Consider the following 55,012-nt stretch of genomic DNA (forward strand, 5'->3'; position numbering starts at 1 on the left):
CGCGCCCAGCAGTGCGGCCGAGGCGACGCGTATCGCGCGCATGGTCGATCCTCCGGTCCCCGAGGAGCAGCTCGCGGACCTGTTCCGCGCGTGCCTGGAATGCACCTCGATGACCGAAACGCTAGGAACAGGTGTGCGTACGCGCGATCGGTGTCGTGCGAATGGGGCATGTGTGTGGGCCGCTCAGGGGACTTCGGCGGCGTGGCGGGCGCGCCGGCGGGCTGAGGTGCCGTCAGTCCCTGATGCCGGGGAAGAAGTGGAGGAAGGGTTCTGCTGATGCCGTGATGCCCCGGCTGTAGGGCGCGTCGAAGTCCCAGATCAGGAAGAGCAGGAAGGCGATCAGGGCGGAGAAGAGGCCGGCCAGGACCAGTTCCCGGGTGGTGCGGCGGATCTGGAGGGCGAAGACCATGCCGATCGTGATGATGCCGCCGCCCAGCAGGCCGCCCCAGACCACCCCCGGCATCGTCGGGTCGATCGAGTCGGCGCGGGCCGTGCGGGCCTGGTCGGCGGCGGCGACCTGGTCCAGGAGCGGCTGGTACTGCTGGGCCTGGAAGTCCGTGGTCGGCTCGTAGTCGGTGACGTCCGCGCGGACCACGCCGAGCAGCCGGTCGCCCTGGTCGGTGATCTCGCCCTTGTCCTTCATCGTCTTCCACTCGACGTCGACGATGTGCTTGACGTACGCGTCGACGTCGGCGCGGATGCGGTCGCGCTCCTCGGCGGGGTACACCCGGACCCGCTCCGAGATCTCGTGCAGCGCCTGGGCCTCGGCCTGGACGTGGTCCTGGGCGGCGCTCCTCGCCTCCCAGACGCCGGCGATCGCGAGACCCAGCACGATGGCGTACACCACGCCGATCCACATCGTCATGTACTCGATGACGTCCGGGGTCTCCGAGGGGTCCTCGTCCTCCGGCGCGGTGCGCTGGCGCAGGAGCGCCACGACGATCACCACCGTCACGGCGGCGGCCATCGAGAGGGTGAGGACTAGCCATTCGGGCAAGGGGGCCTCCTTGGTGAACGTGAGGGTGAGGGTGGGGTGTGCGGCCGGGCGCGGGTGTCAGCGCGGGCGCAGGGCGGCGACCGCGATCACCGCGGGGGCCGTGATGAGCAGGACGTAGGTGACCGGGGAGGTGGTGCCGTGGGTGGGGCGCTTGCGGGGGGCGGACTGGTGGTACGCCGGGTAGGTCACGGGGGAGGCGCTGGGGGTGGGGGACGGTGTGGGCGTGGGGGTGGGCGTGGGAGTCGGGGTGGGTGTGGGGGTCGGGGTCGGCTTCGGGAGGGGGGCGGCCCGGGGTGGTGCGGGCTGGGGGCGTGGGGGTGGCTCAGGGGTGGGGGAAGGTTTCGGCGTGGGCTTCGGGGTGGGCTCGGGGGTCGGTTTCGGGGTCGGCGTGGGCTTGGGGGTGGGGGTCGGCTTCGGTGTGGGGGTGGGCGTGGGAGTCGGGGTCGGGGTCGGTTCCGGGCAGTCCGGGGGCGGCGGGGGAGGTTTCGGACGGCACGGCGGCGGCGTCGGCCAGCCTCCGGGCCACGGTGAGTGACCGGCGACGGCCACCACCTCCAGGCCGTCCGGCCCCGCGGACGCGTACGCGCACGCGTCGGCGGACGCGACCCCGGCCGGCGCGCCCACCAGAATCCAGGCAGCGGTCACCACGCCCAACACCCGTACGGCGAGGGCGGATCGGGTCGGTTCGGGTCCATGCACGACGCAGATCATCAGCCCTCCCACCCCGGCGTACGCCCCCGATCGGCCCTGATTGCCCCGAACGGGCGAACTTCACCCCCGATCGGTTTGACCCCGCTTCGACCGGATGTCCGGACGTACGCACACGTATCCGACGAACTCCCCGGACGGGCGGGCCCGATGCCGGCGCCGGGCGCGGCCGGCGGCGCGCGGGGCGGGTCCGTGACGGTCTGTCACGCGCCCCTGACGCCGGAGCGGAAGCCGGTGGACGGGTGGGGGCAGGTCCCGGAGGTCCCGTGCGCCCGGGGCGTCGTACGAACCCGGGTGTTCCGGCGGCGCCCCGCCCCCGTTCGCCGTCGGGCCGGTGTCGGTCTCGGCCCCGGCAAACACAGCCGGTCGAAAGATTTTTTTGGCGGGGTTGAACACAACGGCACACCCCGTGCGTAACCAATGCCGAGCGGCGGCGCAGCAGGGCGCTGCGAACAGCTTGTGATGATCGGGGAGTTGACAATGAACACCTCCTGGCGGAGCGCCTCTCTCGTGGCGAGCGCTGTGGCCGTGCTGGCGCTGACGACGGCGTGCGGTCAGGAAAGCGGGGGCTCGACGGGCAGCCAGAACGTCGGCGCCACGGCCCCGGCCGGCACCGGTGGCATCACCACCGGCGGCGTCGGCAGCGGCGGCTACGGCGGGGTCGGCACCGGCGTCGGCGCGGGCACCAGCCCGTCCACCGGCACCGGCGACGGCGGTACCCAGGCGCAGGGCGGGGCCGGCGAACTCGCCGTCGCCACCAACGCCGAGCTCGGCAAGATCGTGACCGACAGCAGCGGACGTACCCTCTACCGCTTCGACTCGGACACCGCCGAACCCCCGAAGTCCAACTGCAACGACGCCTGTGCGACCACCTGGCCGCCGGTCGACGCGGCCGACGTCTCGGCCGGCGACGGCATCGACAAGTCGATCCTCGGCGAGGTCACCCGCGCCGACGGCAAGAAGCAGCTCACGGTCGACGGCTGGCCCGCGTACTACTACGCGAAGGACGCCAACCCCGGCGACACGACCGGCCAGAACGTCGGCAACAAGTGGTTCGCGCTGGCCCCCGACGGCAAGAAGGCCAAGTCGGGCGGCTCCGGTGCCTCCGAGGTCTCCGACCAGGCCGGCCTGTCGACCCGCAACGACCCGAAGCTCGGCGAGATCGTCGTCGACAAGAACGGCATGACGGTCTACCGCTTCCTGAAGGACAAGGCGTGGCCGAAGCCCGTCTCGAACTGCAAGGGCGACTGCCTCGCGAAGTGGCCGATCGTGGCCCCGGTGGACTTCAAGGACACCAAGAACATCCCCGAGAAGGGGTACATGAAGTTCACGCGCCCCGACAACAACGAGGAGCAGCAGACCCTCAACTGCTCGCCGATCTACACCTTCATCAACGACAAGGAGCCCGGCGACACCAACGGCCAGGGCGTCGGCGGCACCTGGTTCGCGGTGCGCCCCGACGGCAAGCTGGTCGGCGCTCCCGCCCAGTGACGTAACCGCGCCGCTCCATGGTCCGCCCCCTCCGCGCCGTACGGGAGGGGGCGGACCTGTCGTGTTGTCCTCCGGCGCCACGAGAGTCGACAGAACCCACCGGAAACCCACACGTCCCGACCGGGAACGGACGGTCAATTTCCGTTTCCGCTCGTTCTTTTGGCGGGCGATCAGTAGCCTCAGCTCGAACACCGGAACACCAGAAGTCTTGGAGTACTGATGCAGCGTCCCGCCTGGGCCCCGAGGAGCATCGACATCTCGATGCCCAGCGTGGCGCGCATCAACGACTACTTTCTGGGCGGTTCGCACAACTTCGAGGCGGACCGGGCGGCGGCCCGCCGGGCCATGGAAGCCGTACCGGGGCTGCCGAAGATCATGCAGGCCACCCGGGCGTTCATGCGCCGCGCCGTACGGCACGCCGCCGCCGAGGGCATCACCCAGTTCCTCGACATCGGCTCGGGCCTGCCCACCTCCGGCAACGTCCACGAGGTGGCCCGCCGGGCGGCCCCCGACTCCCGCGTCGTCCATGTCGACCACGACGCCGTGGCCGTCGAGCACACCCGGGCCGCCCTCGCGAACGACCCCCGCGCCGACGCCGTCGCGGCCGACCTCCGGGACCCCGCCACCATCCTGACCAGCCCTCAGGTCCGCGCTCTGCTGGACCTCGATCGGCCGGTGGCCGTCCTGCTGATTGCGATACTGCACTTCGTGGACGACGAGGACGACCCGTACGGGGCGGTGGCGGCGCTGCGCGACGCCCTCGCGCCGGGCAGCATGCTCGTCCTCACCCATGCCTCGTTCGAGGGAATCCCGCTGCCGCCCGAACGGGCCGGCGGCGCGGTCGACGTGTACAAGGACATCCGCAACCCGCTGATCATGCGCTCACGAAGCGAGATCGCGCGGTTCTTCGAGGGGTACGACATGGTGGAACCTGGACTGGTGCCGATGCCGCTGTGGCGGCCGGAGACGGCCCCGGAGGACGAGGACCCCTACGCGTTCTGTGGTTTCGCCGGCGTGGGGACCACGGCGTGACGGCCGTGCAGGACGGCCCCGAGGACCGGCTGCGCCGGTTCGCGACGATCTGGAGCCGCGCCGTCTACCCGGCCACCTCCACCCCCCTCACCCGCCCCGAGTTCGAGGACCTCCTCCTCCCCCTCGCGAGACGCCTGCGGACGGCGCTCCTGGCCCGCGCCTTCGACGCCGCCGAGGCGAGGGCGGTCGGCGGCGCCCTGGTCGGCGCGCACTGCACCGACCCCGAGGCGCTCGCCCAGGCCCTCGACTGCGTGGACGCCTACCTGGTGCTGTACTGCGGCGACGACGGCCCCGCCGAGGAGCTGCGCACCCGCTGCTCGCGCCTCCAGCACGCGATGGCCGCCGGGTACGCGCACGCCCTGCGCGAGCGCACCCTCGCCGAGCAGGAGGCCATCGCGCAGGCCGCGCTCCAGGCGCAGGGCGTCGTCGCGCAGGCCCTGCACGCGAGCGAGGCCCGCTTCCGCGCGGTCTTCGAGGGCGCCGCCATAGGCATCTGGATCGCCGACCTCGACGGCCACGTCCTGGAGGTCAACGACGCCCTGACCCGGATGTTCGGCGGCTCCGAGCAGGCTGTGCGCAGCCGCAACGTCAAGGACTGGACGCACGCCGAGGACGCCCCGCAGGTCTGGAAGCTGCACGAGGAGCTGGTCCGCGGCGACCGCGAGCATTACCACACGGAGAAGGCGTTCTACCGCCCCGACGGTACGGTCCTGTGGACCAACCTGACGGTCTCCCTGCTGCGCGACGCCGACGGCGCCCCCCGCTACCAGCTCGCCCTCATGGAGGACACCACCGAGCGCCGCCTGCTGAACCTGCGGCTGCGCTACGAGGCCACCCACGACGCGCTCACCGGGCTGCCCAACCGGACCCTGTTCTTCGAGCGCCTGGAGAAGATCGTCGGCGCTGGCGACGGCCGCCGCTACGGCCTGTGCTACCTCGACCTCGACGGCTTCAAGACCATCAACGACAGCCTCGGGCACGCCGCAGGCGACCGGCTCCTCGTCGAGATCGCCGACCGCCTCCAGTCCTGCGCGACCGCGCCCGGCGAGATGGTCGCGCGGCTCGGCGGCGACGAGTTCGTGGCTCTCACCACCGGCCCCGACTCCCCGCACGAGGTCGACGAACTCGCCTCCCGCATCATGAACGCCCTCGTCGCACCCGTCCGCATCGACGGCCGGGAGCTGACCGTGCGGGGCTCCATCGGCATCGTCGAGGGGCAGGCGGGGGAGCGCAGCGCCGCCGAGGTGCTGCGCTCGGCCGACATCACGATGTACCGGGCCAAGTCGGCGGGCGGCAACCGCTTCGAGCTGGCCGACGCGGAGGCCGACGCCCGCGCCATCACCCGGCACGGGCTGACGACCGCGCTGCCGGCGGCCCTGGAGCGCGACGAGTTCTTCATCGAGTACCAGCCGATCGTCCGCCTGGAGGACGGCAGCATCCGCGGCGCCGAGGCCCTGGTGCGCTGGCTGCATCCGCAGCACGGCGTGCTCGGCCCCGACCGGTTCATCCCGCTCGCCGAGCACACCGGGCTGATCGTGCCGCTCGGCCGGTGGGTGCTGGAGCAGTCGGTGCGGCAGGTGCGGGCCTGGCGGGAGGTGTGCGCCGACACCTGGTCGCTGCGCATCAACGTCAACCTCTCGCCGGTCCAGCTCAGCCACCCCGGGCTGGTCCAGGACACCGTGGAGATCCTGGAGCGCGAGGGCGTCGGCCCCGAGGCGCTGTGCCTCGAAGTCACCGAGTCCGCGCTCATCGGCGCCGAGGACGACCTCCTGAAGCCGCTGCGGCAGCTCGCCGAGATGGGCGTCGACATCGCCCTCGACGACTTCGGCACCGGCTACTCCAACCTCGCCAACCTGCGCCGCCTCCCGGTGAACATCCTCAAGCTGGACCGCTCCTTCACCCAGGGCATGCAGCAGTTCCCCGCCGACCCCGTCGACCTCAAGATCGTCGAAGGCATCGTCACCATGGCCCACAGCCTCGACCTCGCGGTCACGGTCGAGGGCGTGGAAACCGGCGCCCAGGCCGAACACCTGCGCCAGCTCGGCTGCGACACGGCCCAGGGCTGGTACTACGCGAGGCCGGGGCCGCCGGAGAAGCTGAGGGAGCTGGCGTTGCAGGACGCGAGGGGCTGAGGAGCGTTTCAGGGGCGCGGGGAACTGGACAAGGGGGGTGTGGGGGCTTGCCCCCACACCTCTCGTCAGTGCCGGGCAACGTCGTCATCGGGGTTCGGCTGTCCGGTCCGATCCGACGCTGTCCGTGTAGAAGCGGCCCTGCTCGCACAGGTCGTCGATCTGGAGTTTCTCTTCCTCGCTGAGCTGCTCATCCAGCGCGACGCTGATGACGCGCCGGGCGCGGGACAGCCGCCGCATGACGTCCCAGTCGAAGATGAATTTGCCGACGGTGTACTCGTCGGCGTCTCCGAATGCCACGCGGGACCCGAGCCGGTCGAGGGAGACCACGAACTCGTTCAGGTCTCGCAGGACGGCGACGGCTTCGTCGAGGGGTATGCGGATCTCTCGGGAGGACATGTCCATCGGCAGATTCAACTCCAGGGCTGGTACTCCTGCTGCAACGGCCCCCCTCACGTCCTCCCCTCCCCCTCCTGCACCACCCCCAACACCTCCGACGAGGCAACCCACCGAGCCCGCACCACCGAGAACCCGGCCCGTTCCACCTCCGCGCACACCAACTCGTCGTCGTCGACGACCACCCGCACCACCCTCCCCCGAGCCACCCGCCGCAGCACCGTCATCTTCATCTGCCGGGCCGGCCGCCGGTCGTCGTTGCGCCGCATGAACACCCGCCCCTCGGGCAGCCCGTGCCGGGCGAGCCACTCCACCGTGTCCTGCCGGCACCGCTCGGGCCGCCCGGTCAGATACACGACCTCACACTCCTGCGCACAGGCCACCGCGAACGCCACCCCCTCCCCGATCGGCGGGTCGTCGGACGCGGCACCGAAGAACCCCTCCCAGTCCCGCCGCCCCCCTTCGAGGAACCGCTGCCGATGCCCCGTATCGGCAAGCGTGTTGTCGAGATCGAATACGGCAAGAGGCCGGCTGTCAGTCACACCGCCCACCCTATTGCGCCCCACCGACACCACCCCCAATTGTTAATGGGAACCATTTTCAGATAGCCTCCCCGGGACACACCCCACCTCCCGAGGAGCCCCACCATGGCCGTCCCCAAGCGCAAGATGTCCCGCAGCAACACCCGCCACCGCCGCGCCCAGTGGAAGGCGAGCGTCCCCGCCCTGGTCCCGGTCACCGTCGACGGCGTCCAGCACCTCGTCCCCCAGAACCTGGTGAAGGCGTACGAGCGCGGCCTCCTGCGCCCGGAAGGCTGACCCCGGTGCCCCGGACACACCCCGCCCGCCTCCCCGTGACGGTCCTCTCCGGCTTCCTCGGCGCCGGAAAGACCACCCTCCTCAACCACGTCCTCAACAACCGCGAGGGCCTCAGGGTCGCGGTGATCGTGAACGACATGAGCGAGGTCAACATCGACGCGGCCCTGGTCAGAGGCGGTGAAGCCGCCCTCTCCCGCACGGAGGAACGCCTCGTCGAGATGACGAACGGCTGCATCTGCTGCACCTTGCGCGACGACCTCCTGGAGGAGGTGGACCGCCTGGCCCGGGAGAACCGTTTCGACCACCTCCTGATCGAGTCGAGCGGCATCTCGGAACCCCTCCCCGTCGCCGCCACCTTCGCCTTCGCGAGGGACGACGGCGCCACCCTCGGTGACGTCGCCCGTCTGGACACGATGGTCACGGTCGTCGACGCGGCGAACTTCCTCACCGAACTGGACACCGGCGACGAACTCGCGTCCCGCGGCCTCGCCCCCTTCGAGGACGACGAACGCACGGTCAGCGACCTCCTCATCGATCAGGTCGAGTTCGCGGACGTCCTCGTCCTGAACAAGCTGGACCTGGTCGACACCCCCGCGGCCGACCGCCTCCGCGCGACCCTCACCCGCCTCAACCCGACGGCCCGCGTCCTGACGTCCACCCACAGCCGCGTCCCCCTCCGTGAAGTCCTCGACACGGGCCGCTTCGACCTGGAACAGGCCCAGCAAGCCCCGGGCTGGGTCAGGGAGTTGAACGGCGACCACACCCCGGAGACGGAGGAGTACGGCATCTCGTCGACCGTCTTCCGCTCCGAACTCCCCTTCCACCCCGCCCGGTTGTGGACGTTCGTCACCGAACACCTGGACAGCGGCGTCTACGGCCGTGTCCTGCGCTCCAAGGGCTTCTTCACCCTCTCCACCCGCCCCCACGTCACCGGCCTCTGGTCCCAGGCCGGCTCGGTGGCCCGCTTCGAACCCTCGGCGGCCCGCGACGAGGACGCCCCCTACGCCCAGGAACTGGTCTTCATCGGCACCCAGTTGCGCACGGACGAACTCCAACAGGCGCTCTCGGCCTGCCTGTCGGCCCCGGGAGAGGAAACGGGCGACGACCCCTTCCCCTTGTGGTCCGCCACCGGCATCGACGACGTCTGCGCACACGAACACGCGGCCTGACCACGCCACTACGCGACCTGCTCCACCAGCAGCACCCCACCGATCACCACCATCAACACCCCGGACACCCGCGTCACCACCCGCGCCGCACCGGGCCGTGTCCGCAGCACGGCCCCCGCGAACACCCCCACCCCGAGATAGACGACCGCACAGGCCGTCGTGTGCAGCACCCCGAGCAGCCCCGTCTGCGCGGCCACCGGCCACCCCGCCCCCGTCCCCGTATCGATGAACTGAGGAAACAGCGAGAAGTACAGCAGCAGCGCCTTGGGGTTGAGCCCGCTGATCCCCGCCCCCTTGAGCAGAATCCGCCCGCGTGAGCCCTCGATCTCCTCGCCGGACGCCCCGACCCCCGCCGGCCGGGACAGCACCCCCCACCCGAGCCACATCAGGTAGCAGGCCCCGGCGACGGTCAGTCCGGTCAGCAGCGCGGGCGAACTCGCGACGACCACCACGAGCCCGGCGACGGCGAGCACCGTGTAGCCGAGGTACCCGAGGGTCAGCCCGGCGACGGCGGGCAGCAGCGCCCGTTCCCGCAGGCCGGCGGAGATCGCGTACGCCCAGTCGGCGCCCGGGGTGAGCACGAGCAGCAGATCGACCGCGAGGAACGCGACGACCGTCGATATGTCCATAGAGGGAAGATTAGGAAGAAAAAGCCGGAAGGTGTTCCTCTCTTTCCCTCGTATCCGGTGTAGGAGGGGGAGAATCTCCTCCGTGGATGCCATAGACCGGAAGATTCTCACCGAGCTCCAGCTCGACGGCCGTCTGACGATCACGGAACTCGCCGCGCGGGTCCGCCTCAGCGTCTCCCCCTGCCACCGCAGACTGCGTGACCTGGAGCGCTCGGGGGCGATCCGGGGCTACCGCGCGGTCGTCGAGCCGTCGGCGGTCGGCCTCTCCTTCGAGGCGCTGGTGTTCGTCACGATGCGCCTGGAGGACCGCAACACGGTCGCCGACTTCGAGGAGGCACTCACCGCCGTCCCGCACGTCGTGCAGGCGCAGCGGCTGTTCGGCGACCCGGACTACCTGCTGCGGGTGGCCGCCACCGACCTGGCCGCCTACCAGCGGCTCTACGACGAGCGCCTGGCGACCCTGCCGGGGGTCCAGCGGCTCACCTCGACGCTGGTGATGAAGCACGTCGTGGACGGCCGCCCGCTGCCGGAGTGACGCGGCGCGGTGTCTAGTAACGTCTGGGCCCGTGACCAGGGAAAAGCAGCGGCCCAGCACGATCCGGGACGTCGCCGCGCGGGCGGGCGTGTCGGTGGCGACCGTCTCCCGCACGCTCGCGGGCGACTACCCGGTGTCGGAGGACACCCGCAGGCGTGTGATGGCGGCCGTCGACGCGCTGCACTACGTGGTGAACGTGCACGCCAAGGCGCTCTCCGGGCAGGTCGCGGGCCCGATCGCGCTGGTCGTCAAGGACATCACCGGCCCCTCGCTCGCCCATGTCGCCGCCGGGGTCGAGCAGGAGGCCGCCGACCGGGGGCGGCTGAGCCTGGTGTGCGCGACCCGTGACGACCCCGCCCGGGAGGACGCGCTGGTCCAGCTCGCCCGCCAGCAGCACGCGGCGGCGGTCCTGCTGGTCGGGGGCGCGTTCCTGGACGACGCGTACCGGCGCCGTACGGCCGGGTACGCGCGGGCGCTGGACGCGGCCGGGTCGCGGCTGGTGCTGGTGGGCCGGCCGCCGCTGCCGGACGGCGTGCCCGTGTCGGTCGTCGAGTACGACAACCGGGCGGGCGCCTTCCAGGCGGCCTCGCACCTGCTGATCGCCGGGCACCGCCGCATCCTGTTCCTGGGCGGCGAGAGCGGTTTCAGTACGGCGGAGCTGCGCCGGACGGGGTTCGAGCAGGCGTTGCGCGGGCACGGCGTCGCGCCGGACGCCGAGCTGGATCTGCCGGGCCCCTTCACCCGCTCCTCCGGCTACCTCCGTACCCGGGACGCGCTGCGGGCCGGGGCGCGGTTCACGGCCGTGTTCGCGGGCACCGACATGGTCGCGATCGGTGCGATCGGCGCGCTGAAGGAGGCGGGTCTGCGGGTCCCGGAGGACGTCTCGGTGATCGGTTTCGACGACGTCCCGTTCGCCGCCGACCTCACCCCGGGCCTGACGACCGTCCGGGTCCCGTACGAGGAACTCGGGCGTACGGCCGTGAAGCTGGCGTTGCGGGACCGTGCGGAGCCGGCGGACGAGCACGTCGTCCTCAGCACCCAGCTGGTCGTGCGCCGGTCGGTCGCGGCGCCCGGCGAAGGAATCTCCCGGGGCCGCAGGCGTTGAACCTGGTGTGACCTCGACACTGGCAGCAACGCGTTTCTCCGTCCTCGACCGCTCGCGTATCCGCGAGGGGCATACGGCCGCGCGGGCCCTGCGGGACACGGTGGCGTTCGCGCGGGAGGCGGAGGCGCTCGGGTTCCACCGGTTCTGGGTGTCGGAGCACCACGGTGTGCCGGGGGTCGCGGGGTCGGCGCCGACGGTGCTGGCGGCGGCCGTGGCGGGGGCGACGCGGTCGATCCGGGTGGGGACGGGCGGGGTGATGCTGCCGAACCACCGGCCGCTGGTGGTCGCGGAGCAGTTCGGGGTGCTGGAGTCGCTGTTCCCGGGGCGGATCGACATGGGGCTCGGCCGGTCGGTCGGGTTCACGGACGGGGTGCGGCGGGCGCTGGGGCACGGCAAGGACGACGCGGAGGACTTCGCCGCACAGGTCGAGGAGCTGCTCGGCTGGTTCGCGGGCACGTCCCCGACCGGGGTCCGGGCCCGCCCGTCCGAGGGGCTGGCCGTGCCGCCGTTCGTGCTGGCCATGGGCGAGGGCGCGGACATCGCGGCCCGGCTCGGCCTCCCGATGGTCATCGGCGACCTGCGCGACCGCGACCGGATGCTGTCCGGCATCGACCGCTACCGTGCGGCGTTCCGCCCCTCGCCCTGGGCCGCCGAGCCCTACGTCGTCGTCTCCGGCACGGTCGCCGTCGCCGCGACCCCCGAGGCGGCCCACCGTCTGCTGGTCCCGGAAGCCTGGTCGGCCGCGTACTCCCGCACCCACGGCGCCTTCCCGCCCCTCCCGCCCGCCGAGGAAGCCGCCGACCGCCCCATGACCGCCAGACAGCGCGGTCTCTACGACGCCGCCCTCACCGGCCACCTCGCCGGCACCGAGGAGCAGGTCGCGGAGGGCCTGGAGCGGCTCGTCAAGGAGACGGGGGCGCAGGAGGTACTGGTGACGACGAGTACGTACGACCGTGAGGGGCTCCTCGACTCCTACCGGCGGCTGGCGGACGTCGTCCACGAGCGGTAGTGGTCCACGAGGGTCTCCTCGACCGGGCGGTAGGTGATCCCCAACTCGTCGGTGCTGCGCCGGTTGTCGACGGTGAAGCGGATGCCGAGGTGTTTGCGGATGTAGTCCTGGGTGAGCCCGAACGCGGGCCCCAGGATGCGAACGGGCCAGTGGGGCAAGGCGGTTCGCGGGAGCCGCCAGCTCTTGTGGTGCCGCCGGATCAGCGTCGCCATCTGGTGGAAGGACGTCATCTCCTTCTCGGCGAGGATGTACCGGCCGTGCGCGTCCGGGTTCTCGGCGGCGGCGACGTGCGCGAGGGCCACGTCGCGGACGTCGACCGTGGTGAAGCTGAAGTCCGGTGCGCCGTAACAGAAGTAGCCCTTGAACAGCTCGTCGAGCAGGAAGAGACTCCCGGAGTCGGAGGCCGGGGTCAGGGAGGGGCCGAGGATCAGCCCGGGGTTGACGGCGACCATGGACCAGCGGTCCTGAGCGCCGTGCGCGTCCCAAGCAGCCTGCTCGGCAACGGTCTTGGCGTAGTGGTAGGGATTGTTCTCCACCGTGCTGCTGGAGTTGACGTACTTCTCGCTCAACTCGCCGCCCATGTCGGTGAGGACGTCGGAGTAGTCGCCGAAGATCGCGCCGACCGTGGAGGTGAGGACGAGCCTGCGGACGCTCTCCGTGCGCTCGATCGCGCCCAGGACATTGTGAGTTCCGGTGAGCGCGGGCTCGACGACATCTCGCCGGCCGTCCTTGATCTTCTCCGGCATGAGGAAGGGCGAGGCGACGTGGAAGACGACGGAACAGCCCGCCGCCGCCTCGTCGAAGGAGCCGTCCTTCAGGAGGTCGGCCTCGAACAGCCTTAGAGCGCCCGGGTGTTGTTCGCCGAGCGCTGTGAGCGGGGCCACCTTCGCGGTGGCCGTGAGGCTGCGGACGGTGGCGTGCACCCGGTAGCCCCGCTCCAGCAACTCCCGTACCAGATGGGCGGCGACAAAGCCGCTGCCGCCCGTGACAAGGACCGTATCCACGGCGTCATGATCCCACTTCGGACGCCCGTGCGAGAGACCTTCGGTCCGGGTATTTCGCGGGGTCGACGAGCGGCAGCACCTCCACCTCGGCGACCAGCCGACGGGCGGTGACGACCCGCCAGACGGAGCTGAGCAGGGAGTCGTCGCCGACGAACGCGGGCGCCGTGGACTCGGCGCCCTCGGCGGTCCGGTACCTGATCCGCACGGGCTGCACGGGCGCGCCCGCGTCCAGCGCGGCCTGGAACACCGCGCGCCGGAACCTGCCGTGCTCGCGTCCGCACCAGGTGGAACCCTCGGGGAACACGGCGACGGCCTGCCCGGCGCGCAGGGAGTCCGCGATGTGCGCGACCGTGCCGGGCAGCGCGCGCAGCCGGTCCCGGTCGATGAACAGCGAGGCCCGCGCGGCGATCGGGCCCGCGACCGGCCACTGCCGGATCTCCCGCTTCGCCAGCATCCGCGCGGGCCGCACGGCCGCGAGCAGCGGCACGTCCAGCCACGAGATGTGGTTCGCGACGACGAGCAGCCCGCCGTCGGGCGGCGCGGCCCCGGTGATCCGCACCCGCACCCCCGAGGCCCGTACGACGCTCCGCGCCCAGCCCCGCACGAGCGCGCCCGGCAGCCACCGGACGACGAACGAGCCCAGCACCCCGGCGAACAGCAGCGCCACCACGGCCAGCAGCCTCGGCGCACCCCGCGTCCGCGCGCCGCGCCCGGTCTCGACGCACGCCCTCGGGGTGCAGGGCGCGCTGGGCAGCCAGACGCTCATCAGGACGGGACGAGGGAGAGGAAGTGGCGCAGGTAGCGGGCGTTGACCTTGCGCATCGACAGCAGCACGTACAGGTCGGCGACCCCGAAGTCCGGGTCGTGCGCGGGCTCCCCGCACACCCAGGCGCCGAGGCGCAGGTAGCCGCGCAGCAGCGCGGGCAGCTCGGTGCGCTCGGGGACGGCGAGGTCCTTCGGCACCCACGGCAGCAGCGGCCGTACCCGGAACCCCTCGGGGGCGAGGTTCTTCTCCCGGACCCGGTCCCAGGTCGCGGCGGCCAGCTTCCCGCCGTCCGCGAGCGGCACCGAGCAGCAGCCCGCCAGCCACTCGTGGCCCCGGTCGACCATGTAGCGGGCGATGCCCGCCCAGATCAGCGAGATGACGGCGCCGTCGCGGTGCTCGGGGTGCACGCAGGAGCGGCCCACCTCGACGAGGTTCGGCCGGATCGTGTCCAGCGCCGACAGGTCGAACTCCCCCTCGGAGTACAGGCGTCCGGCCACCGCCGCGCGCTCCGGGGGCAGCAGCCGGTACGTCCCGACGACCTGCCCGGTCCCGGTGTCCCGCACCAGCAGGTGATCGCAGTACGCGTCGAACGAGTCGACGTCCAGCCCCGGCTGGGCTCCTCCCAGCAGGGCCCCAAGCTCCCCCGCGAACACCTCGTACCGCAGCCGCTGCGCGGCCCGTACGTCTTCCTCACTGCGTGCCAGAGTCACGGTGTAGCGCGTCGGCGCCACATTCTGCTGGGGACGGTCGAGCGTGGAAACGCCGGTCATGGCTCTCTCCCGAGTCACAGGCGAACGGCGGCGAGCGGTGCCGCCGAGGACTGTTCTTCCGACGGCGGTTGGCGTGTACGTGACCGATTTCGGGAGCGGGGATGTGAGGTTGTTTAACGGTGGGAACCGGTCGGCGGAAAGCCAGACGGGACCGGGGATGAGCACCACTCCCGGTCCCGCCCGTCCGCCTCTGCACGGCGAACGTCTGTTTACCTCTTGGCGGACTTCCGCGTCGCCCGCAGCCACTCCCGGTTCATCGAGGTGATGGACACCAGCGGAATCCCCTTCGGGCAGGCCGTCGCGCACTCGCCCGCCAGGGTGCAGCCGCCGAAGCCCTCGTCGTCCATCTGCGCGACCATGTCCAGGACGCGGGTCTCGCGTTCGGGGGCGCCCTGGGGGAGGACGCCCAGGTGGTTGATCTTGGCCGAGGTGAACAGCATGGCCGCGCCGTTGGGGCAGGCGGCGACGCAGGCGCCGCAGCCGATGCATTCGGCGTGCTCGAAGGCCGAGTCGGCGTCCGGTTTCGGGACGGGGGTGGCGTGGGCCTCGGGGGCGGCGCCGGTGGGGGCCGTGATGTAGCCGCCCGCCTGGATGATGCGGTCGAAGGCGGAGCGGTCGACGACCAGGTCCTTGATCACCGGGAAGGCGGCGGCACGCCAGGGTTCGACGTCGATCGTGTCGCCGTCGGAGAAGGACCGCATGTGGAGCTGGCAGGTCGTGGTGCGTTCCGGGCCGTGCGCGTCGCCGTTGATGACGAGCGAGCAGGCCCCGCAGATGCCCTCGCGGCAGTCGTGGTCGAAGGCGACGGGGTCCTCGCCGCGCAGGATCAGCTCCTCGTTGAGGGTGTCGAGCATCTCCAGGAACGACATGTCGGGGGAGATCTCGTCGACCTCGTAGGTCGACATGGCGCCGTCGGCCTCGGTGGTGCGCTGGCGCCAGACGCGCAGGGTGAGCCTCATGCGTAGCTCCGCTGGGTGGGGTGGACGTACTCGAAGACGAGGTCCTCCTTGTGGAGGGTGGGCGCCTCACCGGTGCCGGTGAACTCCCAGGCCGCCGCGTAGCCGAACTCCTCGTCGTGGCGGGCGGCCTCGCCGTCCGGCGTCTGGGACTCCTCGCGGAAGTGCCCGCCGCAGGACTCGGCGCGGTGCAGCGCGTCCAGGCACATCAGCTCGGCGAGTTCGAGGTAGTCGACGATCCGGTTGGCCTTCTCCAGCGACTGGTTGAACTCCTCGCCGGTGCCGGGGACCTTGATGCGCCGCCAGAACTCCTCGCGGATCTGCGGGATGCGCGCGAGAGCCTTGCGCAGCCCGGCGTCACTGCGGGCCATCCCGCAGAACTCCCACATCAGTTCCCCGAGTTCACGGTGGAAGGAGTCGGGGGTGCGGTCCCCGCCGACCGACAGCAGCAGGTTCAGCCGGTCCTCGGTCTCCGCCAACACCTCCTGCACGACCGGGTGTTCGGCCGTCACCTCCTCCTGACGCGGGTTGCGGGCCAGGTAGTCGTTGATGGTGGCCGGCAGCACGAAGTAGCCGTCCGCGAGGCCCTGCATCAGCGCGGACGCGCCGAGCCGGTTCGCCCCGTGGTCGGAGAAGTTGGCCTCACCGATCGCGAACAGCCCGGGGACGGTCGTCTGGAGGTCGTAGTCGACCCACAGCCCGCCCATCGTGTAGTGCACGGCCGGGTAGATCCGCATCGGCACCTCGTACGGATCTTCGTCGGTGATCCGCTGGTACATGTCGAAGAGGTTCCCGTACTTCGCCTCGACGGCCGCCCGGCCCATCCGGGCGACGGCGTCGGCGAAGTCGAGGTAGACGCCCTGACCGCCGGGGCCGACGCCCCGGCCCTCGTCGCAGACGTTCTTCGCGGCGCGGGAGGCGATGTCGCGGGGGACGAGGTTGCCGAACGAGGGGTAGATCCGCTCCAGGTAGTAGTCCCGCTCGGCCTCGGGGATCTGGTGCGCGGGCCGGGTGTCGCCCTTCGCCTTCGGCACCCAGATCCGGCCGTCGTTGCGCAGCGACTCGCTCATCAGCGTCAGCTTCGACTGGTGGTCGCCGGTGCGCGGGATGCACGTGGGGTGGATCTGTGTGAAGCACGGGTTCGCGAAGTACGCGCCGCGCCGGTGCGCCCGCCACACGGCCGTCGCGTTGGAGTTCATCGCGTTCGTCGACAGGTAGAAGACGTTCCCGTAGCCGCCGCTGGCGAGGACGACGGCGTCCGCGAAGTACGTGTCCACGCGCCCGGTGACCAGATCCCGGGCGACGATCCCGCGCGCCTTCCCGTCGACGACGACCAGGTCGAGCATCTCGGTGCGCGGATGCATCTCGACGTTCCCGGCGGCGATCTGCCTCGACAGCGCCTGGTAGGCGCCCAGCAGGAGCTGCTGCCCGGTCTGGCCGCGCGCGTAGAACGTGCGGGAGACCTGGACGCCGCCGAAGGACCGGGTGTCGAGGAGGCCGCCGTACTCCCGGGCGAACGGCACGCCCTGCGCCACGCACTGGTCGATGATCTCCACCGAGATCTGCGCGAGGCGGTGGACGTTGGACTCGCGGGCCCGGAAGTCGCCGCCCTTGACGGTGTCGTAGAAGAGCCGGTGGACGGAGTCGCCGTCGTTGCGGTAGTTCTTCGCCGCGTTGATGCCGCCCTGCGCGGCGATGGAGTGGGCGCGGCGCGGGGAGTCCTGGTAGCAGAACTGGACGACGTGGTAGCCCTGTTCGGCGAGCGTCGCCCCGGCGGAGCCGCCGGCGAGTCCGGTGCCGACGACGATCACCGTGTGCTTGCGCCGGTTGGCCGGGTTGACGAGCTTCGCCTCGAAGCGGCGGGTGTCCCAGCGCTCCGCGATCGGGCCGGCGGGGGCCGTGGTGTCGGCCAGCGGAGCGCCGGTCGCGTAGTTCGGGTAGTCGGTCATGTCAGCTCACCACTCCGGTCATGACACCCACGGGGACGGCGATGAAACCGGCCGTGAGCAGCAGTGCGAGAACGTTTGCCGTGGTCTTGAGGGCGCGGTCGCGGCGGCGGCTGCCGGCGCCGAGGGTCTGCGCGGCGGCCCAGAAGCCGTGCCGGACGTGCAGGCCGAGGGCGAGCATCGCCGTGAGGTAGATGGTGTTGCCGTACCAGGTGGAGAAGGTGTCCACGACGTTCTGGTACGGCTTGCCCTCCTCGAAGCCTCCGCTGTGCACGGTGCCGGTCGTCAGGTCGAGGATGTGCCAGACGATGAACAGGCCGAGGATGATCCCGCCCCAGCGCATGGTGCGCGTCGCGTAGCTCGCCCGCCGCTTGACGTGCACGTACTTGCTGGGCCGCGCCTTGATGTCCCGGCGGCTGAGCTGGTAGGCGGAGACCGCGTGGGCGACCACGGCGATCACCAGCACCACGCGGATCACCCAGAGCGTCCACTCGTAGTGCATGAACGGCTCGCCGATCGTGCGCAGCCAGTGGGCGTAGTGGTTGAACTCGCCGGCCCCGAAGAAGATCTTCAGGTTGCCGAGCATGTGGACGACGAGGTAGCCGAGCATGATCAGGCCGCTGACGGCCATCACGGTCTTCTTGCCGACGGAGGAGTCCCACACGGTGCGCGCCATCGACGGCCGTCGGTCCGTCCGCGTTGCCAGAGCCATGACTCAGAACGCTAGGCGCGTTCCGGCCCATCGGTCCAAGACATGGTCCGGCTTGATTCCATAGCCGCGGACTATGGTGACACCATGCAGTTCCAGCAGCTTCAGTACTTCGTCGCCGTCGCGGAGACCCGGCACTTCACCCGGGCCGCCGAGACCGTCCATGTCGCCCAGCCTTCGCTGTCGCAACAGATCAAGGCGCTGGAGCGGGAGCTGGGCGCCGATCTGTTCCTGCGGGCCCGGGGGAACATCACGCTGACCGACGCCGGCGAGGCGCTGCTTCCGCTGGCCCGGCGGATTCTCGCGGACGCCGAGACCGCCCGCTACGAGGTGCGGGAACTCGTACAGTTGAGGGGCGGCCGGGTGCGGCTCGGGGCGACACCGAGTCTGTGCACGGGGCTGCTGCCGGATGTGCTGCGCGCCTTCCACGACCGGTATCCGGGGGTGCAGCTGCTCATCGAGGAGGGTGGTTCGCACGATCTCATCCGCGAACTGGCCCGGGGTGCGCTCGATCTCGCGCTGGTCGTCCTGCCGCTGCCGCAGCCCGCGCCCGCGCTGACGACCGTCGAACTGCTGCGGGAGGACCTCGTCGTCGTGTCGTCCCTCGACGCGGCCCGTCCCGGTGGCGGGAAGCGGACCGTCCATGTCGCCGAGCTCGCGGGCGAGCGGCTCGTGATGTTCCGGCACGGGTACGACCTGCGGGAGCTGACCGTGGCCGCGTGTCGCTCCGCGGGGTTCGAGCCGGGGTTCGCGGTCGAGGGGGGTGAGATGGACGCGGTCCTCGGGTTCGTGCGGGCGGGGCTGGGGGTCGCGGTCGTGCCGCGGATGGTGGCCGCGCGGTCCGGGCACGGGTTGCGGGTGACCCCGCTGGCCCGGCCCGGGTTGCATCGGACTATCGCGTTGGCGCATCGCAGCGATGTGGCTCCGCCGAGAGCGGCACGCGAGCTTCAGCGGATGCTGTTGGAAAGGTAGCGGGTGGTGGTCCGGTGCGGCGCCGTTGTGGCTGGTCGCGCCGTTCCCCGCGCCCCTTGTGGGGGGGGGGCAAGCCCCCCCCCACACCCCCCTGCGCAGTTCCCCGCGCCCCTGAAAGAGGTGGCTGGGCGGTTCGGCCTTTTAGTTCTCCTCCAGTCTGAAGCCCACCTTCAGGCCCACCTGCCAGTGGGCCACCTCGCCGTTCTCGATCTGGCCTCTTACCTGGGTGACCTCGAACCAGTCGAGGTTGCGGAGGGTCTGGCCGGCTCGGGTGATGGCGTTGCGGACGGCCTGGTCGACGCTGTCGGGGGAGGTGCCGACGATTTCGGTGACGCGGTAGGTGTGGTTCGACATGGGTCCACCGTGCCTCAGGTGGGCGGGGGGCGCGAGGTGGCGTGGTCAGTGGGCGGTGGAGAGGGAGAGGGCGAAGCGGCCGGCGGTGTCGGTCCACCAGTGGGTGAGGTCCAGGCCGGCGGCGGAGAGTTCCGTCTTGATGCCCTGCTCGCGGAACTTCGCGGAGACCTCCGTACGCATCTCCTCGCCCGGCGTGAAGTCGATCGCCAGGTCGAGCGCGGGGATCTTGACGGTCTGGGCGGTGCGTGAGCGCAGGCGCATCTCGATCCACTCGTGGTCGCGGTCCCAGAGGGCGACGTGGTCGAAGGAGTCGGGGTGGAAGTCGGCGCCGAGTTCGCGGTTGACGACGTCGAGGACGTTCTTGTCGAACGCTGCGGTGACCCCGGCGGAGTCGTCGTAGGCGCGGACGAGCGTGGTCTCGTCCTTGACCAGGTCCGTACCGAGGAGAAACGTATCGCCGGGGGAGAGGAGCGCGCGGACGGCCGCGAGGAACGTGGTGCGTTCGGCGGGGACGAGGTTGCCGATCGTGCCGCCGAGGAAGGCGAGGAGACGGGGGCCGGGGGTCTCGGGGAGCCGGAGTTCGGTGGTGAAGTCGGCGATGAGGGCGTGGATGGTGAGGCCGGGGTGCTCGGCGAGGAGGGCCTCGCCGGCCTGGGTGAGGGCGCTCTCGCTGACGTCGACGGGGACGTACGTGTGCAGGCCGGTCAGCTCGGCGAGGAGGTGGCGGGTCTTGTCGGAGGAGCCGGAGCCCAGCTCCACGAGGGTGCGGGCGCCGGACGCCGCGGCGATCTCGGGGGACCGGTCGAGGAGGATCTCACGTTCGGCCCGGGTGGGGTAGTACTCGGGCAACTCCGTGATCCGGTCGAAGAGTTCGCTGCCCCGCGCGTCGTAGAACCACTTGGGCGGCAGCCACTTGGGGTTCGCGGTCAGGCCGCGCAGGACATCGGCGCGCAGGGCCGCGTCGGTGGCGCCCTCGGGCAGGGTGCGGGTGAGACGGAACGGGCTCACGGACGGGGCTCCTTCGGTGCGGCGAGATCCTTGAGGGGGGTGGTGAGGACCTCGGTGCGGGTCGCGGTGAGGAGAGTGGCGTCGGGGACCTCCTGCCAGGCGGGGCTGTCGTCGTACGGTTCGGAGGCGACGGTCGTGCGGTGGCCGGGGGTGGTGAGGTACCAGAGGGAGTCGCCCCAGGTGGTCGCCGCGATCGAAGTGCCGTCCGTCACCAGGAGGTTGAGACGGGAGCCCGGGGCCGCCTCGGCGACCTCGGTGACCGTCGCGGACAGGGCGTCGGCCAGGGGCTCGCCCCTGCGCAGGCGGGCCAGCAGCAGGGCCCAGACGAACGCCGAGTCCGTACGCGCCTCCAGGGACAGCAGGTCCGTCGGTGTGAGGACCGAGGTGAGGGCGGCCATGCTGTGCGGCCAGCCCTTCACCGACCCGTTGTGGCTGAACAGCCAGCGGTCCGCCGCGAAGGGCGCCGCCGCGGCCTCCCCGTCGGCGCCGGGGAGGGTCGCGTCACGTACGGCGGCCAGCAGCGCGCCCGTGCGTACGACGCGGGCGAGGTCGGTGAAGGAGGGGTCGGCCCAGATCGGGACGGCGCGGCGGTAGCGGGCCGGTACGGGATCGCCGTCCGCGTACCAACCCACCCCGAAACCATCGGCGTTGACCGTCCCGAAGCGCTGGTGACGGGGCTCCCAGGACTGGCGGAACAGGCTGCGCGGAGGGTCCTTCACGACACTGCCGAGCGGCAACGGGGCGCCCACGTAGGCGAGGTGACGGCACATCAGACGGCCCCCGAGCGGGCCGTACGGAAGCCGGAGAAGATCTGGCGGCGGACGGGATAGTCCCAGTTGCGGAACGTCCCCCGGCAGGCGACCTCGTCCACGGCGAACGAACCGCCGCGCAGGACCTTGTACTCGGGGCCGTGGAACACCTCGGAGTACTCCTTGTACGGGAACGCCCTGAACCCGGGATAGGGCAGGAAGTCGCTCGCCGTCCACTCCCACACGTCGCCGATCAACTGCCGTATCCCCAGCGGCGATTCACCCGCCGGGTAGCTTCCGGCGGGGGCCGGGCGGAGGTGGCGCTGGCCGAGGTTGGCGTGCTCGGGCGCCGGGTCGGCGTCACCCCACGGATAGCGGCGGGAGGTGCCGGTCGCCGGGTCGTGGCGGGCGGCCTTCTCCCACTCCGCCTCGGTCGGCAGCCGGCGCCCGGCCCAGCGGGCGTACGCGTCGGCCTCGTACCAGGAGACGTGCACGACCGGTTCCTCGGGCGGCACGACCTCGGTCACCCCGAACCGGCGGCGCAGCCACTGGCCGCCGTCGCCGTGCCAGAACTGGGGTGCGCGGATGCCGTGTTGGCGGATGTGTGCCCAGCCGGCGGGGTGCCACCAGCGGGGCTCGTCGTAGCCGCCGTCCTCGATGAAGCGGAGGTAGGCGCCGTTCGTGACGGGCGTCGTGTCGAGGTGGAAGTCGGGCACCTCGCGGCGGTGCGCGGGGCGTTCGTTGTCCAGGGCCCAGGGTTCGGAGTCCGTGCCCATGGTGAACTCCCCGCCCGGGACGAGGACTTCGGCCGGACCCGTGAACAGGGGCACCGGGTTGGGGTCGGGCGCGGTCAGCGCCTGGGGGCCCGTGCGGAGCTGATGGGTGATCAGCATCGTCTCGTCGTGCTGCTGTTCGTGCTGGGCGATCATCCCGAACGCGAACCCGGCCTCCGTGAGCCGGCTGCCGTGGAAGTCGGCCCGCTCCAGCAGGTCGAGGACTCTGCCCCGGACCTCGGCCGCGTACGCGCGGGCCTCCGCCGGCGGCAGCAGCGGCAGCGACGGGCGCTCCGAGCGGGGGTGCTCGAACGCGTCGTACAGCGTGTCGATCTCCGGACGCATCGGGTCACCACCGCCGACCGCCCGCAGCAGCCACAGCTCCTCCTGGTTGCCGATGTGCGCGAGGTCCCAGACCAGCGGCGACATCAGCGGGGAGTGCTGCGCGGTGAGGTCGGGGTCCTCGACACACGACGTGAGCAGCGTCGTGCGAGCACGGGCCGTCGTCAGGGTGACCAGCGCCCGCTCGCGTATCGCCTCGGGGTCGACGGGGGATTCGGGGGCGGCGGTCATCGGTGGATCTCCTCGCCGTACAGGCTGTCGAGCAGGTCGTCGGCCGGGGTGCGGCCGGGGATTATGTGGTGGTCGTGGAAGGTGCGGACGGCGTCGATGACGGCTGGGGAGGCGCCGAGGCGGGGGAGGGCTTCGAGGGCGGCGGTGAAGCAGGTGAGGGCGACGGCGTGGAGTTCGGGGTCGGTGAGGCCCTCGCGGGCGGCTGTGATCCACAGGGGGTTGTGGGGGGCGGGGCCCTGGGCGCGTTCCGCGAGGGGTTTTGCCGCGCGGTAGGCGGTCTCGGCGGCCTCCGGGTCGTCGAACAGGGCCGTCGCCACCGCGAGCGGGACGATCCAGCCGTTCTCGCCGGGTTGCGCGTCGATCATCCGCAGCTCCAGGTGGCCGCGCGGGCGGACCGGCGGGAACAGGGTGGAGATGTGGTAGTCGAGGTCGGCGCGGGTCGGGGCGCCGGTGCGGGTCCAGTCGCGGAAGGTGAGGCCGTCCGGGACGTCCCAGGGGCCGCTGTCGCGTCGTACGCACATCACCGGGGCGTCCAGGACCAGGCGGGACCAGGCGTCGCGGGGGGTTTCGGCCAGGTCGGGGCCGCCGGCGCGGCCCGTGCCGATCTCCATCCACAGCAGTTGGCGGGTCGAGCGCCAGCCGGTGGGCTCCGCGCCGAGCAGCGGGGAGTTCGCGAACGCGGCGACCAGGACGGCGCCGAGGTGGTGGGCGAGCCACCAGCGCCGGCCGAGCCCGAGGGGGCCCGGTTCCTCGTACCCGGCGTCCAGGCACACCTGCACCGACGCGGACGTGCACATCATGGCCCGCCCCGCCGGGCCCGTCCGGTCCAGGCATGCCTCCATCGCGTCGTAGCGCGGTTCGCGCAGGTAGCGGCGGGGGGAGTGCCAGGGGTCGGTGCCGATGCCGGAGAGGGCGAGGCCGTGGGCCTTGAGCGCCGTGCGGACGGCGGTGAGGTCCGCCGAGACCGTGTCCACGCACTCCGTGAGGGAGGCGGCGGGGCGGGAGCTGAGCTCCAGCTGGCCGCCGGGTTCCACGGTCAGGGCCGAGTCGAGCGGGAGGTGGCGCAGAGCGGCGTAGGCCGCTTCCAGTCGGTCGCGGGTCACAGGGAGGCGGGGTTCGGTCAGCTCGTGCACGAGCCACTCGACCTCGACGCCTACGGTCCTCGGCGGGCCGGTCTTGAAGCAGATGCCCCTGACCAGGGCCTCCACCTCGGCCTCCGTCACGGCGGTGCGGCCGTTCGTACAGTCGCCGCCGTCATTCGATGAATCGGACATTCGGGACCCTCCTGAGGTTCCACCATGCCACCGGTTCGGCTCGGACGGGTGTCCGGCCGGGATCACTCGTCCCAGCCAAAACCCTCCGGGCGGATACCACAAGGGGGCGAAACGGGAGGGAACGGTGCCGGATGTGGGTGTTCCGGGGGCGGTTCTCTTCCGGAGGCGGGATGTTCCGGCGGTGTTCTCCGGGGGGTACGAGGGCTTGTGCGGGGCGGGAAATTCCGTTGCGGGGCGGTGGTGGGGCGCGGACGATGGCTGCATGTGCACGACAGGGGGAAGCGGCGCGGTCATGGCGTCCACGGGGGTGACGCCATGAGCGCGCGGTTGCGGGGGATCGCCCGGGAGACCGTCGGCGTCGTCGCGGCGGGGAGTTATCGGGGGCTCGGTGGGGGTGAGGTGTTCCTCGCGGACGCCGTCGCCGCCGCCCGCAAGGGGACGGTGATGGTGGGGCCCGGGGCCGTCGACCGCGCGCCGGTCGGCGCCGTGCCGGGGACCGTCTTCTCGGACGCCGTCTCCTCGGACACCGTTTTCGAGGTCACCGGGGAGAGCAGTCTTGAGGCGGCCCGGAGGCTGGCGGATCGGCCGGTCGCCGTGCTGAATTTCTCTTCCGCGCGTAATCCCGGCGGGGGTTTTCTCAATGGGGCACAGGCTCAGGAAGAGGCTTTGTGCCGGGCCTCCGCCCTGTACGCGTGTCTGCTTGAGGCGCCGGAGTTCTACGCCTATCACCGGGCTCATCGTGATCCCTTTTACAGTGACCGGGTGATCTATTCGCCCGGGGTTCCTGTGTTTCGGGACGATCGTGGGCGGTTTCTCGACGAGCCGTATTCCGCCGGGTTCCTGACTTCCGCCGCGCCCAACGCCGGGGTGATCCGGCGGACGCTGCCGGAGCGGGTGGGGGAGGTGCCGGGGGCCGTGGCGGCGCGGGCGGAACGGGTGCTGGAGACGGCGGTGGCGTACGGGTATCGGCGGGTGGTGCTGGGGGCCTGGGGGTGCGGGGTGTTCCAGAACGACCCGGGGGTGGTGGCGGAGGCGTTCGGGGGGCTGCTGAAGGACGGGGGGAGGTTTTCCGGGGTGTTCGAGCGGGTGGTTTTCGGGGTGCTCGACAGGACTTCGGGGGCTGTGGTGCGGGGGGCGTTCTCGCGGGTTTTCGACTGACGTGTTCCGGGTTTTCGCCGTAAAGAGAAGAGGGCCGCTCTCGGCGACCCTCTTTTTCGTCACGTCCAGCCGTACCTCTCGTGCAACCGCTGCCTCACGAGATTGAACCGGCCCCGGTCCAGCGCGCACGCCTCCCTGCGCATGCCCTCCTCGTGCAGCCGCAGCACCCGGTCCACGTCCACCCACGAGTCCCGGCCCGACTTGTCCCACGGGCCGTTCCCGATCGGCACCCACTCGCGGTCGCCGTCGTGCCGCTTGCTGGAGAGCTGGACCGCGAGCACCGTCCCCCGGGACTCGCGGGCCACGACCAGTACGGGGCGGTCCTTGCCCCGTCCGTCGTTCTCCTCGAAGGGCACCCAGGTCCACACGATCTCACCGGGGTCGGGGTCCCCGTCGTGCTCGGGCGCGTACTCGGTACGCACACGGCCCACCTCGTGGGGGTCGGCCTCGGTGGTGGCGGCGGCGCCGAAGCGGCCGGGGACGTCGTCATCGGGGAACGTGCTCACGGGGGCACTTTAGACGGGGGCGGGAGGTGAGGCGGAAGGGGGTTCGGTGCCGGCCCACCGCTTCCCCGGCCCACCGCTTCCTCGGGTCACCCCTTCCCAGGGTCGCCGCTTTCCCGGCCCACCGGGGAGCCCGGCGGCGGGAGTTGGGCCGGCCCGCCGCCGGGGACGCTGTGGCAGCTACTCCTCGTCCACCGTCACCTTCTTGAGGGCGGGCGGCGCGGCAGCCTCCTGAGGGCGGGCCGGTTCGGCGGTCCCGTTCGGGTTCATCGTCGACAGCAACTGCCGTGCCAGCCCCAGCCCGGTGCCGCCCATCGTCAGCGCCTTGGCGAACAACTCGCCCATCCCGTCGGCCCCGTTGAGGAGGACCATGTTGTCGACGTTGCCGAAGGCGGAGGCCCCGGCCTGGACGATCTCCGGCCACTTCTCGGCGAGTTGCTGGGCGACGACGGCTTCCTGGTTGTCGGCGAGGGCGGCGGCGCGAGCCTTGATGGCCTCGGCCTCGGCGAGCCCCTGCGCCCGGGTCGCCTCGGCCGCCGCGAGCCCCTTGGCCTGGGCGGCGGCGGCCTCCGCCTCGCCGGTGGCGCGGGTGGCGGCGGCGGTCGCGGTGCCGCGCGTCTTCGTCGCCTCGGCCTCGGCGCCGGCGGCCTGCTTGACGCGGGTCGCCTCGGCGGCAGCCGCCAGCTCCGTCTCCTTCGCCTTGGCCTGGGCCGCCGAGATGCGCGCGTCGCGCTCGGCCTCGGCGAGCGTGCGCTTCTCGTACGCCTTCGCGTCGGCCGGTTTGCGGACGTCCGCCTGGAGCTGCTGTTCGCGGCGGTGGGCTTCGAGTTCGGCGACGCGGGTCTCCTGGACCACGACCTCCTGGCGGGCGCCGGCCTCGGCGAGCGGACCCGCCTGCCGGGCCTTCGCCGCCGCGTGGTCGCGTTCCGCCTGGTAGCCGGCCTGGAGGATCTCGCTGTCGCGCGTGGCCTCCGACATCCGCGCGGCGGCCTGCTGCTCCGCCTCGGTCGCGAGCCGGTTCGCCTCGGCCTGCGCGATGCGCGCGTCGCGCTGGACGGCCGCCGCGTGCGGCATCGCCAGGTTCTGGATGTAGCCGGTGGGGTCCTCGATCTCGTGGATCTGGAGCGAGTCGACGATCAGCCCGAGCTTCTCCATCTCCGACCCGCAGGCCGCCCGGGTCTGCCCGGTCAGCTTCTCCCGGTCCCGGATCATGTCCTCGACCGTCAACCCGCCCACGATGGACCGCAGATGACCGGCGAACACGTTGTGCACCCGTTCGGACATCAGCCGCTGCTGGTCCAGGAACCGGCGGGCGGCGTTGGCGATCGACACGAAGTCGTCACCCACCTTGAAGATGACGACGCCCCGCACCTTCAGCGGAATCCCCTGGTGCGTCACGCAGTCCACGTGCAACTCGGTCTCGTTGAGGTCCAGCGACAGCTTGCGCACCGCCTGCACCCCCGGCAGCACGAGCGTGCCGCGCCCCGTGACGATCCGGAACCCCATGCCCGCTTCGAGACCCTCGGTCCGATGGTTCGAACCCGAGATGATCAACGCCTCGTTGGGCTCCGCGACCCGCCACATCATCTTGAACACACCGATCAGCGCGAGAACGGCGACAACCGCCACCCCCGCAACGACGCCGACGACCATCGGCATACGCCCCCTTTGGATGGTGCCCTTTCGGCACCGAACGAAAGGGAGTGTGCGCCTGCGCGCGGCCCAGGAGAAGACACCGCCCGATCTTTGTCACAACCTTGACGAACACCGCTCTCACCTGGGGGTTCGTACGCTCAACTGTCGTACGCGGCGGTGACGTAGACGGTCCTCGGCGGCAGATGCTCCATCACCATCACCACCGTCCCCTTCTCGATCCGCTCCCCGCTGTTCGCCGGGTACGCGAGGAAGTGCTCCGCCCCGCCCCGCACCCTGACGATGACCTCCCCGACGAGCCCGGGACCGACCGCCCCCGTGACCCGCCCCATCAGCCCGACCATCGACGCGTCGTCCATGGGGGAAGGGTAGAGCAGGTCGGCGGCGGCACAGCGGGTCCACAGTCCTGCGTGAACCATTGACGTGTCTCAGTCACACCCCTACCTTCTGATCGACTTTCCGAACCTTGTTCGACAGGTCGAACCCCCTGAAGCCTGAGGGAGAGCCGCCATGACCCCACAGTCCCACCCGCATCCCCCCACCCCCTCCCGCCGCAGCCTGCTGCGCGCCCTGGCCGTCGTCCCCGCCGCCGCGTTCGTCCTCGGTGAGGCGCCCGGCCTCCTCGGCACCGCCCTCGCCGCCGCGCCCCCCAGCGGATCGGCCACGAGATACACCATCGTCCCGTTCCTGAACAGCAACGACGGCACCGTCAACGTCTACACCTCGGACGACGGCACCGACTTCCGGCTCGCGAAGTCCTCCGCGTACACGCCGCCGAGCAACCGCATCCGGGACGCGAGCGTCTTCAAGCACACGGACGGCTACTACTACCTCACGTACACCACGCACACCTGGCAGGACGTCAGTACGACGATCGGCTTCGCCCGCAGCTCCGACCGGCTCAACTGGACGTTCCTGTACGACTACACGGTCCCGATCACCAACCTCTCCCGCGCCTGGGCCCCCGAGTGGTTCGTCGACAGCGACGGCAGTGTGAACGTCATCGTGTCCTGCTCCCTCACCAGCGACGAGTGGATCTTCACCCCCTACCGGCTGCGGGCCACCAACTCCGCCCTCACCGCCTGGAGTTCCCCGGTCGCCCTCTCCGGCATCGGCGCCAACCACATCGACACGTACATCGTGAAGACCGGCTCGACCTACCACGCGTTCACGAAGAACGAGACGACGAAATACATCGAGTACGCGACGGCCACCTCCCTCAACGGCCCCTACACGCTCTCGAAGACCGGCGACTGGGCGGGCTGGGGCAGCTACCGCGAGGGCCCCTCGGTCATCCAGCTCGACAACGGCGCCTGGCGGATCTACTTCGACGGCTACGGCGACGGCAATTACTACTACAGCGACAGCTACGACACCTTCGCGACCTGGTCCGCCCCCAAGGCCCTGCCCGCCGTCTCCGGCACGGCCCGCCACTTCACGGTCGTCAAGGAGACCGTCACCGGCGGCCCCGCGATCACGAAGAACGCGACCCGCTCCTTCCAGTCCGCCAACTACCCCACCCGGTACTGGCAGTCGCAGTCCTCCCTCCTGAACCTCCCGGTCGTCACCAGCGCCGGTACGACCGCCGAGAAGCAGGCGTCCACCTTCACCGTCGTCGCCGGACTCGCCGACTCCAGCGGCTACTCCTTCCGCGACTCCTCCGGCAACTACCTCCGCCACTGGGACTTCCGGGGCCGTTTCGACGCCAACGACGGCACGACGACGTTCGCCCGCGACGCCACGTTCGTCGCCCGCACCGGCTCCACATCGAGCGCCGTCCGCTTCGAGTCCTACAACTACCCCGGGTACTACCTGCGCCACTACAACTACCAGCTCCGCGTCGACCCGACCGACGCCACGGACCTGTTCCGGGCCGACAGCTCGTTCGTACCGGTGACGGCCTGGGCCTGAGCCGAACGGCCGCCGGCCGGCCGGCCCGTGAGCGTGGCGGGTTGCGCGGGGCCGGCGGCCGGGCGACGCTCGCGCGGACAGGTTCGCCGTCGCTGAGGAGTGTCGTGGCCGGGTACGCGGAGATCGTGGTCGTCGGGGCGGGGATGTTCGGCTCGGCGGCGGCCAAGTACCTCGGCCGGGCGGGGGCCGACGTCCTGGTGATCGACGCCGCGGGGGCGGGCGGGGACACGCTCGCCGGGTACGGCGCGCACTCCGACGAGGCCAGGATCGTACGGCGGCTGGGCTGGGACCGGGTCTGGGGGACGCTGGACGCGCGTGCGGCGGGGCGGCTGCGCGGTATGGAGGCGGAGTCGGGGACGGAGTTCTTCACCGAGTGCGGCGCTCTCGCGCTGCTCGGCAAGGGGGCCAGGGACCGGACCGCGGAGATGCTGCGGCTGTGCCGTGCCGCCGGTGTCCCGGTCGAGGAGATGGACGAGTCGGCCCTCGGCGCGGAGTTCCCCGGGCTGGGGATTCCGCCGGTGAGCGGCGGGGTGGACGGTCTGCTGGAACGGCGCAGCGCCGGTCATCTGAACCCGCGCCGGATGGTCGCCGCCCAGCTGGACCTCGCCGTCGCGGCGGGCGTCCGGCTGACGCGCGGTCATGTGAGCGCCGTACGCGAGGGCGGTACGGCCGGGGGCTGGTCGGTGCGGGTGGTGAGCGAGGGGAGCAGCAGGGAGGTCCGGGCCGAGAAGGTCGTCGTCACGACCGGGTCCCTCGTCAACCGCAGCGGGGCGCTGCCCGCCGGGTGCGTACTCGATCTCCGGACGTTCACCGAACCCAACCTGCTCCTCGAAGTCACCGGCGAGCAGGTGGAGCGGCTGCGCGCGCTGCCGACCGTCGTGGTCGTCGATCCCGAGGACCGCGGCGACGCCAACCTGTCGTCCTACCTGCTGCCGCCGGTCCGCTACCCCGACGGCAGGTGGTACGTGCGGATCGGCCCGGGAATGCAGCCCCTCGTCCGTGAACTGCGCACGGCCGAGGAGGTGTTCGCCTGGTACTCCGGCGGGACGATCACGCCGGAGCAGTCGGAGTTCCTGCACGCCATGACGCGTACGCTGCTCCCCGCGCTGGGCCCGGTCTCCGTGCGTACGGCCCGCTGCGTCGTCGACAAGACACCGACCCGTCACCCCTACATCGGCGCCCTCGACGGCCACCCTGGTCTGGTCGTGGCGGTCGGCGGCAACGGGCACGGGGGCCCGCGGCTCCGACGAGATCGGACGGCTCGCGTCGCTGCTCGTGCTCGGCGGGGAGTGGGACTTCCCGCTGCCGCAACAGGTGTTCGCCCCCGTGACGGCACCTCAGGCCGGGCGGCCAGGCGAAGGGCGGCCAGGGGAAGGGCGGCCCGGGGAGGAGAGGCCCTCCTACCTCACGCCGCCCTTCGGACTCTGCTGAGCCACCGAGTCGGCCGCCGCCCTCCCGGCAGGGGACAGCGGCCGTCCCTGCGTGGTCAGTTGACGTGCCGCTCCCGCCCCTCCCAGTACGGCGCCCGCAGTTTGAACTTCTGGATCTTGCCGGTCGCCGTACGGGGAATCGTGTCCCGGAACTCGACGCTCGTCGGCGCCTTGAACCCCGCGAGGTGCTCCTTGCAGTGGGCGATGATGTCGGCCTCGGTGACCGTGGCGCCCGCCGTGCGCACGACCAGCGCCTTGACGGTCTCGCCCCACTTGGAGTCGTCGGGCACGCCGATGACGGCGACCTCGGCGACGGCGGGGTGGCTGAAGATGGTGTCCTCGACCTCGATGGACGAGACGTTCTCGCCGCCGGTGATGATGACGTCCTTCTTCCGGTCCGAGATGGTGAGATGACCGTCGGCGGGGTCGAGGGAACCGCCGTCGCCGGTGTGGAACCAGCCGTCGGCGAGGGCGTCCGCCGTCTCCTCGGGCTTGTCCCAGTACCCGTCGAGGACGACGTTGGAGCGGGCCAGCACCTCACCGCCGTCGGAGACTTCGAGGCGTACGCCGAGCGCCGGGAGCCCCGCGCGGGACAGCTTGCGGGAGCGGTCGCGGGCGGGCAGGGCGGCGTCCTCGGGGCGGGTGCGGTTGAACGTCAGCAGGGGAGAGGTCTCGGTGAGGCCGTAGATCTGGGTGAACTCCCAGCCCAGCTCCTCCTCCACGCGCTGGATCAGCCGGCTCGGCGGCGGCGCCCCCGCGCACACGATCCGCACCCGGTCCCGCCCCGGGATCTCGCCCGCCCAGTCCGCCGCCGCGTTCAGCACCGTCCCCCACACGGCCGGCGCCCCGCACATCAGCGTCACCCCGTGCTGCTCGACCCGGCGCAGGATCTCCGCCCCGTCGACCTTCCGCAGCACGACCTGCCGCGCGCCGAGCCCCGCCATCACGTACGGCATGCCCCAGCCGTTGCAGTGGAACATCGGCAGCGTGTGCAGATAGACGTCCCCCTCCCAGGCCCGCGTGTGCAGCCCGAACGTCAGCCCGTTGACCCAGATGTTGCGGTGGGTGAGCTGAACTCCCTTGGGCCGCGCGGTCGTTCCCGAGGTGTAGTTGATCGTCGCCGTCGCGTCCTCGTCGGGCTTCGCCCACGGCCGCGGCTCCACCCCGAACCGCATCAGCTCACGGTCCGTCTGCTCCCCGAGCACGAAGCGGTGCGGTACGGCGATGTCGGCGAGCGTGTCCGCGAGTTCGGCGTCGACCAGCAGCACCGAGGCGCCGCTCTGCTCGACGACGTACGCGATCTCCTCCTGTTTGAGGCGGAAGTTGACGGGCACGCAGATCCGCCCGCTCATCGGTACGGCGAACAACAGCTCCAGCAGGCGGGCCGAGTTGTGGCTGACCACCGCGATCCGCTCGCCCTCGCCGACGCCCAGCCGGTCGAACCCGGCCTGCCAGGCCCGGACCCGTTCGGCGAGGCCGCCGTACGTGGTCGCCGTGACCGGCGGCGCGGGCTGGTCCGGCTCGTCGACGACCCCGGGACTGCGGGCGAAGCCGAGCTCCGCGCGGTCCAGGAAGTCCGCGATCGTCATCGGAACGCGCATCGCTTGTCCTCACTCCCCATCGGTGGACGATGTCCCTGATGCTCCCCGCGCGGGGCGGGGGTGACGCCTGTCGCGCCGACGGCTCAACAGGCCGGGCGCCGGGGAGGTGACGCGCGGAGGTCCGCCGGATGGCTTCCGGCGGACCGCGGTCGACGGTGTTACAGGCCGTACCGGCTCTTCAGGTGGCGCCAGAAGTCACGGAACATCCACTTGTCGAACTCCGTGATCTGGGCGGCCGATCCGGCTTTCATGAGGAAGCAGCACTGGCCGGTCGGAGTCCAGTCGTAGAAGTCGTCCAGGCCGAAGGTGTGGCCGACCTCGTGCAGGTAGATGTGGATGTTGTCCTGGTCGAGGGTGTTGACGAAGTACTCCTGTCCGACCCGCTGGCCCCAGTCGCCCCCGGCTCCGCCGCCGAAGCCCTTGGTGAGCCAGAGAGACTGGTCGTAGTGGCGGGCGGCGCCGCCGGGACAGCGGGAGTAGTTGCCGTCCTGGTGGAAGAAGCGCCCGCAGTCGGGTGAGCACTGCGGGGCGTTCTCGTTGATGTTGTTGACGTAGATGTCGACGGAGTTGTCGCTCCACTGGAGGGTGGAGCGGTTGCGCACCGCCCAGCCGACGATGTTGACGGGCACGTTGGTGTACGGCCAGGCGTTCGTGCCGGTGCCGTTGTCCAGCATCGCCGCCATCCACTTGGCGAACTGCCGTTTCAGGTTGGCGTGGATACGGTCGCGCAGGGCGGCGCTGACGGGGGCGTCGGAGTCCCACCGTACGCAGTAGTTGATGCTGCCCCGGTTGGCCATCACCTGGTCCCAGCCGTAGTTGCGGAAGCCGTAGAGGTTCGGGTACGTCGTCTCGACGTGCCGCCAGACCTCGTTGAGCGGCTGGACCAGGTTCGAGGGCGGGGTCCACTGGTCGGCGGCCAGGGCCTCGCCGGACGCGACCGCTGGGGAGACGTTCGCGGCCGGCGCGGCCTGCGCCAGGGAGAGACCCGTACCGGGGGCGGCGGTCAGGAGGGCTATGGCGGCGAGGAAGGTGGCTAGACGTGCAAGGAACGTACGCATGGCGAACTCCCTTGGTGGGGGGTGGACTTCACTGTCCGGCTGGGGGTCGCCGCGGGGTCCGCCGAAGGTTGCCGCGCGTTATGAATTGGGCATGACAATAAGGGTTCGGGTGTCAACCGGGGCGGGAGGCGTGGGCGTTCAGCCGAGCTGTTCCGCGAGACCGACGACGATGCCCTCCGGGCCGCGTACGTAGCAGAGCAGGTAGACGTCCTCGTAGCGGACGATCTCACCGACGAGTTCGGCGCCGTGGCCCCGCAGACGGGCGACCGTGTCCGCGATGTCGTCGACGGCGAACATGACCCGGCGCAGGCCGAGGGTGTTGGCCGGGGCGTCGCGGGGCTCGGGGACGACGGCCTCGGGGGTGTGGAACCTCGCCAGCTCCACCCGCCCGTGCCCGCCCGGCACCCGCAGCATCGCGACGTCCTGACGGACCCCGTCCAGCCCGATGACCCGCTCCGCGCCCGGCCAGTCGAGCGGCCCGCTGCCCTCCAGCTCCAGACCCAGCTCGACGAAGAACGCGATCACGGCGTCCAGGTCCTCGACGACGATGAGGACGTTGTCCATCCGCTGGACCGCCATACCGGGACCTCCTCGACGGACACGTGGACGGGACCACGGCAGCCGTCTCCTTGTGAGCGGGCGGGGCACAGCCACGGTAGCCGTTCCCGGCGGTACTGGTACCCGGGTACCACTCCCCGCCCCAGGATTCCCCTCCGGTCCCACGCTCCCGCCCCGCCCGGCCCCTACCGTCGAGGACACCCCCGAGAGGCGCCCCGCGCCCGGTCTCGCCGCGAAACCCCGATCGAGGACAATGAGGACATGACACACGACCCCGGTATCGACGCCGCCTGGGCGCACCCGGTGCTGGGGCGGCTGCTGCGCGACCAGGACCGGCGGCGGCGCCTCGACCAGCGGCACCCCTGGCTGCTGGACACCGGGGTCGTGCTCGTCGTCGTCCTGATGACCCTGCCCGACCTGCTGTGGGGGCACGGGACCTCGCCGTTCGGGGAGGCGGACGAGCGGGAGCGGCTGCCGGTGGGGGTGCTGGTCCTGCTGAACGCCGCCTTCGTCGTCCCCCTCTGGTGGCGCCGCCGGGCCCCCGCCGTGACCTGCTTCGTGATCGCCGCCGTCACGCTCGCGCAGTGGTCGCTGGCGGTGTGGACGCCGGCCGGGATGAGCACGCTGGTCGCCCTGTACAGCCTGGCGCGGTGGGGGTCGCTGCGGGCGCTCGGGTGGGCGGTGCTGGTGACCTTCGGCGGACTCGCGCTGGCCGTCTTCGTCCTCGTGCCGGTCCACAACCCGCTCGTCGGCGCCTTCTTCCTGCTGGGCACGGCGACGGCGGCCGTCGCGACCGGGCTGACGCTGCGCATCCGCCGGATGTACCTGGAGGCTCTGGAGGACAGGGCCCACCGCCTGGAGATCGAGCACGACCAGCGGGTCCGGCTCACCGCCGCCGCCGAACGCTCCCGCGTGGCCCGCGAGATGCACGACATCGTCGGCCACAACCTCTCCGTCATGGTGACCGTCGCCGACGGCGCCGCCACCCTCGCCGCCCACCGCCGCGAATCCTCCGAGGAACCCCTCCGCGTCCTCGCCGACACCGGCCGCCAGGCCATGAGCGAACTCCGCCGAGTCCTCGGCGTCCTACGCGAAGAACCCGACGACGTACGGCCGTTGGGGCCCCAACCCGGCGTCCGCGACCTCGACCCGCTGCTGGCCCGCGTCCGCGCGGCGGGCCTCACGGTGACGTACCGCACCGTCGGCGACCCCGACTCCCTCGGCAGCGGCGTCCAGCTCACCGTGTACCGGATCGTGCAGGAGTCGCTCACGAACACGCTCAAGCACGCGGGGGTGGGGGCGGAGGCGGAGGTGACGGTGACGGTGAAGGCGGGGGAGGTGGGGGTCCGGGTCGTCGACGACGGGGGGAAGGGTGGGGGTGGACGGGGCGGCGGGGTCGGAAGGAGTGGCGGAGGTGGACGGAGCGGCGGGGGCGGTGGGAGTGGGCGTGGCGCGGGTGTCGGGAGTGGCGGGGGCGGTGGGAGTGGCGTTCGCGCCGACGACGGTCTCAGCCACGATCCCGGCCGCAGCACCAGCCCCAGCCCCGACCACGGTCCCAGCCCCAGACCCAGCCCCGACCACGGTCCCGGGCACGGCCTCGTCGGTATCCGTCAGCGCGCCGCCATGTACGGCGGCACCGTCGTCACCGGGCCCCGGGACGCCGGGCCCGGCTGGCTCGTGGACGTCGTCCTCGACACCCCGGGAGCACCGTGACCACCGTCCTCGTCGCCGACGACCAGCCCCTCCAGCGGATGGGCGTCCGCATGCTGATCGAAGGGACCCCCGGCCTCACGCTCGCCGGTGAGGCCGCGCACGGCGCCGAGGCCGTCCGCCTCGCCGCCGAACTCCGTCCGGACGTCGTCCTCATGGACATCCGCATGCCCGGCATGGACGGCATCGAGGCCACCCGCCGCATCGTCGGCTCCGGCGGGCGCTCCCGCGTCCTCATCGTCACCACCTTCGACCTCGACGAGTACGCCCACGACGGCCTCCGCGCCGGCGCCAGCGGCTTCCTCCTCAAGGACGCCCGGCCGGAAGAACTGGTCGCCGGCATCCACGCGGTCGCCACCGGCGACGCCGTCGTCTCCCCCCGCCTCACCCGCCGCCTCCTCGACGCCTACGCCCACCGCGTCCTCGCCCCCACGGACACCCCCGAGACCGACCCCCGCCTCCGCTCCCTCTCCGACCGCGAACGCGAGGTCCTCGTCGCCGTCGGCCGGGGCTGGACCAACACCGAGATCGCCGAACACCTCGTCCTGACCGAGTCGACCGTCAAGAAACACGTGGGGCGAGTCCTGGCGAAGGTGGGGGCACGGGACCGGATTCAGGCGGTGATCGTGGCTTATGACACGGGGCTGGTGCGGGCGAAATAGCCGCGGGGCTTCGTCGCTGCACAGGACTTCGGCCGTCTCGGACGTGGCGTCGCTGACGCCTGGCTCGACCAAGAACGACTAGGGAAAGTGGAGCGATGCAGGAACGTACCCCGATAGGGCCTCTTGATCGATTTTTCGGTGTGCTGGAGGCTGCTCCTGTAGTGGTGGTGCAGTTTCTGTATCGCTCCGTTCTCGGGAAGAGCAAGAGGGGTAGGGGGAGTGCGGATTACCGTGCCGACCTGGTGGCATGGTTGCGGGCAGGGCAGCGGGGTGAGTGCTCGCCCGGTGGTGCGCGGGATATTTTCAGCCTCGCGGCAGCTCACTGGGCTCTTTTCGCGGGGTTGGGGCTTTTGGTCGCCATGTTCTTGGACTATCTTTTCGGTGTTTCTTTCGATGTTGTCATCGGTATTTCGTTCACATTGTTCCCGTCTTTCGCTCTGGCGTCGTCCGTCGATGCTTTTCTGGCTCGTTCGGAAAGGGGTAGGGGTGTTCGGGGCGGGGTGTACACGCCGGTGCGCAATCGGTGGGCGATGACATTCGTGTCGATCTGTGTACTGGCTTCGGTCTGGGCGATCGTGCTCTGAGAAGAGGCCGTCTTTTGGGGTGGTGGCGTCGGCGAGTAGCTTCTACGGGACGACGGGCCTCTACGTCGGCTTCCCCCTCACGCTCGGGAGATCCACATGGCCAGTGACCCCTCCGCCACCGTCGACGGGAACATCCACGTCGGCTACTGGGACGGCCCAGAGGACGACAGCTCTCTCGATCAGGCCACCGACCGGCTCACCGACCTCGTCGCGGGGCGGCTGTGTGCCGGGCCGGGGCAGCGGCTGCTGGACGTCGGCTGTGGGACCGGGCGCCCCGCGCTGCGGATCGCGGGGGCGACCGGCGCGAGGGTGTCGGGGATCTCGGTCAGTGAGGAGGACATCGGGCTGGGCCGGGGGCGGGCGGAGGCCGCGGGGCTCGGTGAGCGGGTGGATTTCCGGTATGCGGACGCCTGTGCGCTTCCTTTCGGGGAGGCGACCTTCGACGGCGCGTGGGCGATCGAGTCGCTGATGCACATTGCCGACCGGACGGCGGTCATCGGCGAGATCGCCCGGACTCTGCGCCCCGGCAGCCTGCTGGTCGTCACCGATGTGCTGCTGAGGTCCCCTGTGACAGGGGACGCCGCCGAGACGGTCCGGCGGACGGGGCGGGCGTTCGGGGCGCCCTCCTTTCCCGGGCCGCGGGAGCTGCGGACGGCCGTCGAGCGGGCCGGTCTGGAGCTGGTGGGGTTCGAGGACATCGGGGAGCACGTCCGCCGCACGTACCAGGCGTTCGCCGACGCCTATGCCGACGTCGCTCCGGGCGCCGACGAGCGGCACCACGAGTTCTTCAGCTTCACCCGCTCGCTCCCGGAGTTCGGGGCGCTCCCGGAGATCGGGTACGTCGTGCTGGTCGCCCGCCGGCCGTGAAGAGGGCGGACGATCCGGCCAAGATGTTCCCCGGGGAGCGGCCGGCGGTGGCAGAAAATTCGGTTCGGGTGGAATACGGCGAGAAAAGTCATGGCCCAGGGGTCGGGGAGGGAGGGGTTCCGGAGACTGTTGGTGAATGCGCCCGTGCATTGATTTCCGGATCGTGTCAAGGGGAATTTCAGGGCGTCCGAAGAATTGTGTACGGGGTCGGGTGATGTCCGGGACGCCCGGTAGCTTAAAAGCATGGAAAACGGGATTCCCCGACAAATGTTCGGCCCATGGGAATGTGTGACCGATCCCCGGCGGATAGTGGGTGCGCTGATCCGGGACCCTGAGGGGCGGATCTTCGTCCAGCGGCGTTCGGCCGGCCGCCGCCTGTTCCCCGGGTGCTGGGACGTGGTGGGCGGGGCCGTGGAGCCGGGGGAGACCCTGCTGGACGCGCTGTCCAGGGAGACGGCGGAGGAGACCGGGTGGCGGCTGCGCCGGGTCCTCGCCCGGGTGGCGCACGGGGAGTGGACGGCGGACGGGGTGCGGCACGTCGAGTCGGACTACGTCGTCGAGGTGGACGGCGACCTCGACGCGCCCGTACTGGAGAAGGACAAGCACACCGAGTTCGCCTGGATATCCGCCGGGGAGACCGCCCTGCTCGACGAGAACACGGCGCTCGGCGGAAACACCTTCATCAAGGACGTCGTGACGGCGGCGCACACCTGGCTCGCCACGCGGCCCTCCTGAACCGTCCGGTTCACCGTCGAACGACATTCCGCGCGGGGGATATTCCACGGACCCGACAGGGGGTTGACGGACATGCGTCCGCGATTACGTGTACTGATGGTCGGATTCGCCGGACACCAGGGAAAGGAATATCTGCCGATCGTGCGGGAGAGCGCGGACGTCGTCGGCGGCGTCGACCCCGCCCCGGCGGCCCCCTCACTCGCCGACGCGTGGGGATTCCCGCACTACGACGGCCTCGCCGAGGCCCTCGACGCGGTCGAGTTCGACGCGGCCCTGGTCACCGTCCCGCACAGCGAGCACTTCCCGGTCTGCGTGGCCCTCCTGACCCACGGCAGGCACGTCATCAAGGAGAAGCCGTTCGCCGTCACCGAGCAGGAGGCCCGGCACCTGATCCACCTCGCGGGGCGCGCCGACCGCAGCGTCCTCACGCTGCTGCAACGCGACTTCGACCCCGTCTTCCGGTTCGCCCGCGACAACCTCGTACGGATCGGGGAGCCCTACTGGTTCTCCTACGACTACCACTTCAACCTGGCGCATCCGACGACCGGTTGGCGCGCCTCCCGGGAACAGGCGCGGGGCGGTGTGCTCCTCGACATGGGCTACCACCTCGTCGACCTGCTGACCGGCATGTTCCCCGAACCCGCCCTGGTGCACTCCGCGTTCGCCCACCAGTACCCGCAGACCCGCGACCACCGGCTGGAGGACCTCGCCAGCCTCATGTACCGCTACCCGTCGACGGGACTGGTGGGCTCCCTGCGCATCTCGCGCCACCACCACGAGAAGAGCGAACACCTCTGCGTGCTCGGCACCGAGGGCGCGCTGAACGTCGCTCCCGGCTCCGCCACCCTGCACTCCGTGGGCGGCCTGCCCCTGGAGCACCACGTCCGCGACGGCGCCGGCACCGACGCCGTACGCGCCATGATCGCCCACCACCTGGCCCACCTCGACGACCGCCGTCACCGCCAGGACCACTTCCAGCGCCAGCTCGCCGCCGTCCGCACGATCGACGGGATCTACCGGGACCGGTCCCGCGAGCACGACGCGCTCACGGGCCGCTGCGCCTGACACGGCCGTACACCCCCGGACCTGCCGGCGCCGGCCGCCCCCCCCCGCAACTCCCCAGCGAAAGCAGGACGTATGACCACCCTCGACCGTCTCGCCCTCCTCGGCGGGACCCCCGCTGTGGAACAGCCGCGCCCGCACGAGGTGTGGCCGCCGCCCGCCGACGAGGCGGAGCTGTCGGAGCTGGCCGCGCAGCGCGACACCGACATCTCCATCAAGGGCAACAGCGGCCCCATCGGCCGCCTGGAGGCCGACTTCCTCGCCTTCCTGGACGGCGGCGCCCGCTACGCCGTCACCTTCAACTCCGGTACGAGCGCCCTCCTCGCCGCCTACTTCGCGCTCGGCGTGCGCGAGGGCGTCGACGTCGTGGGCCCGGCCCTCACCTACCACGCGGCGCTGAGCCCCGTCTTCGCGCTCCGGGGCGACGTCGTCCTCGCCGACATCGACCCCGCCACCCGGGGCCTGGCCCCGCGGGCGCTGGAGGCCGCGCTCACCGAGCACACCCGGGTCGTCACCGTCGTCCACCAGTGGGGCCACCCCTGCGACATGGACGCGATCCTGCGCATCGCCGAACGGCACGGGCTGCGGGTCCTGGAGGACTGCTCGCACGCCCACGGCAGCCGGTACAAGGGGCGGCCGGTCGGCACCTTCGGGGACGCCGCGGTCTTCTCCCTCCAGGCCAACAAGGCCGTGTACGCGGGGGAGGGCGGCATCCTCGTCACGAGCGACCCCGGGGTGCACGACCGCGCCGTCCTCCTCGGCCACTACCGGGACCGCTCCCGGGACGCCGTCCTCGACGAGGACCTGCGCGCGCACTGGGTCACCGGCTTCGGCCTCAAACTGCGCATGTCCCCGTTCAACGCGATCGTCGCCCGGCACGCCCTCGCCGCGTTCCCGGCCCGCAAGGAGGCCAGGCACCGCTGCCTGCGCCACCTCGGCGAACAGCTCGCCGACGTGCCCTACCTGGAGCCCGTCCACGTCGCCGGCCACGTCGACATGGGCGCCTGGTACGGCTACAAGCCGCTGTACCGGCCCGAGGCGCTGGGCGGCGTCCCCCGCTCCGTCCTCATCGAGGCCCTGCGCGCCGAGGGCATGGAGGTGGGCGCCCCCTCCGGCCCCCGCCTGTCGACCCTCCCCCTCTACGCCGGCCCGGACAACCCCCTCTTCCCCGGCACACCGAAGAAGGGCGCCGCGGAGAAAGGCGCCGCCCCTCACGCCGAACACGTCGAACGGCACGCCCTCTCCCTCCCCACCTTCACCGACTGGCCCGATGACAAACACCTCATCGACCAGTACGCCGAAGCCTTCCGCAAGATCGCCCGCCACCGCGACGCGCTCGTCGCGTACACGGCCGAGAGGCGGACCCGATGACCGTCGAGGAGACCCCCGAGACCGTCGCCCAGGCCCTCCACCACGCCCTCACCGGCGACGACCTCCCCGACTCCTTCACCCTCCTCGGCCGCGAATGGACCCTGCACCGAGGCGTCTTCCCCAGCACCCTCAGCGCCGCGACCGAGGTCATGGCCTCGATGGTCCCCTACCCGGCGGGCGGCTCCTTCCTGGAGGTCGGCAGCGGCACGGGCGTCATCGCCGTCACCGCCGCCCTCAGCGGCTGCGCCGCCGTCACCGCGCTCGACATCAACGCGAAGGCGGTCGCCAACACCGCCGCCAACGCCGAACGCCACGGCGTGACCGACCGGGTACGCGTCCTGCACAGCGACATGTACGACGTCCTCGGCCCCGACGACCGCTTCGACACCGTCTTCTGGAACGTCCCCTGGACCTACGTGGACGACGGCTACCCGCTCTCCACCGACCTGCACTCCGCCGTCTTCGACCCCGGCTACCGGGGCCAGGCCCGCTACGTCGCCGGCGCCCGCGACCACCTGGCCGACGGCGGCCGGCTCCTGCTCGGGACCGCCGACCTCGGGGACCGCGAACGGCTCGACGCGGTCGTCGAGGAGGCCGGGATGCGGGCCGAACTCCTGTGCCGGGTACGGCGGATCGAGGAGGTCCGGGTCATGGAGTACCACCTCCTCGAACTCCACGAGAAGTGAACGGGCCCGAGCCACGACGGGCCGACGCGTCACGACGGGCCGACCTCGAACTCGCCCTGCGCCTGGCCGACCTCGCCGACGGCATCACCGCCCGCCGCTTCCGCGCCCTCGACCTGCGCGTCCGCGAGAAACCCGACCGCACGCCGGTCACCGACGCGGACACCGCCGTCGAGAGCGCCGTACGCGACGCGCTGGGCCGGGCCCGGCCCGGGGACGCCTTCGCGGGGGAGGAGAGCGGCGGGCGGGTCGGGGCGGGGCGGACCTGGCTCGTCGACCCCGTCGACGGCACCAAGAACTTCCTGCGCGGGATTCCGGTCTGGGCCACCCTGATCGCCCTGCTGGAGGACGGCCGGCCGACGGCCGGCGTGATCAGCGCACCCGCCCTGCACAGCCGCTGGTGGGCGGCGGCCGGACTCGGCGCGCGGCTGCGCCGGGGACCGGCCGGCACCACCCCCGTACCCCTGCGGGTCTCCGCCGTCGGCCGCCTCGACCAGGCGTACCTGTCCACGACCAGCGTCCGCACCTGGGACGTCTTCCACTCGCGCGCGGCCTACCTGCGGCTGGCCGGGGCGTGCTGGGAGGACCGGGCCTTCGGTGACTTCCTCCAGCACTGCATGGTCGCCGAGGGCACCCTCGACATTGCGGCCGAACCGGTCGTCGCCCCCTGGGACATCGCCGCCGTACAGATCCTCGTGGAGGAGGCCGGCGGGCTGTGCACCGACCTGTTCGGCGGCTGCCCGAGGAGCGGGACCGGCGCCCTCTCCGCGAACCCGCGCCTGCACCGGCTCGCCGTCGACACCCTCTCCGCCGCCCCCTGAGTCACCTCAGAGAAAGGGACCACCGTGCTGATTCTCTCCCTCAAGGAAGGCCACGACGGGGCGATCGCCGCCGTCGAGGACGGCAGGCTGCTCTTCTCCCTGGAGGCGGAGAAGGACTCGTTCGCCCGCTACAGCAACGTGACCGCCGAGGTGTTCGCCGTGGCGGCGGAGCGGCTCGACAGGCAGCCGGACGTCGTCGCCGTGAGCGGCTGGATCAAGGGCACCCAGGCCACCGACCAGCCCTCGCGCGCAGGGTACTTCGGGGTGGGGCCGGCCGCGATCACCGACGAGGCCGGCCGGTTCTTCGGCAGGAGCGTGCGCCTGTTCTCCTCCACGCACGAGCGCTCCCACCTCATGACGTCCTACGGGATGTCCGCGTTCCGCCGGGACCAGCCCTTCTACAGCCTGGTGTGGGAGGGGAACATCGGCTCCTTCTACCGCATCGACGAGCGCGGGGAGATCACCCACCTCAAGGAGGTCCTCACCTACCCCGGCAACAAGTACTCCTACGGCTTCGCGCTCGCCGACCCGAAGTACAGCCCGCACGAGGAGTTCGTCCGCTTCCAGGACGCCGGCAAGCAGATGGCGCTCGCCGGATTCGCCGAGGACCGGCCCGTGACCCCGGCGGAGGCCGAGACGATCGACGCGATCCTCGGCCGGAGGGACGTCATCACCGGCGCCCTCAAGAACCGGATGACCGACTCCCCGTTCCACGACATCGGCGTGGAGACCGACGCGTACAAGAACTTCGCCGCCCGCCTGTCGGACGCGATCTTCGACCGGTTCGCCACGTACGCGCACCAGCATCTGACGGAGGGTCTTCCCCTGCTGATCTCGGGCGGCTGCGGGCTCAACTGCGAGTGGAACCGCCGCTGGCGCGAGTGCGGCCTCTTCCCCGCCGTGTTCGTCCCGCCCTGCCCCAACGACAGCGGCTCCGCGATCGGCACCGCCATCGACGCCCAGCACTTCTACACCGGGGACGCCGGTCTCGACTGGGACGTCTACGCGGGCGGCGAGTTCGTCGAGGACGTCCCGTTCGACGAGCACCGCTACGAGTCCCGCCCGCTGTGCCACGACGAGGTCGCCCGCCACCTGCGGGACGGGAACATCATCGGCTGGGCGCGGGGCCGCTGGGAGATCGGACCCCGCGCCCTCGGCAACCGGTCGATCCTCGCCGCCCCCTTCACCGCCGGGACGACCGCCAGGCTCAACAAGATCAAGCAGCGCGAGGGATACCGGCCCATCGCCCCGATCTGCCTCGAACAGGACGCCGGACGCTGGTTCGGCGGCGGGGTCCCCGACCCCTACATGCTCTACTTCAGCCACGTCGACTCCGCCGAACTGCGCGCCGTCACCCACGTCGACGGCACCGCCCGCACCCAGACCGTCGACCCGGCGGCCAACCCGGGGATCGCCCGGCTCCTCACCGCGTTCGGCGAGCTGACCGGCTTCAGCGTCCTGTGCAACACCTCCCTCAACTACTCGGGACGCGGCTTCATCAACCGCACCAGCGACCTGATCGCGTACGGCGAACTCCACGGCCTCGACGGGTACGTCGTGAACGACACGTTCGTCACGCCACGCCGTTGACACACGACCGGCCGCCCCCTGACCGATGATCGTGATCCGGCCGCCGGACCGTCGTCAAAAAACCCTGGTCTCGTTACGCACGTTCCAACTCGCCTTGAGTGAAACGAGGAGCTGTGCATCTGAGACACCGCCCGATCCGGCTGGTCCTGACGGCGGTCGCCGCCGGGGTACTGGCCGTGGGCGCGCCGACCGTCGCCCTCGCGTCGGTCACCGATCCGTCGGCCACCCCCGCGACGGCGCCGGCGGCGCCCAGCGACAGCCAGTGGAAGCAGCTCGCCCATATCGCCACCACCCCCTCCGTCCTCGGCGTCGCCGACTCCGGCACGGTCCTCAGGGTCGTCGCCGGCACGTCGGCCGCGGACAAGGCCAAGGTCCGGGAGCAGCTTCCGGCGGGCACGCCGACGACCGTCCAGGACAGCCGGTTCAGCAAGGACACCCTGGACAAGATCCGCACGGCGGTCACCGACCGCGCCTGGACCGGCGACGCCGACAAGTACGGTGTGGCCACCTCGTACGACGCCGCCACCGACAAGGTGACGGTCTACACGGACGCCCCCGACTCCGTCACGAAGCCGCTGACCAGCGCCTACCCGGGGGACATCGACCTCCAGCAGGCCCGCCTCGAACCGCAGACCAGCCGGTTCGCCGACGCCCAGCCGTTCTGGGCGGGCGCCGCGCTGGTCGGGAGCGTGGGCGCCCTGGCCGGCAAGTGCACGGCCGGCTTCGCCGTCGAGCAGCGGGCCACCGGTCACCTCTACATGACGACCGCCGGGCACTGCTACGCCAACCTGACGCACGTCTACAGCCGCGGGCAGAACGGCGCCTTCGGCAACTGGGTCGGACAGGTCACGCGCCGCAGCCAGGACCTCGACACCGAGCTGATGTCCGGCAACACGGCCAAGCCCTACGACAGCTTCATGTTCACCGGGGGACTCGCCGGCAGCGGCGCCTCGATGTTCGTCCACGGGACGGAGGTGCCCGACAACGGCACGAAGGTCTGCGTGAGCGGCTCCGTGTCGTTCAACCACTGCGGCCACCCGATCTCCAACAGCAGGTTCAGCATCTGCTACACGGGAGGCAACACCTGCATCAAGGACGGCAAGGGCTTCGTCTACGACCAGGGCGGCACGAACTGGCCGCGCTACGACAACGGGCAGCTCACGCAGCCGGGTGACTCCGGTGCCCCGATCTACACGACCGACGACACCGAGTCCGGGGCGTGGATCGTCGGCGGGCACTCGGGCGTGGTCATGCAGGCCGGCGGACCCTGTCACTGCTCGACGGAGCACATGGTCGGCGTGAACATCGCGGCGATCACCCAGGACCTGGGGGTCGAAGTCATCACCAGGTGACGGCCCCTCCCGGAGCCCCTGCGATGCCGGCCGCTTCCCCGAGGCGGCCGGCATCCGCCCGGCGGTCCCGGCTTCCGCCCGGCGACCCCGGCATCCGCCCGGCCGGTCAGGCGCCCGCGTGGCGCCTCCCTCTCTCCGACTCTCCGCCTGGAGCCCCCATGTCCCGCCCCCGCAAGACCTCCCGCCCCCGTCACCCCTCCGCTCCCCGGCGGGCCGGCGCCCCGACCCCGCCCGTCGGCCTGCGCACCGGCCGTTGGCCGGCCGCCGGAGTCCCCTGGTTCGCCCCCTTCACCGGCATCGCCGCGGCCATGAGCGTCCTCGCCCTCGTCATATCGGGCCCCGGCCTCACCGACACCGCCGACCGCATCCTCGCCGCCGCCGACTGGACCCAGCCCCACACCTGGGCCGCGCTGCTGCTCCAACTGGGCACCAGCGGACTGGCCTTCCTGCCGGTGGCCATGGCGGGCTACCTCGCGTACGGCATCGCCGGGCGGCCCGCGCTGATACCCGGGCTGCTGGGCGGCATGGCCGCCATGGGCGTCCAGGGCGGTGTCCTCGCCGGGCTGCTCGCGGGCCTCGTCGCGGGCGGGACGACCCTCGCGCTCGTACGGATCTCCGTCCCCCCGGCGCTGCGGGACATCGCCGCGAACGTGCTGGTGCCGCTGCTGGCGACTCTGGTCACCGCCGCGCTGATCATCGCGTTCGCCGGGGAGCAACTGAACGCGCTGACCGGGTGGTTGCACGGCGAGCTGGTGTGGCTGGAGTTCCACCACCTCGTTCTGACCGGTGCGGTCCTCGGCCTGATGGTCTGCTGCGACCTCGGCGGCGCGATCGGCAAGGCGGCCATCGCCTTCGGCGTCGTGGGGGTGAGCGGGCCCGACCCGGACAAGTTCAACCCGACCGACATGACGATGATGGCCGCCGTGGTCGCGGCCGGGATGGTCCCCGCGCTCGGGATGTCCCTCGCCACATTCGTCCGGGGCAGGCTCTTCACCCCCGCCGAACGGTCCTACGGCAAGGTCGCCTGGCTGTTCGGCGCCGCCTTCGTCCCCGAGGGCGCCGTGCCCTTCGCCCTCGCCGACCCCCTGCGGGTGATCCCGGCGGGCATCGCGGGCGGGGCCGTCACCGGCGCCCTGACGATGGCCTTCGGCGCCACGCTCACCATGCCCTACGGCGGCCTCCTGGCCGTCGGCGACATGGGCCGGCCGCTGCTCCTCGTCCTCGCCGTCGCCCTCGGGGCCCTGGTCACCGCCGCGACGGCCGTCGCCCTCAAGACCTGGGCCCGGAAGCCCGCCCCGGCGCCGGTGGGGGTGCCGGTCAAGGTCCGGCGGAAGGCGGCTGCCGTGGGGTGAGCCGGGGGTGGGTGGCGTATGAGCTGATGTGAATGAGATCGTGTGCGGTATGAGCCTGAACGAATCGGGGATGCGGGGTCCGGAGGCCGGGGACCCCTCGGACATGGGCGGGTATCCGCTGCTGGCGAGGCTCGGGGCGGGCGGGATGGGGCAGGTGTACCTGTCCCGCACGCCGTCCGGGCGTCCGCTCGCGCTGAAGACCGTACGCGCCGAGTTCGGCCTCGACCCCGGGTTCGAGGAGCGGTTCGCGCGGGAGATCGCGAGCAGTGACCGGGTGCGGTCGGCGTGGACGGTCGCCGTCGTGGACTTCAGCCCGCCGGGACACCGTCCGCAGTGGCTGGCCACCGAGTACGTGCCCGCGCCGGCCCTCTCCGAGTGGGTGCGGAGGCACGGCGCGCTGCCCGAGCGGGCGGTGCGGGCGCTGGCGGCGGAGCTCGGGGAGGGGCTGCGGGCCGTCCACCGGGCTGGGCTCGCGCATCGGGACGTGAAGCCGTCCAACGTCCTGCTGGCCCGGCGGCATCCGCTGCTCATCGACTTCGGCATCGCCCGCGCCGCCGACGCCACCCGGCACACGAGCACCGGGGGAGTCATCGGCTCGCCCGGCTACATGGCGCCGGAGCAGGCGGGCGGCGGGGTGTCCGGTGCGGCCGGTGACGTCTTCTCCCTGGCGGCCGTCCTGGTGTACGCGGCGTGCGGGACGGGGCCGTTCCTGCGGCCGGGGGAGGAGCCGTCGGCCGCGCAGTTGCTGTACCGCGTCGTCCACACGGAGCCGGTGCTGGACGGGGTGCCGGAGTCGCTGGTGCCCCTGCTGGCGGCCTGCCTGGACAAGTCGCCGGGGGCGCGGCCCACCGCGGACGAGGTGGTGGAGGAACTCGGCGGCGGGGGTGGCTGGGGGGCGGCGCTGATTCCCGGGCTGGAGGGGGACATCGCGGCGCGGGAGGCGGAGGCGGGGGCGCTGTCGGAGGGGGCGGGGACTCTTCGGCTGCCGGGGGCGCCGGTGGGGTTCGGCGGGACGGCGCCGGGGACCGCGTACGGATCGTCAGGCGCGTACCGCCCTCCTGTCACCGGCCCGGAACCGCCCGCCGGGGGTGCCCCGCGACGGCGAGCGGTCCCGTTTCTCGTGGCGGGCGGCATCGTGACCGCCGCCGCCGTCACGGCACTTCTGTGGCCGGGCGGCGGCGGGGGAGCCCCGAACGGGGACGGCCGTACGTCCCCGCCGTCCTCCCCGTCGCCGTCGCCCTCCCTCCCCGCCTCCTGGGCGGGGACCTGGAAGGGCACCGCGCCCGGCAGCACGGCCGGTGACAACGTCCTCGAAGCGCACACGACGGGGACGACCGTCACGCTCACGCTTCACGCGGCCGTCCGCGGTGACATCGCCGGCCGTCAGGTCAGCCATGTCACCGACGCCAGGACCGGCGAGGACATCGGCTGCACGGAGACGCTCGCCCTGCGCGAGGTGCACGGCAGGACGATGGTCTTCGAGTCGGTGACGAGCACCGCGACGGACCCGTCCGCGAGCGTGCTGTGCCTGCGGGGGAACGTCTACACCCTCACCGAGTCGAGGACCGACACCCTGTCCGTGAAGGAGGACGGCTTCGGGACGTCGGGGGACCCGACCAGCCTGACGCGTTCGCGCTGACGCCGGGGCGCGGCGCGGTCAGAGGCGCAGCAGGAGCTCCGGTCCGATCGGCAGCCCCGGGACGTCTCCCCGCGAGGGCGCCGTGTCGTCGAAGTCGAAGCCCCAGCGGTGGGAGGGGGCGCAGCCGAACATGCGCTGGGCGATGGTGGGCAGGGAGAGGTCGGCGCTGGCGAGGGAGTCCCAGATCAGGGCGAGGCCCTGGCGGTCCGCCCCCGGGTCGGTGAGCCAGCGGCTGGTGCACAGGCCGGGGAACTCGCCGGCGCAGGAGGCGGGGCCCGCCGGATGGACGTCGGGCTTCCCGGACGGGGTGCGGGTTTCGGCGGTGCGGCGCCTGTCCCACCAGGCGATGACGACGTGCATGGGGCCTCCGGCGGCAGAGTGTCTGGTGTGCGTGTGATCGCGGTGTCCCCGTTGACACCCGTGCTTGGCCTCGGTCCCGTCCGGGACGGCCCGCCTGGCGGTCAGAGCTGGGAGCCGCCGGTGGCGTCGATGGTCTGCCCCGTCACCCAGCGGGCGTCGTCGGAGGCGAGGAAGGCGACGATGTCGGCGACGTCCTCGGGGCGCCCCACCCGGCCGAGGGCCGACAGCGCGGCGGCGGACTCCTCGGCCGCCGCGTTGCCGCGCAGCCAGGAGGCGTTGATGTCGGTGTCGATGATGCCGGGGGCCACCGAGTTGACCGTGATGCCGCGTCCGCCGAGCGCCTTGGCGAGGGTGAGGGTGAAGGCGTCGACGGCTCCCTTGGTCATCGCGTAGGCGATGATGTCGGTCAGCGCGATCCGGGTGGCGCCCGACGAGGTGTTGATGATCCGCCCGCCGTCGCGCAGGCGCCCCAGCCCCTGCTGGGTGAGGAAGAAGGGGGCGCGCATGTTGACGGCGACCGCCTCGTCGAACGCCTCGGCCGTGGTGTCCCCGATCTCGCCGCGCGGGGTGATGCCGGCGTTGTTGACCAGGATGTCGAGGTCGGGGCCGTCCGTGTGGTCCAGGACCTGGCGGTCGTAGCTCGCCCAGAGGGCCTCCACGTCCCCGGGCCGGCCCAGTTCGGCGTGGACCGCGAAGGCGGCGCCGCCCTTGGACCGGATGGTGTCCACGACCTCGTCGGCCGCGGCGGCGTTGCGCCCGTAGTGGACGGCCACCAAGGCGCCGTCCGCGCCGAGCCGTTCGGCGATCGCCCGGCCGATCCCGCGGCTTGCGCCGGTCACCAGTGCTGTCTTTCCTGCGAGCGCGCCCATGGGCTCCCTTTCGCGTCCAAATTCTGTAGCGATGACTATGGAAGGAGCGTACCCGATTTTATTAGCGATCGCTGTAAAATCCGTGCATGACTACGACCAAGCGCGGCAGGCCGCGGAGTTTCGACCGCGAGGTCGCGCTCGTGCGGGCCACGCTGCTGTTCTGGCAGCACGGTTACGAGGGCACGTCCATCGCCGACCTGACCGGCGCCATGGGGGTCTCGCCGCCGAGCCTGTACGCGGCCTTCGGCGACAAGCGCGCCCTCTTCACCGAGGTCGTCGAGCGCTACGGCGACACCTTCGGCGCGTTCATGGAGAACGCCCTCGACCAGGAGAGCGACGTCCGTAAGGGCTTCGCGAGGATGCTGGACGAGGCGGCCGTGTCGTACACCGACCCCGAGCACCCGGCCGGCTGCCTCGTCATCAGCGCGGCGATCAACTACTCCCCGGGGACCGCCGACGTCGAGGAGGACATGCGCGCCCGCAGGGTGGCGAACGTACGGTCCTTCGAGAAGCGGCTGACGGACGCGAAGGCCCGGGAGGCGCTCCCCGAGGGGACCGACACCCGGGCCCTGGCCGTCTACTTCGCCGCCGTCGTCCAGGGCATGTCGCAGCAGGCGCGGGACGGCGCGACCGCGCAGGAACTGCGCAGGGTCGCCGCGTACGCCATGGCGGCCTGGCCCGCGCCGGCCTCCTGAGCGGACGTCCGCCCATCCGTCAGCGGGCGGGCGGCTCGTCCCCCGTGCGGCACAGCCGCGCCACGACGTGCGTGTACTTCTCGTCGGACCGCAACCGCCGGAACGCCAGGTCCAGTTCACGGTCGAGCGTCCGGCTGGCGCCGGTCCACAGCGCGAGCCCGGCGTCCGTGGCCGCGATCCGGGTGGTCCGCTGGTCGCAGGGCCAGGCGACCCTGACGGTCCAGCCCGACCGCTCCAGCCGCTCCAGCATCCGGCTCGCCGTCGAGTCGCTCACCCCCAGCCGCCGGGCCACACCCCCCACGGCCACGGAGTCCGGCCGCTCCCGCACCAGCACGCCCAGCGCCATCAGCGGTCCCACGCCGATGCCGTGCCGGACCGTCAGGGTGCGGTCGAGCTGTGTCTGCAACAGGGAGAACATCGGCACGACCCGGGTCCACAGCCGGGAGACCTGTTCGGGGTGGTCGGCGGAGTGCTCTGCGTCTTCGTGCGGCTCGGCCACGGTTCCTCGTGTCCTCGGTCTTCCGGGTGCTGTCTCTCGTTCAGGACGCGGCCAGTTCGGGCACCCGGGGCGGCAGCCGGTCGGAGACGGAGGCCGCGAGCGCGCGTACGGTGATCAGCCGCGCCGGGCCCCGGTCCGTCAGGAGCCGTGCCCGGCAGCCGTGCGGGACGAGCACCAGCCGTCCCGCGCGCAGGACGTGTTCGCCGGAGTCCGTGACCAGCACCGGTTCCCCCTCCAGGACGAGCAGCGCCTCCTCCACGCCGTGCTCGGGGGTCGCCGCGAGGACGGCGCCCGCGGGGAGCGTCCAGTGCTCCACCGCCTCGCACTCGCTGTGCAGCATGCCCCGGCGCACCAGGCAGCTCCACGCGGCCTCCGCCCCGGTGGTGGGCCAGGGGACCCGTACCGCCTCGGCGGTCGTCGAGATGATCACGACGCCTCCACGGAGCGGCCCGGCAGCGCCAGCGTCACGACCAGCAGCCGCAGCGGGGTGGCCGCCTCGAAGACGGTGGACGAGCCCGCGCCCAGGGTCACGCAGGTGTCCGGCGACAGGTCGGCCGTGGCGCCGCCGGCGGTGGCCCGGCCCGCGCCGCTGTGCACGAACACGGCGAGTTCGGCGTCGGGCGAGCCCAGTTCCGTCCGCCCGCCCGTGCCGAGTTCGACGGTCTCCACCCGGCGCAGCGGGCCGGAGAAGACGCCGTCGGTGGAGACGGTCCGCTCCGCGAAGAGGTCGTGGATGACTGCGTCGCCCATGGGGGGAACTCCTGGATGGCTGGGGCCGGTTCCGGACAGGACGGCGTCGGTGCCGGGTGCGAGCGTTTCGATGACCCACCAGTCGAGGTCGGTGTGCCCGGTGTTGCGCAGCCCGTGCACGTTGCCGGGGGCCGTCAGCGCGAGCGAGCCCGCACCCACGGGGTGGGGGACGCCGTTGAAGAGGAACTCCCCGCGCCCGTGCAGGACGAGGTAGATCTCCTCGGTACGGGTGTGCCGGTGCTCCCCGCTGAGCCCGCCCGGCGGGATGGAGGCCCACTCGACGGCCTCGGTGGCGGAGTCGAGCTGACGGCGGCCCGCGAAGCACTTCCAGTGCGTGCGCCCGGCGGCTCCGTGGACGCCGTGGACCGTCGCCGCGCCCGCCACGGCCGCGACCGAGCGGAAGCCGCGAGGGCCGCCCGCGCCCGGGACGGTGACCGTCCCGGGGCGGGAGGCGGCGGAGACGGTCACCGGGAGACACCCGCCGTGAGCAGCCCGAGCTCCTCGGCCGCCGCGCCGAGTTCGGCCTCGGTGACGTCGTTGACGAAGACCGCGCTGCCGATGCCGACCGGAAGCGGCAGCCGCTGCTTGCCGTCACGGTGGCGCACGGTGTCGCGCAGCGCCTCCCCGAGCACCTCCGGCGTGCACAGGGGGTGCCACGAGGGCAGGCCCAGACGGGCCATCACCCCGAGGACACGGTCACGCTGGTAGGCGCTGACGAGTCCGCGCCGCTCGGCCATCACGGTGGTGAGCGCCATGTCCACGGCCACGGCCTCGCCGTGCAGCAGCGCGGGCAGGGCGTGCATCTCGATGGTCGGGCTGAACGTGTGGCCGTAGTCGACGACCCGTTCCAGCACCTTCTCCCAGAGGTTGGGCTGAAGCTCCTCCAGCATCCCCTGGATGGCCCGCTCGACCACCTCGGTCGCGGGGTCGAGGTGCAGCCCGTGAGCCGCGAGGCGCTGGTCCACCGGGACGTCGGCCGGCGTGAGGCCGATGCCCGCCGGGCTCTGGAGCCGGGCGCCCAGCAGGTCGGCGCCGTGCTGCTCCAGCAGGTCGAACAGGCGGGCGTCCTTGATGAGGGCGATCTTGAGGATCTCGGCCAGGCCGTTGCTGATGTGCCGTTCGTCGAGGGTGGCCAGGAACGACCGGTCCAGCAGGGTGCGGTTCGCCGGGAAGTAGGTGCCCAGACGGTTCTTGTGCCCGTTGTGGTTGACGCCGGTCTTCGCCCCGACCCCCGCGTCCACCAGGCCGATCAGGGTGGTGGGGATGCGGATGAACGGCGTGGAGCGCCGGTAGAGGCTGGCGGCGAAGCCGACGATGTCCATGAGGACGCCGCCGCCGACGGCGATGACGGGTTCCCGCCTGCGGTCGATGCCGAAGGAGTCGAGGGCCTCGGTGACCCGCAGCACCGCGTGCATCGACTTGTGCGTCTCGCCGTCGTCCAGCACCAGCACGTGGTGCTCCACGCCGTGATGCGCGAAGTAGGCGCGGATACGGTCGCCGTACAGGGAGTCGACCACCTGGTCGGTGACGACGAAGCGCCGCTGGCCGCCGCCGCCCGGGGCGTCCTCCAGGATGGTGGAGTTCGCCGGGTCGAGCAGGTTCTCGCAGGCACGTATCTCGTACTGGACCGGGTTGCTGGTCTGCACGGACCAGTGGGTGACCGGGTTGCCCACGGCGAAGAGGCCGTCGTTGTGCCGGGTGGTCAGGGTTTCCTGCTGCATAGGGGTTCCGCCTCCGACGAAGAGTTCGGTTCGGGTCCGTCGCGAATTCGGTCGGGGCAGCTCGCTTGAGTGTCCGCGCGGCAAGGCCCTCTGGGCCGCCTGCGCGAGATGTGGCCACTTCACCGTGGCCTGCCCCCGTCGCCGACAAGACCCTGACACATGGGTCGTTGCGCACGCAAGGAATGGCCTGAGGTTCGACTGTGGCGGATGGCCGATAAGGGATCGGACGAAGAGGGTTAAAGCTGCTTTACCTGTATGTCTTCTTCGGTCTCGTCGCGTCGGGATGGCTGAAACGGCTCAGGTTCTTCTTGCTTCCGCAAGGATCTGGGGGCAAGAAAAAGCCCCCCGTTCGATCGCGACGGGGGGTGGGGGTGGGCGTGGACGTGGCGCCGGGCGCGTCACTGGTCGAGGGTCGGCGCGTACCGCAGTCTCGCGACCACCGAGCTGGTGCGGCTGTCCACGGAGGCGACCTCCAGTGCCATGCCGACCTCGCGGCGGAAGAGGTTGCCGATGTCCGCGACCACGGACCGGCCGGCTTCCGTGACGCGGACCACCACACCTCTGCGGTCACCGGCGTGGGCCGCCTTCTCGGCGAGCCCCCGGGCCTCCAGGCGCTGGGCCGCGCGCGTGGCCGACGACTGGTTGAGGCCGAGGAGCTGGGCGAGTTCGTTCATCCGGATGCCCGCCGGGTCGCCGTTGCACAGTGCCCGCAGGGCGAGGAAGTCGGTGAGGCCCAGGTCGAAGTCCTCGGAGAGTCGCCGGTCCAGGGTGGTGCCGACCTCCGCGACGAGTACGGACAGCTGGCTCCACAGTTCGACGCTGTCTTCCTTGCGCGTTCGCATGATGTCGCCTTCTTCAGGGTGCCCGAGGATTCCGCCGCCCGCCGAAGGGACCTTCGGGCACAGTGAGGGGCAGGCTCGGTCCCATCGAACCGGGACGGCCAGGCCATAACCCAGGGTACGAGGCGGTGGCAACCAAGAGAACCCTTGGATGGCCGGGCTTTTCCATGCCCACACATGGAGCTCTCTTCGATCTTGAAGTCGTGACTCTTCGTCGATTCTTCGTAGCAGTGAGAAATGCCTGCTCAGGGGCGACCTGGAGCCCTCCTGGGGGCCGGGGTGGCGCCTCCCGATCCTTGCGTACGCATCGACATTGTCCTACTGTCGCCCTCGGCCGGCCCCCGGTCGTGACCAGGGGCCGGAGTCGGAGCATTCCAAGGGGGAACCATGCTCAATGCCGTCACGGCCTCGTCCGCTCCACCGCTCCGCGGTCTGCCCACCGCGCGGGCCGTGGACCACCACGCGTTCACGGTGCCGCGCCTCGACGAAGCCGTCGCCTTCTTCACCGGCGTGCTCGGAGGCGAACTCTGCTACCGCGAAGGACCGGTCGAGGACCCCTCGGGTGACTGGATGACGAGGAAACTGGGCGTGCACCCCCGGGCCAGTGCCCGGATCGCCCTGGTCCGGCTCGGCCCCCACACCAACCTGGAGCTCTTCCAGTACACGGCCCCCGGCCAACTCCTCTCCCCGCCCGGCCCGAACGACGTCGGCGGCCACCACCTCGCCCTGACCGTGACGGACCCGGACGCCGCCGAGGAGCATCTGCGCCGCGCGGGCACCGTCCGTCTCGGACCGTCGGACAGCGCCTCCGGCGAGTGGCGCCGCTGGTTCCTGACCCCGTGGGGGACGCTCTTCTCGCTGCGCGGCCCGGGAGCGCGGACCGGCGGCTTCGTGCCCGCCGCCGTGCCGTGCACGAACGACGCGCAGCGGGCGCTGGGCCTCCTGGGCGTGGAGCACGTGAGCTACACCGTCGGCGACCTCGACGCCGCCACGGCCTTCTTCACCGACGTGCTCGGAGCGGAACCCGTGGCGGACGCGCACGACACGGCGGACGGACACTGGCCGCCCGGCGCCGAGCACGCGCGACGGGTACTGCTGCGCACCGGT

Annotated in this window: 57 protein-coding genes and 1 pseudogene (2 of these 58 only partly in view); 27 read left to right on the top strand and 31 right to left on the bottom strand. The window is 71.7% G+C overall.

Annotated features, from left to right (window positions below; all coding sequences use genetic code 11):
* The 4 genes from ABZX85_RS09025 to ABZX85_RS09040 all read right to left on the bottom strand — a co-directional run.
* A protein-coding gene (locus ABZX85_RS09025; RefSeq protein WP_355863973.1) for a hypothetical protein crosses the window boundary here: on the bottom strand, positions 1–42 show its beginning. Its footprint begins 489 nt before the window's first position; only the first 42 of its 531 coding nucleotides appear in the window; its start codon is at positions 40–42; its stop codon lies beyond the left edge, outside the window.
* 190 nt (positions 43–232) lie between these two features.
* Entirely contained in the window at positions 233–997 is a 765-nt protein-coding gene (locus tag ABZX85_RS09030) for a hypothetical protein (RefSeq protein ID WP_355863975.1), read from the bottom strand.
* Positions 998–1,054: 57 nt separating this feature from the next.
* Complete coding sequence (locus tag ABZX85_RS09035) at positions 1,055–1,186, bottom strand: hypothetical protein (RefSeq protein WP_355863977.1); 132 nt, start codon at positions 1,184–1,186, stop codon at positions 1,055–1,057.
* Between the two features lie 133 nt (positions 1,187–1,319).
* Positions 1,320–1,523: a hypothetical protein gene (locus ABZX85_RS09040; RefSeq protein ID WP_355863979.1), complete on the bottom strand. Its 204-nt coding sequence runs from the start codon at positions 1,521–1,523 to the stop codon at positions 1,320–1,322.
* 662 nt (positions 1,524–2,185) lie between these two features.
* Between ABZX85_RS09040 and ABZX85_RS09045 the strand changes: the two genes are divergently transcribed.
* From ABZX85_RS09045 to ABZX85_RS09055, 3 genes are all read left to right on the top strand, one after another.
* Entirely contained in the window at positions 2,186–3,196 is a 1,011-nt protein-coding gene (locus ABZX85_RS09045) for an SCO0930 family lipoprotein (RefSeq protein WP_355863981.1), read from the top strand.
* A 219-nt stretch (positions 3,197–3,415) separates the two neighbouring features.
* Positions 3,416–4,228 (top strand): SAM-dependent methyltransferase, encoded by an 813-nt coding sequence (locus tag ABZX85_RS09050; RefSeq protein ID WP_355863983.1) that lies wholly within the window; start codon positions 3,416–3,418, stop codon positions 4,226–4,228.
* On the top strand, positions 4,225–6,360 hold the full coding sequence (locus ABZX85_RS09055; RefSeq protein WP_355863985.1) for an EAL domain-containing protein: 2,136 nt from the start codon (positions 4,225–4,227) through the stop codon (positions 6,358–6,360). Before ABZX85_RS09050 ends, ABZX85_RS09055 begins: the two co-directional genes overlap by 4 nt.
* 84 nt (positions 6,361–6,444) lie before the next feature.
* On the opposite strand, the gene ABZX85_RS09060 is transcribed toward ABZX85_RS09055, so the two are convergent.
* On the bottom strand, positions 6,445–6,762 hold the full coding sequence (locus ABZX85_RS09060) for a hypothetical protein (RefSeq protein ID WP_355863987.1): 318 nt from the start codon (positions 6,760–6,762) through the stop codon (positions 6,445–6,447).
* Between the two features lie 47 nt (positions 6,763–6,809).
* A complete protein-coding gene (locus tag ABZX85_RS09065) occupies positions 6,810–7,295 on the bottom strand; it encodes a hypothetical protein (protein WP_355863989.1) in 486 nt (161 codons plus the stop codon).
* 105 nt (positions 7,296–7,400) lie between these two features.
* On the opposite strand from ABZX85_RS09065, the gene rpmF reads away from it, so the two are divergent.
* Both rpmF and ABZX85_RS09075 read left to right on the top strand, forming a co-directional pair.
* Positions 7,401–7,571: a 50S ribosomal protein L32 gene (gene rpmF / locus ABZX85_RS09070; RefSeq protein ID WP_355863991.1), complete on the top strand. Its 171-nt coding sequence runs from the start codon at positions 7,401–7,403 to the stop codon at positions 7,569–7,571.
* Positions 7,568–8,740: a GTP-binding protein gene (locus ABZX85_RS09075; RefSeq protein ID WP_355864188.1), complete on the top strand. Its 1,173-nt coding sequence runs from the start codon at positions 7,568–7,570 to the stop codon at positions 8,738–8,740. The genes rpmF and ABZX85_RS09075 overlap by 4 nt, the downstream gene beginning before the upstream one ends.
* Before the next feature lie 8 nt (positions 8,741–8,748).
* On the opposite strand, the gene ABZX85_RS09080 is transcribed toward ABZX85_RS09075, so the two are convergent.
* Positions 8,749–9,369, bottom strand: a complete 621-nt coding sequence (locus ABZX85_RS09080) for a LysE family translocator (protein ID WP_355863993.1) — start codon at positions 9,367–9,369, stop codon at positions 8,749–8,751.
* Positions 9,370–9,451: 82 nt separating this feature from the next.
* Between ABZX85_RS09080 and ABZX85_RS09085 the strand changes: the two genes are divergently transcribed.
* From ABZX85_RS09085 to ABZX85_RS09095, 3 genes are read left to right on the top strand one after another with little or no spacing between them, the layout of a single operon-like run.
* Positions 9,452–9,904, top strand: coding sequence for an Lrp/AsnC family transcriptional regulator (locus ABZX85_RS09085; protein ID WP_355863995.1), 453 nt, complete (start codon positions 9,452–9,454; stop codon positions 9,902–9,904).
* A 31-nt stretch (positions 9,905–9,935) separates the two neighbouring features.
* On the top strand, positions 9,936–11,009 hold the full coding sequence (locus ABZX85_RS09090) for a LacI family DNA-binding transcriptional regulator (protein ID WP_355863997.1): 1,074 nt from the start codon (positions 9,936–9,938) through the stop codon (positions 11,007–11,009).
* 7 nt (positions 11,010–11,016) lie between these two features.
* Positions 11,017–12,018, top strand: a complete 1,002-nt coding sequence (locus ABZX85_RS09095; RefSeq protein WP_355863999.1) for an LLM class flavin-dependent oxidoreductase — start codon at positions 11,017–11,019, stop codon at positions 12,016–12,018.
* Here ABZX85_RS09095 and ABZX85_RS09100 read toward each other — a convergent pair.
* From ABZX85_RS09100 to ABZX85_RS09125, 6 genes are all read right to left on the bottom strand, one after another.
* Positions 11,982–13,022 (bottom strand): NAD-dependent epimerase/dehydratase family protein, encoded by a 1,041-nt coding sequence (locus tag ABZX85_RS09100; protein ID WP_355864000.1) that lies wholly within the window; start codon positions 13,020–13,022, stop codon positions 11,982–11,984. The genes ABZX85_RS09095 and ABZX85_RS09100 overlap by 37 nt on opposite strands.
* Positions 13,023–13,026: 4 nt before the next feature.
* A complete protein-coding gene (locus tag ABZX85_RS09105) occupies positions 13,027–13,788 on the bottom strand; it encodes a lysophospholipid acyltransferase family protein (RefSeq protein ID WP_355864002.1) in 762 nt (253 codons plus the stop codon).
* Entirely contained in the window at positions 13,788–14,558 is a 771-nt protein-coding gene (locus tag ABZX85_RS09110) for a GNAT family N-acyltransferase (protein WP_355864004.1), read from the bottom strand. The genes ABZX85_RS09105 and ABZX85_RS09110 overlap by 1 nt, the downstream gene beginning before the upstream one ends.
* A 209-nt stretch (positions 14,559–14,767) precedes the next feature.
* Positions 14,768–15,517, bottom strand: coding sequence for a succinate dehydrogenase/fumarate reductase iron-sulfur subunit (locus tag ABZX85_RS09115; protein WP_355864006.1), 750 nt, complete (start codon positions 15,515–15,517; stop codon positions 14,768–14,770).
* Positions 15,514–17,463 (bottom strand): fumarate reductase/succinate dehydrogenase flavoprotein subunit, encoded by a 1,950-nt coding sequence (locus ABZX85_RS09120; RefSeq protein ID WP_355864008.1) that lies wholly within the window; start codon positions 17,461–17,463, stop codon positions 15,514–15,516. The genes ABZX85_RS09115 and ABZX85_RS09120 overlap by 4 nt, the downstream gene beginning before the upstream one ends.
* 1 nt (position 17,464) lies before the next feature.
* Positions 17,465–18,136 carry a succinate dehydrogenase gene (locus tag ABZX85_RS09125; RefSeq protein ID WP_355864190.1) on the bottom strand — a complete coding sequence of 224 codons (672 nt, stop codon included), beginning with the start codon at positions 18,134–18,136 and terminating at the stop codon, positions 17,465–17,467.
* A 120-nt stretch (positions 18,137–18,256) separates the two neighbouring features.
* On the opposite strand from ABZX85_RS09125, the gene ABZX85_RS09130 reads away from it, so the two are divergent.
* On the top strand, positions 18,257–19,141 hold the full coding sequence (locus ABZX85_RS09130) for a LysR substrate-binding domain-containing protein (RefSeq protein WP_355864010.1): 885 nt from the start codon (positions 18,257–18,259) through the stop codon (positions 19,139–19,141).
* A 141-nt stretch (positions 19,142–19,282) separates the two neighbouring features.
* Here ABZX85_RS09130 and ABZX85_RS09135 read toward each other — a convergent pair whose 3' ends face one another.
* From ABZX85_RS09135 to egtA, 5 genes are read right to left on the bottom strand one after another with little or no spacing between them, the layout of a single operon-like run.
* Positions 19,283–19,495, bottom strand: coding sequence for a dodecin (locus ABZX85_RS09135; RefSeq protein WP_355864012.1), 213 nt, complete (start codon positions 19,493–19,495; stop codon positions 19,283–19,285).
* Positions 19,496–19,540: 45 nt separating this feature from the next.
* Positions 19,541–20,503, bottom strand: coding sequence for an L-histidine N(alpha)-methyltransferase (gene egtD / locus ABZX85_RS09140; protein WP_355864014.1), 963 nt, complete (start codon positions 20,501–20,503; stop codon positions 19,541–19,543).
* A complete protein-coding gene (gene egtC, locus ABZX85_RS09145; protein WP_355864016.1) occupies positions 20,500–21,273 on the bottom strand; it encodes an ergothioneine biosynthesis protein EgtC in 774 nt (257 codons plus the stop codon). The genes egtD and egtC overlap by 4 nt, the downstream gene beginning before the upstream one ends.
* Entirely contained in the window at positions 21,273–22,598 is a 1,326-nt protein-coding gene (gene egtB, locus ABZX85_RS09150) for an ergothioneine biosynthesis protein EgtB (protein WP_355864018.1), read from the bottom strand. Before egtB ends, egtC begins: the two co-directional genes overlap by 1 nt.
* Positions 22,595–23,872 carry an ergothioneine biosynthesis glutamate--cysteine ligase EgtA gene (egtA, locus tag ABZX85_RS09155; protein WP_355864020.1) on the bottom strand — a complete coding sequence of 426 codons (1,278 nt, stop codon included), beginning with the start codon at positions 23,870–23,872 and terminating at the stop codon, positions 22,595–22,597. The genes egtB and egtA overlap by 4 nt, the downstream gene beginning before the upstream one ends.
* 315 nt (positions 23,873–24,187) lie before the next feature.
* Here egtA and ABZX85_RS09160 point away from each other — a divergent pair, with 315 nt between their 5' ends.
* A complete protein-coding gene (locus tag ABZX85_RS09160) occupies positions 24,188–25,030 on the top strand; it encodes a TIGR02452 family protein (RefSeq protein ID WP_355864022.1) in 843 nt (280 codons plus the stop codon).
* A gap of 59 nt (positions 25,031–25,089) precedes the next feature.
* Here the strand turns inward: ABZX85_RS09160 and ABZX85_RS09165 are convergent, their stop codons facing one another.
* The 3 genes from ABZX85_RS09165 to ABZX85_RS09175 all read right to left on the bottom strand — a co-directional run bounded on the left by ABZX85_RS09165 (position 25,090) and on the right by ABZX85_RS09175 (position 27,545).
* Positions 25,090–25,536 carry a type II toxin-antitoxin system PemK/MazF family toxin gene (locus tag ABZX85_RS09165; RefSeq protein WP_355864024.1) on the bottom strand — a complete coding sequence of 149 codons (447 nt, stop codon included), beginning with the start codon at positions 25,534–25,536 and terminating at the stop codon, positions 25,090–25,092.
* Positions 25,537–25,713: 177 nt separating this feature from the next.
* Positions 25,714–27,192: an SPFH domain-containing protein gene (locus ABZX85_RS09170; RefSeq protein WP_355864026.1), complete on the bottom strand. Its 1,479-nt coding sequence runs from the start codon at positions 27,190–27,192 to the stop codon at positions 25,714–25,716.
* 134 nt (positions 27,193–27,326) lie between these two features.
* Entirely contained in the window at positions 27,327–27,545 is a 219-nt protein-coding gene (locus ABZX85_RS09175; RefSeq protein WP_355864028.1) for a hypothetical protein, read from the bottom strand.
* A gap of 151 nt (positions 27,546–27,696) precedes the next feature.
* Here ABZX85_RS09175 and ABZX85_RS09180 point away from each other — a divergent pair, with 151 nt between their 5' ends.
* Together ABZX85_RS09180 and ABZX85_RS09185 are read left to right on the top strand one after the other, a co-directional pair.
* Entirely contained in the window at positions 27,697–29,097 is a 1,401-nt protein-coding gene (locus tag ABZX85_RS09180) for a glycoside hydrolase family 43 protein (RefSeq protein ID WP_355864030.1), read from the top strand.
* A gap of 125 nt (positions 29,098–29,222) precedes the next feature.
* Positions 29,223–30,317 (top strand): annotated as a pseudogene (locus ABZX85_RS09185) (FAD-dependent oxidoreductase); the annotation flags it as partial.
* A gap of 266 nt (positions 30,318–30,583) precedes the next feature.
* Here the strand turns inward: ABZX85_RS09185 and ABZX85_RS09190 are convergent.
* The 3 genes from ABZX85_RS09190 to ABZX85_RS09200 all read right to left on the bottom strand — a co-directional run bounded on the left by ABZX85_RS09190 (position 30,584) and on the right by ABZX85_RS09200 (position 33,765).
* Positions 30,584–32,128, bottom strand: coding sequence for an AMP-binding protein (locus ABZX85_RS09190; protein WP_355864032.1), 1,545 nt, complete (start codon positions 32,126–32,128; stop codon positions 30,584–30,586).
* Positions 32,129–32,286: 158 nt separating this feature from the next.
* Positions 32,287–33,186, bottom strand: a complete 900-nt coding sequence (locus tag ABZX85_RS09195; protein ID WP_355864034.1) for a hypothetical protein — start codon at positions 33,184–33,186, stop codon at positions 32,287–32,289.
* 138 nt (positions 33,187–33,324) lie between these two features.
* Entirely contained in the window at positions 33,325–33,765 is a 441-nt protein-coding gene (locus tag ABZX85_RS09200) for a VOC family protein (protein WP_355864035.1), read from the bottom strand.
* A gap of 240 nt (positions 33,766–34,005) precedes the next feature.
* Here ABZX85_RS09200 and ABZX85_RS09205 point away from each other — a divergent pair, with 240 nt between their 5' ends.
* The 13 genes from ABZX85_RS09205 (at position 34,006) to ABZX85_RS09265 (ending at position 48,172) form a co-directional block, all read left to right on the top strand.
* Positions 34,006–35,457, top strand: coding sequence for a histidine kinase (locus ABZX85_RS09205; protein WP_355864037.1), 1,452 nt, complete (start codon positions 34,006–34,008; stop codon positions 35,455–35,457).
* Positions 35,454–36,116 (top strand): response regulator transcription factor, encoded by a 663-nt coding sequence (locus tag ABZX85_RS09210; RefSeq protein WP_355864039.1) that lies wholly within the window; start codon positions 35,454–35,456, stop codon positions 36,114–36,116. Before ABZX85_RS09205 ends, ABZX85_RS09210 begins: the two co-directional genes overlap by 4 nt.
* Before the next feature lie 95 nt (positions 36,117–36,211).
* The gene (locus ABZX85_RS09215; RefSeq protein ID WP_355864041.1) at positions 36,212–36,700 is read left to right on the top strand and encodes a hypothetical protein; all 489 of its coding nucleotides are present in this window, start codon (positions 36,212–36,214) and stop codon (positions 36,698–36,700) included.
* Positions 36,701–36,796: 96 nt separating this feature from the next.
* Positions 36,797–37,567 carry a methyltransferase domain-containing protein gene (locus ABZX85_RS09220; protein WP_355864043.1) on the top strand — a complete coding sequence of 257 codons (771 nt, stop codon included), beginning with the start codon at positions 36,797–36,799 and terminating at the stop codon, positions 37,565–37,567.
* A gap of 267 nt (positions 37,568–37,834) precedes the next feature.
* Positions 37,835–38,302, top strand: a complete 468-nt coding sequence (locus ABZX85_RS09225; RefSeq protein WP_355864045.1) for an NUDIX domain-containing protein — start codon at positions 37,835–37,837, stop codon at positions 38,300–38,302.
* A 96-nt stretch (positions 38,303–38,398) separates the two neighbouring features.
* A complete protein-coding gene (locus tag ABZX85_RS09230) occupies positions 38,399–39,367 on the top strand; it encodes a Gfo/Idh/MocA family oxidoreductase (protein ID WP_355864047.1) in 969 nt (322 codons plus the stop codon).
* Between the two features lie 72 nt (positions 39,368–39,439).
* Complete coding sequence (locus tag ABZX85_RS09235; RefSeq protein ID WP_355864049.1) at positions 39,440–40,735, top strand: DegT/DnrJ/EryC1/StrS family aminotransferase; 1,296 nt, start codon at positions 39,440–39,442, stop codon at positions 40,733–40,735.
* Positions 40,732–41,421 (top strand): methyltransferase, encoded by a 690-nt coding sequence (locus tag ABZX85_RS09240; RefSeq protein WP_355864051.1) that lies wholly within the window; start codon positions 40,732–40,734, stop codon positions 41,419–41,421. Before ABZX85_RS09235 ends, ABZX85_RS09240 begins: the two co-directional genes overlap by 4 nt.
* A complete protein-coding gene (locus ABZX85_RS09245; RefSeq protein WP_355864053.1) occupies positions 41,418–42,239 on the top strand; it encodes an inositol monophosphatase family protein in 822 nt (273 codons plus the stop codon). Before ABZX85_RS09240 ends, ABZX85_RS09245 begins: the two co-directional genes overlap by 4 nt.
* A gap of 24 nt (positions 42,240–42,263) precedes the next feature.
* The gene (locus ABZX85_RS09250; protein WP_355864055.1) at positions 42,264–43,829 is read left to right on the top strand and encodes a carbamoyltransferase C-terminal domain-containing protein; all 1,566 of its coding nucleotides are present in this window, start codon (positions 42,264–42,266) and stop codon (positions 43,827–43,829) included.
* A gap of 113 nt (positions 43,830–43,942) precedes the next feature.
* On the top strand, positions 43,943–45,181 hold the full coding sequence (locus ABZX85_RS09255) for a hypothetical protein (RefSeq protein ID WP_355864057.1): 1,239 nt from the start codon (positions 43,943–43,945) through the stop codon (positions 45,179–45,181).
* A 158-nt stretch (positions 45,182–45,339) separates the two neighbouring features.
* Positions 45,340–46,533 (top strand): PTS fructose transporter subunit IIC, encoded by a 1,194-nt coding sequence (locus tag ABZX85_RS09260; protein ID WP_355864059.1) that lies wholly within the window; start codon positions 45,340–45,342, stop codon positions 46,531–46,533.
* A gap of 49 nt (positions 46,534–46,582) precedes the next feature.
* On the top strand, positions 46,583–48,172 hold the full coding sequence (locus ABZX85_RS09265) for a serine/threonine-protein kinase (protein WP_355864061.1): 1,590 nt from the start codon (positions 46,583–46,585) through the stop codon (positions 48,170–48,172).
* Positions 48,173–48,190: 18 nt separating this feature from the next.
* On the opposite strand, the gene ABZX85_RS09270 is transcribed toward ABZX85_RS09265, so the two are convergent.
* A complete protein-coding gene (locus ABZX85_RS09270) occupies positions 48,191–48,532 on the bottom strand; it encodes a hypothetical protein (RefSeq protein ID WP_355864063.1) in 342 nt (113 codons plus the stop codon).
* 101 nt (positions 48,533–48,633) lie between these two features.
* Complete coding sequence (locus ABZX85_RS09275; protein WP_355864065.1) at positions 48,634–49,401, bottom strand: SDR family oxidoreductase; 768 nt, start codon at positions 49,399–49,401, stop codon at positions 48,634–48,636.
* A gap of 86 nt (positions 49,402–49,487) precedes the next feature.
* Between ABZX85_RS09275 and ABZX85_RS09280 the strand changes: the two genes are divergently transcribed.
* Positions 49,488–50,096 (top strand): TetR/AcrR family transcriptional regulator, encoded by a 609-nt coding sequence (locus tag ABZX85_RS09280; protein WP_355864067.1) that lies wholly within the window; start codon positions 49,488–49,490, stop codon positions 50,094–50,096.
* Between the two features lie 19 nt (positions 50,097–50,115).
* Here the strand turns inward: ABZX85_RS09280 and ABZX85_RS09285 are convergent, their stop codons facing one another.
* The 5 genes from ABZX85_RS09285 to ABZX85_RS09305 all read right to left on the bottom strand — a co-directional run bounded on the left by ABZX85_RS09285 (position 50,116) and on the right by ABZX85_RS09305 (position 53,908).
* Entirely contained in the window at positions 50,116–50,595 is a 480-nt protein-coding gene (locus ABZX85_RS09285) for a MarR family transcriptional regulator (protein WP_355864069.1), read from the bottom strand.
* A 40-nt stretch (positions 50,596–50,635) separates the two neighbouring features.
* The gene (locus tag ABZX85_RS09290; protein WP_355864071.1) at positions 50,636–51,025 is read right to left on the bottom strand and encodes a cupin domain-containing protein; all 390 of its coding nucleotides are present in this window, start codon (positions 51,023–51,025) and stop codon (positions 50,636–50,638) included.
* On the bottom strand, positions 51,022–51,813 hold the full coding sequence (locus ABZX85_RS09295; protein WP_355864073.1) for a cupin domain-containing protein: 792 nt from the start codon (positions 51,811–51,813) through the stop codon (positions 51,022–51,024). Before ABZX85_RS09295 ends, ABZX85_RS09290 begins: the two co-directional genes overlap by 4 nt.
* Positions 51,810–53,066, bottom strand: a complete 1,257-nt coding sequence (locus ABZX85_RS09300) for a sedoheptulose 7-phosphate cyclase (protein ID WP_355864075.1) — start codon at positions 53,064–53,066, stop codon at positions 51,810–51,812. The genes ABZX85_RS09295 and ABZX85_RS09300 overlap by 4 nt, the downstream gene beginning before the upstream one ends.
* Before the next feature lie 398 nt (positions 53,067–53,464).
* The gene (locus ABZX85_RS09305; RefSeq protein WP_355864077.1) at positions 53,465–53,908 is read right to left on the bottom strand and encodes a MarR family transcriptional regulator; all 444 of its coding nucleotides are present in this window, start codon (positions 53,906–53,908) and stop codon (positions 53,465–53,467) included.
* 384 nt (positions 53,909–54,292) lie between these two features.
* Between ABZX85_RS09305 and ABZX85_RS09310 the strand changes: the two genes are divergently transcribed.
* On the top strand, positions 54,293–55,012 hold the 5' portion of the coding sequence (locus tag ABZX85_RS09310) for a VOC family protein (protein WP_355864079.1). The gene runs 339 nt beyond the window's last position; the window shows 720 of its 1,059 coding nt (coding positions 1–720); its start codon is at positions 54,293–54,295; its stop codon lies off the right edge, out of view.

The organism is Streptomyces sp. NPDC004539 (assembly GCF_040610055.1).
Lineage (GTDB): Bacteria > Actinomycetota > Actinomycetes > Streptomycetales > Streptomycetaceae > Streptomyces.

Bases quoted from the DNA above. Each gene is read 5' to 3' on its own strand.
- ABZX85_RS09045 (WP_355863981.1), top strand. From the start codon at position 2,186: ATGAACACCTCCTGGCGGAGCGCCTCTCTCGTGGCGAGCGCTGTGGCC.
- ABZX85_RS09050 (WP_355863983.1), top strand. From the start codon at position 3,416: ATGCAGCGTCCCGCCTGGGCCCCGAGGAGCATCGACATCTCGATGCCC.
- ABZX85_RS09060 (WP_355863987.1), bottom strand. From the start codon at position 6,762: ATGGACATGTCCTCCCGAGAGATCCGCATACCCCTCGACGAAGCCGTC.
- rpmF (WP_355863991.1), top strand. From the start codon at position 7,401: ATGGCCGTCCCCAAGCGCAAGATGTCCCGCAGCAACACCCGCCACCGC.
- ABZX85_RS09080 (WP_355863993.1), bottom strand. From the start codon at position 9,369: ATGGACATATCGACGGTCGTCGCGTTCCTCGCGGTCGATCTGCTGCTC.
- ABZX85_RS09105 (WP_355864002.1), bottom strand. From the start codon at position 13,788: ATGAGCGTCTGGCTGCCCAGCGCGCCCTGCACCCCGAGGGCGTGCGTC.
- ABZX85_RS09110 (WP_355864004.1), bottom strand. From the start codon at position 14,558: ATGACCGGCGTTTCCACGCTCGACCGTCCCCAGCAGAATGTGGCGCCG.
- ABZX85_RS09115 (WP_355864006.1), bottom strand. From the start codon at position 15,517: ATGAGGCTCACCCTGCGCGTCTGGCGCCAGCGCACCACCGAGGCCGAC.
- ABZX85_RS09120 (WP_355864008.1), bottom strand. From the start codon at position 17,463: ATGACCGACTACCCGAACTACGCGACCGGCGCTCCGCTGGCCGACACC.
- ABZX85_RS09125 (WP_355864190.1), bottom strand. From the start codon at position 18,136: ATGGCGCGCACCGTGTGGGACTCCTCCGTCGGCAAGAAGACCGTGATG.
- ABZX85_RS09130 (WP_355864010.1), top strand. From the start codon at position 18,257: ATGCAGTTCCAGCAGCTTCAGTACTTCGTCGCCGTCGCGGAGACCCGG.
- ABZX85_RS09135 (WP_355864012.1), bottom strand. From the start codon at position 19,495: ATGTCGAACCACACCTACCGCGTCACCGAAATCGTCGGCACCTCCCCC.
- egtC (WP_355864016.1), bottom strand. From the start codon at position 21,273: ATGTGCCGTCACCTCGCCTACGTGGGCGCCCCGTTGCCGCTCGGCAGT.
- egtB (WP_355864018.1), bottom strand. From the start codon at position 22,598: ATGACCGCCGCCCCCGAATCCCCCGTCGACCCCGAGGCGATACGCGAG.
- egtA (WP_355864020.1), bottom strand. From the start codon at position 23,872: ATGTCCGATTCATCGAATGACGGCGGCGACTGTACGAACGGCCGCACC.
- ABZX85_RS09160 (WP_355864022.1), top strand. From the start codon at position 24,188: ATGAGCGCGCGGTTGCGGGGGATCGCCCGGGAGACCGTCGGCGTCGTC.
- ABZX85_RS09170 (WP_355864026.1), bottom strand. From the start codon at position 27,192: ATGCCGATGGTCGTCGGCGTCGTTGCGGGGGTGGCGGTTGTCGCCGTT.
- ABZX85_RS09175 (WP_355864028.1), bottom strand. From the start codon at position 27,545: ATGGACGACGCGTCGATGGTCGGGCTGATGGGGCGGGTCACGGGGGCG.
- ABZX85_RS09180 (WP_355864030.1), top strand. From the start codon at position 27,697: ATGACCCCACAGTCCCACCCGCATCCCCCCACCCCCTCCCGCCGCAGC.
- ABZX85_RS09190 (WP_355864032.1), bottom strand. From the start codon at position 32,128: ATGCGCGTTCCGATGACGATCGCGGACTTCCTGGACCGCGCGGAGCTC.
- ABZX85_RS09195 (WP_355864034.1), bottom strand. From the start codon at position 33,186: ATGCGTACGTTCCTTGCACGTCTAGCCACCTTCCTCGCCGCCATAGCC.
- ABZX85_RS09200 (WP_355864035.1), bottom strand. From the start codon at position 33,765: ATGGCGGTCCAGCGGATGGACAACGTCCTCATCGTCGTCGAGGACCTG.
- ABZX85_RS09205 (WP_355864037.1), top strand. From the start codon at position 34,006: ATGACACACGACCCCGGTATCGACGCCGCCTGGGCGCACCCGGTGCTG.
- ABZX85_RS09215 (WP_355864041.1), top strand. From the start codon at position 36,212: ATGCAGGAACGTACCCCGATAGGGCCTCTTGATCGATTTTTCGGTGTG.
- ABZX85_RS09220 (WP_355864043.1), top strand. From the start codon at position 36,797: ATGGCCAGTGACCCCTCCGCCACCGTCGACGGGAACATCCACGTCGGC.
- ABZX85_RS09225 (WP_355864045.1), top strand. From the start codon at position 37,835: ATGTTCGGCCCATGGGAATGTGTGACCGATCCCCGGCGGATAGTGGGT.
- ABZX85_RS09230 (WP_355864047.1), top strand. From the start codon at position 38,399: ATGGTCGGATTCGCCGGACACCAGGGAAAGGAATATCTGCCGATCGTG.
- ABZX85_RS09235 (WP_355864049.1), top strand. From the start codon at position 39,440: ATGACCACCCTCGACCGTCTCGCCCTCCTCGGCGGGACCCCCGCTGTG.
- ABZX85_RS09240 (WP_355864051.1), top strand. From the start codon at position 40,732: ATGACCGTCGAGGAGACCCCCGAGACCGTCGCCCAGGCCCTCCACCAC.
- ABZX85_RS09260 (WP_355864059.1), top strand. From the start codon at position 45,340: ATGTCCCGCCCCCGCAAGACCTCCCGCCCCCGTCACCCCTCCGCTCCC.
- ABZX85_RS09265 (WP_355864061.1), top strand. From the start codon at position 46,583: ATGAGCCTGAACGAATCGGGGATGCGGGGTCCGGAGGCCGGGGACCCC.
- ABZX85_RS09270 (WP_355864063.1), bottom strand. From the start codon at position 48,532: ATGCACGTCGTCATCGCCTGGTGGGACAGGCGCCGCACCGCCGAAACC.
- ABZX85_RS09275 (WP_355864065.1), bottom strand. From the start codon at position 49,401: ATGGGCGCGCTCGCAGGAAAGACAGCACTGGTGACCGGCGCAAGCCGC.
- ABZX85_RS09280 (WP_355864067.1), top strand. From the start codon at position 49,488: ATGACTACGACCAAGCGCGGCAGGCCGCGGAGTTTCGACCGCGAGGTC.
- ABZX85_RS09300 (WP_355864075.1), bottom strand. From the start codon at position 53,066: ATGCAGCAGGAAACCCTGACCACCCGGCACAACGACGGCCTCTTCGCC.
- ABZX85_RS09305 (WP_355864077.1), bottom strand. From the start codon at position 53,908: ATGCGAACGCGCAAGGAAGACAGCGTCGAACTGTGGAGCCAGCTGTCC.